46 protein-coding genes (1 of these 46 only partly in view) are annotated in these 46022 nt (G+C 63.7%); 13 read left to right on the plus strand and 33 right to left on the minus strand.

Annotated elements, in window-relative coordinates:
* The 3 genes from dnaK to pabB all read left to right on the plus strand — a co-directional run.
* Nucleotides 1–976 carry the 3' end of a molecular chaperone DnaK gene (gene dnaK / locus AB6804_RS23915; protein WP_370888599.1) on the plus strand. 986 nt of this gene lie to the left of the window's left edge, so the window shows 976 of its 1962 coding nt (coding positions 987–1962); the start codon falls outside the window, past its left edge; it ends in the stop codon at nt 974–976.
* A gap of 263 nt (nt 977–1239) precedes the next feature.
* Entirely contained in the window at nt 1240–2382 is a 1143-nt protein-coding gene (dnaJ, locus tag AB6804_RS23920; protein ID WP_035961517.1) for a molecular chaperone DnaJ, read from the plus strand.
* 38 nt (nt 2383–2420) lie between these two features.
* Nucleotides 2421–4226 carry an aminodeoxychorismate synthase component I gene (gene pabB, locus AB6804_RS23925; protein WP_370888600.1) on the plus strand — a complete coding sequence of 602 codons (1806 nt, stop codon included), beginning with the start codon at nt 2421–2423 and terminating at the stop codon, nt 4224–4226.
* Nucleotides 4227–4236: 10 nt separating this feature from the next.
* Here pabB and dgoD read toward each other — a convergent pair whose 3' ends face one another.
* Nucleotides 4237–5385 carry a galactonate dehydratase gene (gene dgoD / locus AB6804_RS23930; RefSeq protein WP_370888601.1) on the minus strand — a complete coding sequence of 383 codons (1149 nt, stop codon included), beginning with the start codon at nt 5383–5385 and terminating at the stop codon, nt 4237–4239.
* A 110-nt stretch (nt 5386–5495) separates the two neighbouring features.
* Between dgoD and AB6804_RS23935 the strand changes: the two genes are divergently transcribed.
* Nucleotides 5496–6212 (plus strand): FadR/GntR family transcriptional regulator, encoded by a 717-nt coding sequence (locus AB6804_RS23935; protein WP_370888632.1) that lies wholly within the window; start codon nt 5496–5498, stop codon nt 6210–6212.
* A gap of 89 nt (nt 6213–6301) precedes the next feature.
* Here AB6804_RS23935 and gloA read toward each other — a convergent pair whose 3' ends face one another.
* From gloA to glpK, 14 genes are all read right to left on the minus strand, one after another.
* Entirely contained in the window at nt 6302–6688 is a 387-nt protein-coding gene (gene gloA, locus AB6804_RS23940; RefSeq protein WP_370888602.1) for a lactoylglutathione lyase, read from the minus strand.
* A 121-nt stretch (nt 6689–6809) separates the two neighbouring features.
* On the minus strand, nt 6810–7700 hold the full coding sequence (locus AB6804_RS23945) for a M48 family metallopeptidase (protein ID WP_370888603.1): 891 nt from the start codon (nt 7698–7700) through the stop codon (nt 6810–6812).
* Nucleotides 7701–7792: 92 nt separating this feature from the next.
* Nucleotides 7793–8566: a 1-acyl-sn-glycerol-3-phosphate acyltransferase gene (locus AB6804_RS23950; RefSeq protein WP_035961505.1), complete on the minus strand. Its 774-nt coding sequence runs from the start codon at nt 8564–8566 to the stop codon at nt 7793–7795.
* A 32-nt stretch (nt 8567–8598) separates the two neighbouring features.
* Nucleotides 8599–9150: a D-glycero-beta-D-manno-heptose 1,7-bisphosphate 7-phosphatase gene (gene gmhB / locus AB6804_RS23955; protein WP_035961503.1), complete on the minus strand. Its 552-nt coding sequence runs from the start codon at nt 9148–9150 to the stop codon at nt 8599–8601.
* A gap of 3 nt (nt 9151–9153) precedes the next feature.
* The gene (gene glyS / locus AB6804_RS23960) at nt 9154–11253 is read right to left on the minus strand and encodes a glycine--tRNA ligase subunit beta (protein WP_370888604.1); all 2100 of its coding nucleotides are present in this window, start codon (nt 11251–11253) and stop codon (nt 9154–9156) included.
* A gap of 17 nt (nt 11254–11270) precedes the next feature.
* The gene (glyQ, locus tag AB6804_RS23965) at nt 11271–12290 is read right to left on the minus strand and encodes a glycine--tRNA ligase subunit alpha (RefSeq protein WP_244793461.1); all 1020 of its coding nucleotides are present in this window, start codon (nt 12288–12290) and stop codon (nt 11271–11273) included.
* A 201-nt stretch (nt 12291–12491) separates the two neighbouring features.
* On the minus strand, nt 12492–13274 hold the full coding sequence (locus AB6804_RS23970; RefSeq protein WP_370888605.1) for a hypothetical protein: 783 nt from the start codon (nt 13272–13274) through the stop codon (nt 12492–12494).
* Between the two features lie 155 nt (nt 13275–13429).
* Nucleotides 13430–15103, minus strand: coding sequence for an apolipoprotein N-acyltransferase (gene lnt, locus AB6804_RS23975; protein ID WP_370888606.1), 1674 nt, complete (start codon nt 15101–15103; stop codon nt 13430–13432).
* Nucleotides 15104–15179: 76 nt separating this feature from the next.
* Nucleotides 15180–16082 (minus strand): HlyC/CorC family transporter, encoded by a 903-nt coding sequence (locus tag AB6804_RS23980; protein ID WP_370888607.1) that lies wholly within the window; start codon nt 16080–16082, stop codon nt 15180–15182.
* A gap of 179 nt (nt 16083–16261) precedes the next feature.
* Nucleotides 16262–16957, minus strand: coding sequence for a gamma-glutamylcyclotransferase (locus AB6804_RS23985; protein ID WP_370888608.1), 696 nt, complete (start codon nt 16955–16957; stop codon nt 16262–16264).
* Between the two features lie 28 nt (nt 16958–16985).
* Nucleotides 16986–17450 (minus strand): rRNA maturation RNase YbeY, encoded by a 465-nt coding sequence (ybeY, locus tag AB6804_RS23990; RefSeq protein WP_370888609.1) that lies wholly within the window; start codon nt 17448–17450, stop codon nt 16986–16988.
* On the minus strand, nt 17447–18562 hold the full coding sequence (locus tag AB6804_RS23995) for a PhoH family protein (RefSeq protein ID WP_370888610.1): 1116 nt from the start codon (nt 18560–18562) through the stop codon (nt 17447–17449). Before AB6804_RS23995 ends, ybeY begins: the two co-directional genes overlap by 4 nt.
* A gap of 33 nt (nt 18563–18595) precedes the next feature.
* Nucleotides 18596–19972, minus strand: coding sequence for a tRNA (N6-isopentenyl adenosine(37)-C2)-methylthiotransferase MiaB (miaB, locus tag AB6804_RS24000; RefSeq protein WP_370888611.1), 1377 nt, complete (start codon nt 19970–19972; stop codon nt 18596–18598).
* 168 nt (nt 19973–20140) lie between these two features.
* Complete coding sequence (gene glpK / locus AB6804_RS24005; protein ID WP_370888612.1) at nt 20141–21637, minus strand: glycerol kinase GlpK; 1497 nt, start codon at nt 21635–21637, stop codon at nt 20141–20143.
* Nucleotides 21638–21865: 228 nt separating this feature from the next.
* Between glpK and AB6804_RS24010 the strand changes: the two genes are divergently transcribed.
* Nucleotides 21866–22255, plus strand: a complete 390-nt coding sequence (locus AB6804_RS24010; RefSeq protein ID WP_370888613.1) for a hypothetical protein — start codon at nt 21866–21868, stop codon at nt 22253–22255.
* Between the two features lie 55 nt (nt 22256–22310).
* On the opposite strand, the gene AB6804_RS24015 is transcribed toward AB6804_RS24010, so the two are convergent.
* The gene (locus tag AB6804_RS24015) at nt 22311–22508 is read right to left on the minus strand and encodes a hypothetical protein (RefSeq protein ID WP_035961904.1); all 198 of its coding nucleotides are present in this window, start codon (nt 22506–22508) and stop codon (nt 22311–22313) included.
* A 434-nt stretch (nt 22509–22942) separates the two neighbouring features.
* On the opposite strand from AB6804_RS24015, the gene ggt reads away from it, so the two are divergent.
* The 4 genes from ggt (at nt 22943) to AB6804_RS24035 (ending at nt 27730) form a co-directional block, all read left to right on the plus strand.
* Nucleotides 22943–24580, plus strand: coding sequence for a gamma-glutamyltransferase (ggt, locus tag AB6804_RS24020; RefSeq protein WP_370888614.1), 1638 nt, complete (start codon nt 22943–22945; stop codon nt 24578–24580).
* Between the two features lie 128 nt (nt 24581–24708).
* Nucleotides 24709–26040, plus strand: coding sequence for an MFS transporter (locus AB6804_RS24025; RefSeq protein WP_370888615.1), 1332 nt, complete (start codon nt 24709–24711; stop codon nt 26038–26040).
* 355 nt (nt 26041–26395) lie between these two features.
* Complete coding sequence (locus tag AB6804_RS24030) at nt 26396–27220, plus strand: ferritin-like domain-containing protein (RefSeq protein WP_035961449.1); 825 nt, start codon at nt 26396–26398, stop codon at nt 27218–27220.
* 9 nt (nt 27221–27229) lie between these two features.
* Nucleotides 27230–27730, plus strand: a complete 501-nt coding sequence (locus AB6804_RS24035; protein WP_370888616.1) for a hypothetical protein — start codon at nt 27230–27232, stop codon at nt 27728–27730.
* A 149-nt stretch (nt 27731–27879) separates the two neighbouring features.
* Here the strand turns inward: AB6804_RS24035 and AB6804_RS24040 are convergent, their stop codons facing one another.
* From AB6804_RS24040 to AB6804_RS24055, 4 genes are all read right to left on the minus strand, one after another.
* Nucleotides 27880–29421: a DEAD/DEAH box helicase gene (locus tag AB6804_RS24040; RefSeq protein WP_035961447.1), complete on the minus strand. Its 1542-nt coding sequence runs from the start codon at nt 29419–29421 to the stop codon at nt 27880–27882.
* A 236-nt stretch (nt 29422–29657) separates the two neighbouring features.
* Nucleotides 29658–30278, minus strand: coding sequence for a hemolysin III family protein (locus AB6804_RS24045; RefSeq protein ID WP_035961443.1), 621 nt, complete (start codon nt 30276–30278; stop codon nt 29658–29660).
* Nucleotides 30279–30360: 82 nt separating this feature from the next.
* A complete protein-coding gene (locus AB6804_RS24050) occupies nt 30361–31659 on the minus strand; it encodes a cytochrome c (RefSeq protein WP_035961436.1) in 1299 nt (432 codons plus the stop codon).
* A gap of 21 nt (nt 31660–31680) precedes the next feature.
* Nucleotides 31681–32424, minus strand: coding sequence for a cytochrome c (locus tag AB6804_RS24055; RefSeq protein ID WP_244794836.1), 744 nt, complete (start codon nt 32422–32424; stop codon nt 31681–31683).
* A 460-nt stretch (nt 32425–32884) separates the two neighbouring features.
* Between AB6804_RS24055 and AB6804_RS24060 the strand changes: the two genes are divergently transcribed.
* A complete protein-coding gene (locus tag AB6804_RS24060; protein ID WP_370888617.1) occupies nt 32885–33814 on the plus strand; it encodes a CopD family protein in 930 nt (309 codons plus the stop codon).
* A gap of 16 nt (nt 33815–33830) precedes the next feature.
* Here the strand turns inward: AB6804_RS24060 and AB6804_RS24065 are convergent, their stop codons facing one another.
* The 7 genes from AB6804_RS24065 to hda all read right to left on the minus strand — a co-directional run bounded on the left by AB6804_RS24065 (nt 33831) and on the right by hda (nt 39502).
* Complete coding sequence (locus tag AB6804_RS24065; protein WP_370888618.1) at nt 33831–34130, minus strand: hypothetical protein; 300 nt, start codon at nt 34128–34130, stop codon at nt 33831–33833.
* Between the two features lie 114 nt (nt 34131–34244).
* The gene (gene panB / locus AB6804_RS24070; RefSeq protein WP_370888619.1) at nt 34245–35060 is read right to left on the minus strand and encodes a 3-methyl-2-oxobutanoate hydroxymethyltransferase; all 816 of its coding nucleotides are present in this window, start codon (nt 35058–35060) and stop codon (nt 34245–34247) included.
* A 38-nt stretch (nt 35061–35098) separates the two neighbouring features.
* Entirely contained in the window at nt 35099–35779 is a 681-nt protein-coding gene (locus AB6804_RS24075) for a deoxynucleoside kinase (RefSeq protein WP_244793445.1), read from the minus strand.
* Nucleotides 35776–36312: a 2-amino-4-hydroxy-6-hydroxymethyldihydropteridine diphosphokinase gene (gene folK / locus AB6804_RS24080; RefSeq protein WP_370888620.1), complete on the minus strand. Its 537-nt coding sequence runs from the start codon at nt 36310–36312 to the stop codon at nt 35776–35778. Before folK ends, AB6804_RS24075 begins: the two co-directional genes overlap by 4 nt.
* 100 nt (nt 36313–36412) lie before the next feature.
* Nucleotides 36413–38023, minus strand: coding sequence for a polynucleotide adenylyltransferase PcnB (pcnB, locus tag AB6804_RS24085; protein WP_370888621.1), 1611 nt, complete (start codon nt 38021–38023; stop codon nt 36413–36415).
* Nucleotides 38016–38702 (minus strand): HAD family hydrolase, encoded by a 687-nt coding sequence (locus AB6804_RS24090; RefSeq protein WP_370888622.1) that lies wholly within the window; start codon nt 38700–38702, stop codon nt 38016–38018. Before AB6804_RS24090 ends, pcnB begins: the two co-directional genes overlap by 8 nt.
* An 11-nt stretch (nt 38703–38713) precedes the next feature.
* On the minus strand, nt 38714–39502 hold the full coding sequence (gene hda / locus AB6804_RS24095; RefSeq protein ID WP_370888623.1) for a DnaA regulatory inactivator Hda: 789 nt from the start codon (nt 39500–39502) through the stop codon (nt 38714–38716).
* Here hda and AB6804_RS24100 point away from each other — a divergent pair.
* Both AB6804_RS24100 and purM read left to right on the plus strand, forming a co-directional pair.
* Nucleotides 39491–39709: a hypothetical protein gene (locus AB6804_RS24100; RefSeq protein ID WP_370888624.1), complete on the plus strand. Its 219-nt coding sequence runs from the start codon at nt 39491–39493 to the stop codon at nt 39707–39709. The two genes, hda and AB6804_RS24100, sit on opposite strands and share 12 nt — an antisense overlap.
* Before the next feature lie 34 nt (nt 39710–39743).
* Nucleotides 39744–40811: a phosphoribosylformylglycinamidine cyclo-ligase gene (purM, locus tag AB6804_RS24105; RefSeq protein WP_370888625.1), complete on the plus strand. Its 1068-nt coding sequence runs from the start codon at nt 39744–39746 to the stop codon at nt 40809–40811.
* Nucleotides 40812–40830: 19 nt separating this feature from the next.
* Here purM and AB6804_RS24110 read toward each other — a convergent pair whose 3' ends face one another.
* The 5 genes from AB6804_RS24110 to mutL form a co-directional block, all read right to left on the minus strand.
* Nucleotides 40831–40995 (minus strand): hypothetical protein, encoded by a 165-nt coding sequence (locus AB6804_RS24110; RefSeq protein ID WP_370888626.1) that lies wholly within the window; start codon nt 40993–40995, stop codon nt 40831–40833.
* Complete coding sequence (locus AB6804_RS24115) at nt 40980–41156, minus strand: HepT-like ribonuclease domain-containing protein (RefSeq protein ID WP_370888627.1); 177 nt, start codon at nt 41154–41156, stop codon at nt 40980–40982. The genes AB6804_RS24110 and AB6804_RS24115 overlap by 16 nt, the downstream gene beginning before the upstream one ends.
* 75 nt (nt 41157–41231) lie before the next feature.
* Entirely contained in the window at nt 41232–41525 is a 294-nt protein-coding gene (locus tag AB6804_RS24120) for a nucleotidyltransferase family protein (RefSeq protein ID WP_370888628.1), read from the minus strand.
* A 51-nt stretch (nt 41526–41576) separates the two neighbouring features.
* Complete coding sequence (gene miaA / locus AB6804_RS24125; RefSeq protein ID WP_370888629.1) at nt 41577–42524, minus strand: tRNA (adenosine(37)-N6)-dimethylallyltransferase MiaA; 948 nt, start codon at nt 42522–42524, stop codon at nt 41577–41579.
* Nucleotides 42521–44476 carry a DNA mismatch repair endonuclease MutL gene (gene mutL, locus AB6804_RS24130; RefSeq protein WP_370888630.1) on the minus strand — a complete coding sequence of 652 codons (1956 nt, stop codon included), beginning with the start codon at nt 44474–44476 and terminating at the stop codon, nt 42521–42523. The genes miaA and mutL overlap by 4 nt, the downstream gene beginning before the upstream one ends.
* Nucleotides 44477–44663: 187 nt before the next feature.
* Here mutL and AB6804_RS24135 point away from each other — a divergent pair, with 187 nt between their 5' ends.
* The gene (locus tag AB6804_RS24135; protein WP_035961389.1) at nt 44664–45323 is read left to right on the plus strand and encodes a VTT domain-containing protein; all 660 of its coding nucleotides are present in this window, start codon (nt 44664–44666) and stop codon (nt 45321–45323) included.
* A 63-nt stretch (nt 45324–45386) separates the two neighbouring features.
* On the opposite strand, the gene AB6804_RS24140 is transcribed toward AB6804_RS24135, so the two are convergent.
* A complete protein-coding gene (locus tag AB6804_RS24140; RefSeq protein ID WP_370888633.1) occupies nt 45387–45638 on the minus strand; it encodes a GlsB/YeaQ/YmgE family stress response membrane protein in 252 nt (83 codons plus the stop codon).
* Between the last annotated feature and the right edge of the window lie 384 nt (nt 45639–46022).

Raw genomic sequence — 46022 nt, forward strand, 5'->3', positions numbered from 1 at the left:
CGTGAAGGTCGGCGACATCGACGACGTGATCCTCGTCGGCGGCATGACGCGTATGCCGAAGGTGCAGGAGAAGGTGAAGGAATTCTTCGGCAAGGAACCGCGCCGTGACGTGAACCCCGACGAAGCCGTGGCCGTGGGCGCCGCGATTCAAGGTCAGGTTCTGTCGGGCGACCGCAAGGACGTTCTGCTGCTCGACGTGACGCCTTTGTCGCTCGGCATCGAAACGCTCGGCGGCGTGATGACGAAGATGATCAACAAGAACACGACCATCCCGACGAAGCACGCGCAAGTGTATTCGACGGCGGACGACAACCAGGGCGCCGTGACGATCAAGGTGTTCCAGGGCGAGCGTGAAATGGCCGCGGGCAACAAGCTGCTCGGCGAATTCAACCTCGAAGGCATTCCGCCCGCACCGCGCGGCGTGCCGCAGATCGAAGTGACCTTCGACATCGACGCGAACGGCATTCTGCACGTCGGCGCGAAGGACAAGGCGACGGGCAAGGAGAACAAGATCACCATCAAGGCGAACTCGGGTCTGACGGACGCCGAAATCGACAAGATGGTGAAGGACGCCGAAGCCAACGCCGAGGAAGATCACAAGCTGCGCGAACTGGCCGATGCCCGCAACCAGGGCGACGCGCTGGTCCACAGCACGAAGAAGGCGGTTGCCGAGTATGGCGACAAGGTCGACGCTTCGGAGAAGGAAAAGATCGAAGCGGCGCTGAAGGACCTCGAAGACGCGCTGAAGAACAGCTCGAGCGACAAGGCCACGATCGAAGCGAAGGTCGAGGCGCTGGCTCAGGCTTCGCAGAAGCTCGGCGAAAAGATGTACGCCGACATGCAGGCGCAGCAAGGTGCGGCTGGTGCGGCAGCGGGTGCGGCCGGCGCGGATGCGGCTTCGTCGGCATCGGCTGGTGCGAGCCAGCAGCATGACGACGTCGTCGACGCCGACTTCAAGGAAGTGAAGAAGGACTAAGCCGCAGGGCGCGTGGATGGCAACGTTCACGCGCCCGCGGTCTTTCGCGCGATGCATCGGCGCGAACAGGACCGGGACGCGTCGAGCGTCTGACGTGGAACGCGCCTGGCGAGCTTTTCGGCTCCCCGGGCACGTTGCTTTTTTGGGGCGTCCTGCTCGGGAGTGGCATACAAGAGCGGGGCGTCAGAGGTTACGCGCGGGTCGTTTGACCCGAGGCATCTGAGAGGAACCGTCGCGGCCAAGCGCGGCGGCATGGAACCGACATGGCGAAACGGGATTACTACGACGTTCTGGGCGTCGCGAAGAACGCGAGCGACGACGAGATCAAGAAGGCGTATCGCAAGCTCGCGATGAAGTATCACCCTGACCGCAATCCGGACAACAAGAAAGCGGAGGAGAACTTCAAGGAGGCGAAAGAAGCCTACGAGATGCTCTCCGATCAGCAGAAGCGCGCCGCTTACGACCAGTACGGTCACGCGGGCGTCGATCCGAACATGGCGGGCGCGGGTGCGCAAGGCTTCGGCGGTTTTGCCGATGCCTTCGGCGATATCTTCGGCGACATCTTCGGACAGGCAGCGGGCGCGGGCGCGGGTGCGCGCGGCGGACGCGGCGGCCCGCAGGTGTATCGCGGCGCAGACCTGCGCTACAGCATGGAGATCACGCTGGAGCAGGCGGCGCACGGTTACGACACGCAGATTCGCGTGCCGAGCTGGAGCAACTGCAACGTCTGTCACGGTTCGGGCGCGAAGCCGGGTACGAAGCCGGAAACCTGCCCGACCTGTCACGGACAGGGCCAGGTGCGGATGTCGCAGGGCTTTTTCAGCATCCAGCAGACGTGTCCGAAGTGTCACGGCAGCGGCACTTACGTTCCCGACCCCTGCACGAACTGCCACGGCGCGGGCAAGGTGAAGGAAACGAAGACGCTGGAAGTGAAGATTCCGGCCGGCATCGACGACGGCATGCGTATCCGCTCGGCGGGCAACGGCGAGCCGGGCATCAACGGCGGTCCGAGCGGCGACTTGTATGTGGAGATCCACATCAAGCAGCACGCGGTGTTCGAGCGCGACGGCGACGACCTGCACTGCCAGATGCCGATTCCGTTCACGACGGCGGCGCTCGGCGGCGAGATCGAAGTGCCAACGCTCGCGGGCCGCGCGAGCTTCACGGTGCCCGAAGGCACGCAGTCGGGCAAGACGTTCCGTCTGCGCGGCAAGGGCATCAAGGGGTTGCGGTCGAGCATCGCGGGCGATCTCTACGTGCACGTGCAGGTGGAAACGCCGGTCAAGCTCACCGAGCAGCAGCGCGACTTGCTCAAGCAGTTCGAGAAGTCGCTGACGGAAGGCGGCGCGCGGCATAGCCCGCAAAGCAAAAGCTGGTTCGATCGCGTGAAGAGCTTCTTCGACTGACGCGCTGTCGCACTGACGCGCGCCTGCATCATGCGAGCATGGCCATGAAGATCGAAGCACGCAGCGCTGCATTCGCGCTGCTCGACGATTGCGACGCGACCGCCGAAAGGCGGTCGAGTCGTTTGTACACGGACTTCTCGCACGAGCATGTCTGTGAAGACGGTCGCTCGCTCGATGCGGTCTGTGCTGGCATCGAGCGCGATCTGCAAGGCGGCTTGCATGCGGTCGTGGTCGCCGACTATGAATTCGGGCGCAATCTGCAGTTTGGGCAAATCGGGCGCGGCGGCGATCATGCGCTGCGCGTGCTGATGTTTCGCGCGTGCACGGCGTTGTCGCATGACGAAGCCAGCGCGTGGCTGACCGCGCAAGACGGTCATGCGGGAGCGCCGTCGATGGCAGGCGTGGCCGGCATCGAGCCGAGCGTCACGCGCGATGAGTTCGACGCCGCCATCGCCGCCATTCAGCAAGCGCTGGTGGACGGCGAGTCGTATCAGATCAACTTCACGTACCGGCTCGCGTTCGATGTGTTCGGCACGCCGCTCGCTCTGTATCGACGGCTGCGCGAGCGTCAGCCGGTGCGCTATGGCGCGTTGATCGCGATGCCGGACGGACGCGCGGTCGTGTCGTGTTCGCCGGAGTTGTTCATCGAAAAGCAGGGCGATGTGCTGCGCGCCCGCCCGATGAAAGGCACCGCGCCCCGCGACACCGATCCCGCCGCGCTCCACGACGATCCGAAGAACCGGGCGGAAAACGTGATGATCGTCGATTTGCTGCGCAACGATATCTCGCGCGTCGCGGTCACGGGGTCGGTGCATGTACCCGCGCTGTTTTCAGTCGAACCGTATGCGTCCGTCTGGCAGATGACGTCGACGGTCGAAGCGCGCGTCGTGCCCGGCACGCCGTTCGCGGCGATCATCTGCGCGCTGTTTCCGTGCGGCTCCATCACCGGCGCGCCGAAGTACCGCACGATGCAGCTCATCGATGAAATCGAAAGCACGCCGCGCGGTCTCTATACCGGGGCAATAGGCTGGCTCGATGCGGGCGGCGACTTCTGTCTGTCGGTCGCGATTCGCACGCTGGTCATCGACGCCACGGGCGAACGCGGCGTGCTCGGCATTGGCGCGGGCATCCTGCTGGATAGCGTGTCCGCGAACGAGTACGAGGAGTGTCTGTTGAAGGCGCGTTTTCTCACCGGTGCGGGCCCCGGCTTCGAACTCTTCGAGACGACGTACGCCACGCGCAGCGAAGGCGTGCGCCACTACGCGCGTCATGTGGCGCGGCTGAAGGCAAGCGCGGCGTATTTCGGTTTTGCGTTCGACGAACATGAGCTTGATGCCGAAGTCGCGCGACACTGCGCGGGCTTCGATGAAGGCAAGCCGTATCGATTGCGCATCGCGCTCGACAAGCGCGGGCCCATCTCGATGACGAGCGCACCGCTTGCGCCGTTGCCATCGGAAACCGTGAATGTGCTGCTTGCGTCAGAGCGCGGCTTTGCGGCGCAATCATCGCGCGACACGCTGCTTCGCCACAAGACGACGCGCCGCGCCGACTACGACCGCGCGTGGAAGGCCGCCGAAACCGAAGGCGCGTTTGACATGCTGTTCACGAACGAGCGCGGCGAACTCACCGAAGGCGGCCGTTCGAGCATCTTCGTGAAGCTGGACGGGACGTGGTGCACGCCGCCCATCGACGCCGGCGTGCTGCCGGGCGTGATGCGCGCGGTGGTCATCGGAGAGCTCGGCGCGGAAGAACGCCGGCTAATGCCAGCCGATCTCGACCGCGCCGAAGCCGTGCTCATCACCAACGCGCTGCGCGGCGCGGTGAAAGCACGCCTTACGCACTAGCCCGGGCGCGTTACCACTCGGCGACGCTGCCATCCGCGTGACGCCACACCGGATTGCGCCAGCGATGCCCGATTTTCGCCATCTCGCGCACCTTCTCCTCATTCACTTCGATCCCAAGCCCGGGTCCTTGCGGAATCGATACCATGCCGTCTTCGTACTTGAAGACTTCCGGATTCCTGATGTAATCCAGCAGGTCGTTGCCCGTGTTGTAGTGGATGCCCAGGCTTTGTTCCTGAATGAACGCGTTGTAGCTGACGGCGTCGATCTGCAGGCAGGTCGCGAGCGCGATCGGTCCGAGCGGGCAGTGCAGCGCGAGCGCCACATCGTACGCTTCGGCCATCGACGCGATCTTGCGGCATTCGGTCAGCCCGCCCGCATGCGACGCGTCGGGCTGAATGATATCGACATAACCGCCCGCCAGAATGTGCTTAAAGTCCCAGCGCGAATAGAGCCGCTCGCCGAGCGCGATCGGCGTGCTCGTCTGATTGACGATATCGCGCAACGCCTCGACGTTTTCCGACAGCACCGGTTCCTCGATGAACATCAGCTTGTACGGATCGAGTTCTCTGGCAAGCACCTTCGCCATCGGCTTGTGCACGCGTCCGTGAAAGTCCACGCCGATGCCCACGTTCGGCCCGACCGCCTCGCGCACCGCACGCACGTTGTCGATCACGCCCTGCACCTTGTCGAACGTGTCGATCATCTGCAGCTCTTCGGAGCCGTTCATTTTCACGGCCTTGAAGCCGCGTTCGACCACCGCCCGTGCATTGTTCGCGACGTCGCTCGGACGGTCGCCGCCGATCCACGAATACACCTTGATCTTGTCGCGGACCTGGCCGCCGAGCAGCGCGTGAATCGGCACGCCGTGATGCTTGCCGAGAATGTCCCACAGCGCCTGATCGACGCCCGCAATCGCGCTCATACCGATAGGACCGCCGCGATAAAAGCCCGAGCGATACATCACTTGCCATAAGTCTTCTATATGGCGCGGATCCTTGCCGATCAGATAGTCGGAGAGTTCGTCGACGGCGGCGGCCACCGTATGCGCGCGTCCCTCGACGACGGGTTCTCCCCAGCCGGTAATGCCCTCATCGGTCTCGATTTTGAGGAAGCACCAACGCGGCGGAACAACGAAAGTTTCAAGTTTTGTGATTTTCATGCAAGCGTCTCCTGGCGAGACTCTTATGGTAGCTCAAACTCGGCGCAATGAACCTATTAATAGTACTGTTCTGACCGTAAGCAGCCTTCTTTCAGCCGACGAAATGGCGGATAATCGCGCGGATCGATAGCACGACGAAGGAGTTCATCATTCACCGCGATCTTCATGGCCGCGTGGCGTACGAACTGGGCACGGCCATACTACGCGGCGATTTCATGCCCGGTTCGTCTCTCCCGCGGGAAGTTGAACTGATGGAACGGTTTGGCGTAAGCCGAACGGTATTACGTGAGGCGCTGCGCACGCTGACATCGAAGGGGATGATTCAGTCTCGCCCGAAAATCGGGACGCGCGTGAGGCCGAGAGAAGCCTGGAATCTGCTCGACGCCGACATGCTGCACTGGTATTCGGGCGTCGCTCCGCCGATGCACTTCGCGCTCAAGCTTCAGGAAATGCGCGAGATGATCGAGCCGTATGCCGCCGCGCTGGCGACGCACAACCACGACGCACACGCGCTCGACAAGCTGGAGAAAGCGCATCGCGCGATGGTGGAGGCGCAGAACGTCGACGAGTGGGTGCGCGCCGATCTCGAGTTCCACTTGTGCCTGCTGGCCGCTTGCAGCAACGAGTTGCTCGTTCCGCTGGGCGTGCTCATCGAACGGACGCTCGAAGGACAGTTGCGTCTGAACGCCAGGCGCGCAGAAGTGTTCAACGCCTCGCTGGCCGAACATACAGCGGTCTTCTCGGCGATCGTCGCACGCGACGCGGAGGCTGCACGCCGCGCAATGTCCGATCTGCTTGGAGTGACGCGAGCGCGTATCGAAGGGTGATGTGGCGCGCGTGATTCAGGGAGAAAAAAAATGCGCGCGGCGATCTCATCGCCAGCGCGCAAGCATTTGCCGATCAGCAATCGATCAGATCACGAATGCTTTTCGATCAGTTCGACCTTGTAGCCGTCCGGATCTTCCACGAACGCGATCACCGTCGTGCCGCCCTTCACCGGGCCGGCTTCGCGCGTGACGCGGCCGCCCGCGTTACGGATGCGCTCGCATGCTTCGGCGGCGTTATCCACTTCCAGCGCAATGTGGCCGTAAGCGGTGCCCATCTCGTACTTTTCGACGCCCCAGTTATAGGTGAGCTCGAGCACGCTGTGTTCGCTTTCATCGCCATAACCGACGAACGCGAGCGTGTACTTGTACTCGGTGTTCTCGCTCTGGCGCAGCACCTTCATGCCGAGAATGCGGGTGTAAAAGTCGATGGAGCGCTGCAGGTCGCCGACGCGCAGCATCGTGTGGAGAAGTCGCATGATGAGGTTCCTGTTGTGTTCGCGGCGGCGCGATTCCTGAACTCGTCGCACTCGCCGGCATTGCGGGTTCGTTCAAAATTGTACCGTTCGATGCAAACCCGCGCTGACCGCGCTCATCGGCTTACAACGCAGGCAGCAGATCCGGCGGATGATGCTTGAGCGTATGGCGCGCCTCGCGAAACTCCGGAAAGATGGATTCCACCGTTTTCCAGAAACGCGGGCTGTGATTCATCTCACGCAGATGCGCGAGTTCGTGCGCGACGACGTAATCGATGATCGACAGCGGAAAGTGAATCAGCCGCCAGTTGAGGCGAATCTTGCCGTCGCTCGAACAACTGCCCCAGCGCGTCGCCGCCGATGACAGCGCGTAAGCCCGATACTCCGCGCCCAGCTTCTCGGCATACACCGCGAGCCGCTCGCCGAAGATGCGCTTCGCTTCGCTCTGTAGCCAGCCTTGCACGCGATCTTTGATCTGCTGCGCATCGGCGAAAGCGGGCAGGGCTAGTGCGAGCACGTTGGTGTCGGCATCGAACGAAGGCGTGCTCGCGGACGGATTCAGCGACACGCGAATCGTCTTGCCGAGAAACGGAAACTCAGCGCCGTCCTGCCATTCGATGCGCGGCAGCGCGCGCTGCTCGACGCGCGTTTGCCACTCGGCCAGCTTCCGAAAAATCCAGCCTTGCTTGTCGCCGATTGCAGTTTCGATATCCGCGATCGTCACCCAGCGCGGCGCGGTGATCGTGAGACCGGTTGCATCGATGCAGAAGCCGATGGTGCGCCGTGCCGAGCGCTTCAGCCGATAGTCGAGCGCCTGAGCACCGAACAGCACGCGGCGCTGACGCACGCCTTCCGGAAGCGGCTCGGGCTTCGACAGTTCGCCAGACGGGACGTTGCCGCGTGGAGAAGGCGGCGCGGGAGCGGGCGCGGTCGCGGGCGCATGCTCGAACGGAAGATCGAGTTGCAGGGTATCGAGCGCGACGGCGGGGCGCTGTCGCGAGGGAGGCTTCTGCATCGGCTCGGCTTTGCGCTCCCGGCGCAGGAATGACGAGAAGAACGAATAGGGCACGCGGCTCGACCGGCTCGAAGCTCTGGAGGCGAACCGCGTCAGCGGCCCGTGCCCGCAGCGCCCGCCCGTTGCGGCTGCGCGTTCGACGTGGCATATGCGAGCGGATCGATACGGCGCATCTCCGTTTCGATCCAGCTCTCGACGCGCACATTCACTTCTTCGGGCGAGAGACCGGCGGTATCGATGGGCTTGCCGATCGACACCGTGACTATACCCGGATACTTGATGAACGAATTGCGCGGCCACACGTGCCCGGCGTTATGCGCGATCGGCACGACAGGCGCGCCCGTCGCGACGGCGAAGCGCGCGCCGCCCGTCTTGTACTTGCCCTGGGAGCCGACCCGCGTGCGCGTGCCTTCGGGGAACATGATGACCCATGCGCCGTCGTCCATCCGTGCGCGGCCCTGGCGCGTGACGGATGCGAACGCATCGCGGCCTTGCGCGCGGTCGATGTGCACCATCTTCAGCAGCCCGAGCGCCCAGCCGAAGAACGGCACATACAGCAATTCGCGCTTGAACACATAGCAGAGCGGACGCGGCATCAGCGCGGGAAAGGCCAGCGTCTCCCACGCGGATTGATGCTTCGACAGGAGCACGGCGGGGCCATCGGGCAGATTCTCAGCGCCTTCGATCCTATAGCGGATGCCGACGAGATGACGCAGCACGACGATCGTCGACTTGCACCAGCCGGCCGCCATCCAGTAGCGCTTGTCGGCGCGCATGAACGGAAACGCGATGAAGCAGGCGATTGCATACGGCACCGTGTACATGACGAAGTACAGCATCAACAACAACGAACGGATGAAGCGCATGAAGTCTCAGCAAGTCGTGACGGGGCCGGCGATCAGTCCTGATGCCGCGCGAGGAAGTCGAGCGCGAAGGCGCGCAGATCCGTGTGAACCAGGGTGCCTGCGGGCAGCTTGCCTTCCGCGAGCGTTTTCTCGCCTTTGCCGGTCAGCACGAGATGTACCGGAAAGCCGAGCGCGGCGCCCGCCTGCAGGTCACGCAGGGAATCGCCGACGACAGGCGTATCTTCCGGATCGATCTCGAAGCGGTCGATGATCTGCTGCAGCATCCCCGGCTTCGGCTTGCGGCAATCGCATTGATCTTCGGCCGTATGCGGGCAGTAGAAGATCGCGTCGATGCGCCCGCCGACTGCCGCGGCCGCGCGATTCATCTTCTGATGCATCGCGTTGAGCGCGGCCATGTCGAACAAGCCGCGCCCGATGCCCGACTGGTTCGATGCAATCGCCACGCGATACCCCGCCTGATTGAGCCGCGCGATGGCTTCGAGACTGCCGGGAATGGCGACCCATTCGTCCGGCGACTTGATGAACGCGTCGGAATCGACGTTGATGACGCCGTCGCGATCGAGGATGACGAGTCGTCTGTTCATGGCTCAGGCCGCGAGCTTGGAGATGTCGGCCACGCAGTTCATCTGCTGATGCAGCGCCTGCAGAAGCGCAAGACGGTTATTGCGCAGCGCGGCGTCTTCCGCGTTCACCATCACGTCGTTGAAAAACGTGTCGACGCTTTCCCGCAATGCGGCGAGCGCGGTCAGCGCTTCCGTGTAGTTGCGCGCGGCGAGCTGGCTTTGCACGCGCGGCGTCACGTTCTGGATCTGCGCGTACAGATTCTTCTCAGCCGCTTCCACGAGCAGGTCCGGATTCACCGATGCGGGCGCGCCTTGCTCCGACTTCTTCAGGATGTTCGAAATGCGCTTGTTGGCCGCCGCAAGCGACGCGGCTTCCGGCAGCGACGCGAACTCGCGCACGGCGTCGAGGCGCGCGACGATGTCGTCGAGGCGCGTCGGGTTGAGACTCAGCACGGCTTCGATGTCGTTGGCTTCGAAACCGCGCTCGCGCAGCAGGCCGCGCAGACGGTCGAGGAAGAACGCATAGACGGCTTCGGTCGAATCCGCGACCTGCGGCATGCCGGCGAACTGACGCTGAGCGGCTGCGACGAGATCACGCAGATCGATCGGCAGCTTCTTTTCAAGCAGGATGCGCAGCACGCCGAGCGCATGGCGGCGCAGCGCAAACGGGTCCTTCTCGCCAGTCGGCGCGAGGCCGATGCCCCAAATGCCGACGATGGTTTCCAGCTTGTCCGCGAGCGCCACCGCGCAACCGACGCCGGTCGACGGCGTGTCGTCGCCGGAGAAGCGCGGCTGATAGTGCTCGGAGCACGCGAGCGCGACTTCTTCCGGTTCGCCGTCGTGACGGGCGTAGTACGTGCCCATCGTGCCTTGCAGTTCCGGGAATTCGCCGACCATGTCGGTGAGCAAATCTGCTTTCGCGAGACGCGCGGCGCGGCGGGTGAGCGCGGCATCGACGCCGATCATCGGCGCGATTTCGCCCGCGAGCGCTTCCAGCCGCTCGACGCGTTGCAGCGCGGAGCCGAGCTTGTTGTGATACACGACGTTGGCGAGCAGCGGCACGCGGTCTTCGAGGCGCTTCTTCTTGTCTTGCGTGAAGAAGAACTTGGCGTCGGCGAGGCGCGGGCGCACCACGCGCTCGTTGCCTTCGATGATCTCGCCCGGCGTTTTCGTGTCGATGTTCGACACGATCAAAAAGCGCGAGCGCAGCTTGCCGTGATGGTCGGTGAGCGCGAAGTACTTCTGGTTCGTCTGCATCGTGAGGATCAGGCATTCCTGCGGCACTTGCAGGAATTCCTCGTCGAAGCGGCATTGATACACGACCGGCCATTCGACCAGCGCGTTGACTTCTTCGAGCAGGGCTTCCGGCATGACGACACGATCTTCGCCCGCGAACGCCTGCAATTGCGTGCGAATGGACTCGCGGCGGTCATCGAAATTCGGGACGACGTGGGCCTTCGTTCGCAGCGTTTCGGCGTAGTCATCGGCATGGGCGATCGGCACGAAGCCTTGCGACATGAACCGATGGCCGATGGTCGTATCGCCCGCATCGACGCCGAGCGCGCTCACCGGCACGACGTCGCGGCCATGCAGGGCGACGAGGCGCTGCACCGGACGCACGAACTGCACATTCGTGCCGTCGGGACGCTGATACGTCATCACCTTCGGAATCGGCAACTTGCCGAGGGTTTCGTCGAGCGCGGCTTGCAGGCCATCGGCGAGCTTGGCGCCGGGGGCCGCGTAGCGCAGAAAGAAGGATTCGGCCTTGCCGTCCTGCGCGCGTTCGAGTTCGGCGAGCGGGAAGTCGGGGAAGCCGAGCGCCGCGAGCTTCTTCGCGAGCGGCGGCGTGGGCTTGCCTTCCTTATCGAGCGCGACGGAAACCGGCAGCACTTTTTCGCGCACCTGCTTTTCCGGCGCGACATCGCGCACGTTCTTGATGAGCACGGCGAGGCGGCGGGGCGTCGCGTATTTCTCGAACGACGGCGCGCCTTCGATCAGGTCGCGCGCAGCGAGCCGCTCGACGACGCCTTCGGCGAAAGCGGTGCCGAGACGCGCGAGCGCCTTCGGCGGCAGTTCCTCGGTCAGCAGCTCGACGAGCAGGGAAGCGTGATGGGATTGCGTCATTGTTCTGTCTTGCCTCGTCAAGCCTGTTCGTTGGCGCCGGTGGGCGAGCTTTCCACCTTCATCGGCGGCGCCCATGCGGGCCGCTGCGCTTCTTCCTGGTCGGTGATGAGATCGGGGTCGCGCTTGACCGGATTGCCGAGCATCGGGAAGCCGAGTGCTTCGCGCGAATCGTAATAAGCCTGCGCGACGAGACGCGACAGCGCACGAATGCGGCCGATGTACGCCGCGCGCTCCGTCACCGAGATCGCGCCGCGCGCATCCAGCAGGTTGAATGTGTGGCCGGCCTTTAGCACGAGTTCGTAAGCGGGCAACGCGAGCTTTGCGTCGATCATCTTCTTCGCTTCTTCTTCGTAGCTCTTGAAGAGATGGAACAGCAAGTCGACGTTCGCGTGCTCGAAGTTGTACGTGGATTGTTCGACTTCGTTCTGGTGATACACGTCGCCGTAGCTGAGCTGACGCAGCACCTTCCCGTTCGGGCCGTCTTCTTCCCACTCGGTCCAGACGAGGTCGTAGACGTTTTCGACCTTTTGCAGATACATCGCGAGGCGCTCGAGGCCATACGTGATTTCGCCGAGCACCGGCTTGCAATCGATGCCGCCCACTTGCTGGAAGTACGTGAATTGCGTCACTTCCATGCCGTTCAGCCACACTTCCCAGCCGAGGCCCCATGCGCCGAGCGTCGGGTTCTCCCAGTCGTCTTCGACGAAGCGCACGTCGTTCTGCTTCAGGTCGAAGCCGAGCGCTTCGAGCGAGCCGAGGTACAGGTCGAGGATGTTCTCCGGCGCAGGCTTCAGCACGACCTGATACTGATAGTAATGCTGGAGGCGGTTCGGATTCTCGCCGTAGCGCCCGTCCTTCGGGCGGCGCGACGGCTGGACATACGCCGCTCGCCACGGCTCCGGGCCGATCGCGCGCAGGAACGTGTGAACGTGAGAGGTGCCCGCCCCGACTTCCATGTCGATGGGTTGAAGCAGCGCGCAGCCCTTGTCGTTCCAGTAGGACTGCAGCGTCAGGATGATTTGCTGAAAGGTGAGCATGATTGCCTTTTACCAGGCGCGGCCATCGTCGTGACGACGCGACTCTAGGGCTCGGCCGAAGTGCTAAAACCTTGAATTTTAGCTGATGGCGGCGGCGGGTGATGTTTTTGTGATGGTGATGCGACTCGGCCCGGCGATCGTTCGGCGCAACGAAGCCGAACGCCTTGCGCCGGCCGGCGTTGCGATTGCGTCTGGCCGTGGTTATTTCTGGCCGAGCATGGCCGAACGAATGTTTTCGAACACGGGTTCCGGGGTGGCGATCCATCGATCGGTTTCATCGCTATGCACGAGCAGCAGGTCGCCTTCGACTTGCTTGTCGGGTGCAGCACTCGCGATCCTGGCCGCGAGTGTCTGCGAATATTCGACGACAGCCTGCTTCCCCTTTGCGGCATTCCTGGCCTTCTCGGGCCCCGGTACGCTTTTCATGACCGATCCGATGTCGACGACTTTGCAGGCGTAATGTATCGACGTCGTGGGCTGTGCGGACTCCGGCGTCGTATTCGGACTGCGGCCCGTCGCATGACATTCGGACCGGTGGGTCGCGTCCGACATCTTTCGCAATACTTCGATATAGGCGTCGGTTACTTCCCGTGGCCTGTTGCTGCGCTTGGCCGCGTCGATCATGGAATCGAGCATTTTTCGCGGTGCTTCTTGCGCAGCAGTCAGATCGGCTCTCTGTTGATCGGTCAGTTGCCGGCCTTCGGTCATGTAGTCCGTGTATCGTTTGAAACTTTCGTCATCTTGCTTGACGATCATCTGCAGATAGACGTCGGCAACCTGTTCGGGCGTCAGCGTTTCAGCGTGAGCACCGGCGCACAGCAATGCGCTCGCGCAGGCGACCAGAATGGTGTTCGTTATTTTCTTCACGGAAGCGTGTATTGGCGGGTGATGGAACCGTGGCACTCGACGCGAACTCAGTGAACGCGTTGATTTCGTCGTGCAAACCATTTCGAGATTGCACTGGCCACTTCGACGACGGCGCATTCTAGGGTTGTTTCCCCGCCTCGGAGGTAAAACATTGTCGGCGTCGCGAACGCAGCGTTTCTCGCAAAAAAAAACGACGGAAACCTTATGTTGGCTTCCGTCGTTTATGGATTTAGCAGCGCAACCGGCGTCGATTCCGGACAGAAACGCTTCGTTCAGTTGCCGTTGATTCTTCTTCTCCCCGGCGCAAACGCGAACCCCAAAGCCAGCAACAACAGCGACACCGCGATGACCGTCATATTCCCGCTCGTCACATAAGGAGTGCGCCCCGACGTGCCTTGCACGCGCGCTTCAAGTACGCCTGTTGTGAACGTTGGCAGCTTCGAGACGACCTCGCCATTGGCGGCGATCACCGCCGTCATGCCGGTATTGGTCGCGCGCAGCATCGGCCGGCCGGTTTCGATCGACCGCATGCGCGCAATCTGTAGATGCTGATCGAGCGCGATGGTATTGCCGAACCACGCAAGATTCGTCGAATTGACGAGCACGCCCGCAGGCGCTTCCTGCTCGCGAATCGTATGCGCGATTTCCTCGCCGAAAATGTCCTCGTAGCAGATGTTCACGGCGATCGGCTGGTTATGCACGAAGAACGCCTTCTGCGCGACAGGCCCGCGCGCAAGATCGCCCAGCGGAATGCCCATCAGGTTCACGAACCAGTGAAAGCCGAGCGGCACGAACTCACCAAAAGGAACGAGGTGATGTTTGTCGTAGCGATAAACATCGTTTACGCCCGGCGTCATGCCGAAGAGGCTGTTGGTGAAATCCGTCACGCGTCCGTCGGGAAGTACGGTCACGCCGATCGCGCCAAAAAGAATCGACGAGTTCGTGCGGTCGGCGAAACTGCGAATCGCGGTCGCGAAATCCTGGGGCACTTGCACGGCCAGCACGGGCAGCGCGGTTTCAGGCGTCACGATCAGATCGGCGGGCTTTTCGGTGATGAGCCGCTGATACAGCGCCAGCGACTGGTTCACGCCCGCCTGTTCGAACTTCATCTCCTGCTTCACGTTGCCTTGCAACAGGCGCACGTCGAGCGGCGCGTTCGCGGGCGTCGTCCATCTGACGAGCGACAGCAGCAGGCCCGCGACGATCAACGCCAGCGCGACCACGGCGGGCACGAACGCGCGCGCGCCACGACCCGTTCGCCTCACTTGGAAAACCGCCTGCACGATGAGCGCCGCGACCAGCGCCAGCACCCAGCCGACACCGTACACGCCGGCAATCGGACCATATCCGGCGAGCGGCCCGTCCACTTGCGCGTAGCCGCTCGCTAGCCACGGAAAGCCGGTGAAGACGAGTCCGCGCAGCCATTCGCCGAGCGCCCATGCGCTCGCGAACGCGAACGCGCCGTGCCACGTCGGGGCGTAGCGGGGGGCGGCGTCGATATCGCGGGCGGTGCGGGCGTCTTCATCGCCGAAGCGGGCTCGTCCTGCAACGAGCGACCAGACCACGCTCGATGCAGCCGGATATATCGCCAGATAGAGCGAGAACAGCGCGACGGCGGCGGCCGCGAGCGGCGCGGCCATGCCGCCGTAGAAGTGCATGCTGACGTAGAGCCACCAGACGCCGGTCACGAAGTTGCCGAAGCCGAATGCCCAGCCGGTCAGCGCCGCGCTTTTCCAACTGCTCGTGCGCGAAAGCCACGCGAAAAACAGCGCGAAGATGACGAGCTCGATCCATCCGCCGTGCGGCGTCGGCGCGAAGGAAAGCGTATTGGCCGCGCCAAGCACGGCCGCGACGAGGTAATGCCAGAAAGGAAGCGCGCGGGAGGCGGTCGACGCGCCTTCTGCGTTGCGTCGCCACGGGAACAAGCGAAACGATGAATCGGCCATTGAGTGCGGGGAAAGGACTGGCGGATGGGGCGTCGCGTCCGGACCACGAGCGGGGCGGACGCGTCGTGCTGCGCGATCAGTCGCGCAGCTCGCCCTCGTCGTCAGCGGAATGGGATTGTTGCGTGAGATTCGGCACGCGCCGAACCAGGAGCACATGGATCTGCCGGGCGTCGCCGCGCAGAATTTCGAACACGAAATCGTCGATGCGCACCTTTTCGCCGCGATGCGGCACGCGCCCGAAACGATGCGTGACGAGCCCGCCGATGGTATCGACTTCCTCGTCGGAGAAATCGGTGCCGAACTCTTCGTTGAACTGCTCGATGCCCGTCAGCGCGCGCACCCGGAACTTGCCGTCCGGCGACGGCATGATGTTGCCGGCTTCCTCGTCGAAGTCGTATTCGTCCTCGATGTCGCCGACGATCTGCTCCAGCACGTCCTCGATGGTGATGAGGCCCGCGACGCCGCCGTATTCATCGACGACGATGGCGATGTGATTACGGTTCACGCGGAAATCGTGCAGCAGCACGTTAAGGCGCTTCGACTCCGGAATGAACACGGCGGGGCGCAGCATGCCACGCACGTCGAACTCTTCTTCGGCGTAATAGCGCAGCAGGTCTTTTGCGAGCAGCACGCCGATGATGTTGTCGCGATTGCCCTCGTACACCGGATAGCGCGAGTGCGCTTTTTCCAGCACGAACGGAATGAATTCGGCGGGCGTTTCCGCGATGTTGATGGCGTCCATCTGGGCGCGCGGAATCATGATGTCGCGCGCGCAGAGATCGGACACCTGGAAGACGCCTTCGATCATCGACAGCGAATCGGCGTCGAGCAGGTTGCGCTCGTGGGCGTCTTGAAGCACTTCGAGCAGCTCGTCGCGTGACTCGGGCTCGTGCGAGATGAAATCGGTCAGGCGTTCGAGCAGCGAGCGCTTTTCGTGCGGTTTGTCGGAGTGTCGTCGACTGGGATAGGGTTCGTTCATAGCGGAGCGCCCGGGACGTCCCGGGCGCGAATTAACGGAAAGTTAAGCATACACCAAGGCAAATTGTGGCCTGAGTGGTGCGGCGCGCGTAGCGCATGGTTCGAGCATCCTAGCCGAAAACTGTGCATAGCCGATGTCGGTCGGAAACGCATTGGCCATACGGACAAGAGTCTGCGCAGCTACTTGCCGGCCTTCCCGGCATGGCACCGCCTCAGCAACGCCTCCAGCGCCCGGTCCGGCATGCCGCTTTCGCGCAGCGCCTCGACCGTTCGGCTCACGTAATCGAGCGTCGTTCCATAGCGGCCGCTCGCGCAGCCGAACACCGTGCGGATGACCGGATCGCCGAGCTTGCCCGTGTACGACGCCGCCTCGCGGCGCATCACGAAGGCGAGCGCCTCGACGCGCCGTCCGTCGATCAGCGTGCAGGGCAGCCACGCGGGCCTGTAGGACGCCATGGACATTTCGCGTCGCCAGAGCGCTTCGAGATGCTCGGGCGCGTCCGCGCCGGCGAGCCGGAACGCCATGCCGGTGCAGGAGCCGCCGCGATCGAGCGCGAGCACGAGGCCCGGCTGCTCCGGCGTTCCGCGATTCACTCGCGACCACAGATAAAGCCCGCGATGATAGCCGTGCACCTTGCCGCGCACGGCCTCGAGCGTCGGCAAGCCGGGATTCCAGATCAGCGACCCGTAGCCGAACAGCCATAAATCCGACCGGCGGTCCCAATGAGCGAGCGCGGCATCGCGAGAAGCCGCGAGTTCGTCGTCGGTGAGGAGCGCCGTTTCTTCGAGCGCGGGCGGATAGTCCGGGCAGGCAGGCGCCGGGTCGTGCGGGACAAGGTCGGTATCGGGCGTGGGCTCGGGCGTTTTGTCGTTCACGGTGCGGCGGGCGAAGGCTGGCTGACGCTCAGGCGAGCGGGACGTAGGGATCGGAGAAACCCAGAGACTGCATGATATCCGTCTCGATGGATTCCATCTCCTGCGCCTCGCTCTCGACCTCGTGATCGTAGCCTTGCGCGTGCAAGGTGCCGTGGACAATCAGATGCGCGTAATGCGCGGCGAGCGGCTTGCCCTGTTCGGCGGCTTCACGCTCGACGACCGGACAGCACAGAATCAGGTCGCCCGCGACGGGATCGTCCTCCGACTCGGCATACGCGAACGTCAGCACGTTCGTCGCGTAATCCTTCTGACGATAAGTGCGATTCAGCATGCGGCCTTCTTCCTCGTCGACGAAGCGCACGGTCAGTTCGGCGTCCGCGAACAGCGACGCCTTGATCCAGCGCGCGACCGTCGCCCGCGGCAGCATCGCCTTGTGCGACGGATACGTTTTAGCGGCAGGAAACTGCAGGGTCAACGTGAGGCGAGGCATCATTCCGGCTTCGGCGACTGCTGCGCGGCCCGCGCCGCATCGGCGATGGCGGCGTCTTTCTGCGACTGCGCGTCGTAGGCCTCGACGATCCGCGCCACGAGCGGATGCCGCACCACGTCCGCCGATGAAAAACGCGTCATCGCGATGCCGCGCACTTCCGCCAGCACGTGCTGCGCTTCAATCAGCCCGCTCTTGTGCCCGCGCGGCAAGTCGACCTGTGTGGTGTCGCCCGTCACGACTGCCTTCGAGCCGAAGCCGATGCGCGTGAGGAACATCTTCATCTGCTCGGGCGTGGTGTTCTGCGCCTCGTCCAGAATGATGAACGCGTGGTTCAGCGTGCGGCCGCGCATGTACGCGAGCGGCGCGATCTCGATCATCTGACGCTCGAACATCTTCGCGGTCTTGTCGAAGCCGAGAAGATCGTAGAGCGCGTCATAGAGCGGACGCAGGTAGGGATCGACCTTTTGCGCGAGATCGCCCGGCAGGAAACCGAGCCGCTCGCCCGCTTCGACAGCCGGTCGCGTCAGCACGATACGCTTGACCTGATCGCGTTCGAGCGCATCGACGGCGCAGGCCACGGCCAGATACGTCTTGCCGGTGCCCGCCGGTCCGATGCCGAAGGTCACGTCATGCGCGATGATCTGACGAAGATACTCGCGTTGCGCCGGCGTTCTGCCGCGCAGATCGGCGCGACGCGTGTAGAGCTTCGGGCCGTGATCTTCGTCGGCGTCGAGGTCCATCGTGGCGCTCGGCTCGTCGAACGGATGATCCGGATCGCCGCGAAAGCGCGGATCGACCGGGGCGTCGTCCTCGCCGTTCTCTCCAGCCTGCTTCGCCAGACGCGTCGCGTGCCGGGCTTCGACGAGCGCGAGCTGGATATCGTCGACGGAAATCGGGTCGCGTGCGCGGTTGTAGAAATTCTCGAGCGCGGCGAGTGCGACCTTTGCACCACGGCCACGAATCGAAATCTTGTGGCCGCGGCGCGACAACGTCACGTCGAGCGCCTGCTCGATCTGCCGCAGATTTTCATCGAGCGGCCCGCAGAGGTTGGCGAGCCGGGCGTTGTCGTCGTGCGGAGCGGTGAACTCGAGATGCTGTTGAGGAGCGTTCTTCAAGGCGAGGTGGGTGTCCTTTCTGATCACGTTCGATTAATTGGCCAGCTCCGGCGCGGCCGCTTCCGGTGCGAGAACCAGCGCGCCGCGCAGCGAATGCGGATAGGCGTGGTTGATTTCGACATCGATCATCTGGCCGATAAGGCGCGCATGCGACGCGACGGGCGCCGGGAAATTCACGACGCGATTGTTCGCCGTGCGGCCTGCAAGCTCGTTCGGGTCCTTGCGCGACGGGCCTTCGACGAGAATACGCTGCACCGAGCCGACCATCGCATTGCTGATTCTCACGACGTTTTCCTCGATCGTTGCCTGCAGGTGCTGCAAACGCCTGAGCTTGACTTCGCGAGGCGTGTCGTCGTGCAGGTTCGCAGCCGGCGTGCCTGGACGCGGGCTGTAGATGAACGAGAAACTGGTGTCGTAGCTCATCTCGTCGACGAGCGCCATCATCTTCGTGAAGTCGTCCTCGGTCTCGCCAGGGAAGCCGACGATGAAATCGGTCGACAACGACAAATCCGGGCGGATGGCGCGCAGACGGCGAATCACCGACTTGTATTCGAGCACGGTGTAGCCGCGTTTCATCGCCATCAGGATGCGGTCGGAGCCGTGCTGCACCGGCAAGTGCAGGTGCGAGACGAGCTTCGGAACCTTTGCGTAGGTGTCGATGAGGCGCTGCGTGAATTCCTTCGGATGCGACGTCGTGTACCGGATGCGCTCGATGCCCGGCACGTCCGCGACGTACTCGATGAGCGTCGCAAAGTCCGCGATCTCGTTCGAACCGGCGGTCAGCGCGCCCCGGTAAGCGTTGACATTCTGGCCGAGCAGCGTCACTTCGCGCACGCCCTGGTCGGCCAGGCCGGCGATTTCCGTCAGCACGTCGTCGAGCGGGCGCGAGACTTCTTCGCCGCGCGTGTACGGCACGACACAATAGCTGCAGTACTTGCTGCAGCCTTCCATGATCGACACGAACGCGCTCGGGCCGTCGACGCGCGCCGGCGGCAGATGGTCGAACTTTTCGATTTCCGGGAACGTGATGTCGACTTGCGCACGGCCGGTGGCGCGGCGCTTGTCGATCATGTCCGGCAGGCGATGCAGCGTTTGCGGGCCGAACACCAGATCCACATACGGCGCGCGCGAGACGATCGACGCGCCTTCCTGGCTCGCGACGCAGCCGCCCACGCCAATCAGCAGGTTCGGATTCGCTTCCTTCAACTCGCGCACGCGGCCGAGGTCCGAGAAGACCTTCTCTTGCGCCTTCTCGCGCACGGAGCACGTATTGAACAGGATGACGTCAGCGTCTTCCGGGGTGTCGGTCTTGACGAGTCCTTCCGCCGCGCCGAGTACGTCGACCATTTTGTCGGAGTCGTACTCGTTCATCTGGCAGCCGAAGGTCTTTACATAAACTTTCTTGGTCATGAATGGTCGCCGGTCGCAGTGGTTAACCTGGGGGCGTAATAAAAGAATTGAAGAGGATGTGCGGGTTTTCGCAGAAACTGCACCGCTTTTGCTTGTAATTTAGCCCGATATTATAGCCCTGCTGGCGAATGAGGGCATGGGCCGCGAGCCGCCGGCGAGCAGGCGCGGTCATGCGTCCGCCCATGCTTTTGCTGCGTTCACCGCACGCCGCCAGCCTGCGAGAGACGCATCGACGTCCGATGTGGGCATCGAAGGCGAGAAGCGCCTGTCCAGTTGCCACTGCGCCTTCAGCTCGCCGACATCCTTCCAGTACCCGACCGCCAGGCCCGCGAGATAGGCAGCACCGAGCGCCGTCGTCTCGGCGACGCGCGGGCGCACGACGTCGACGCCCAGCACGTCGGCCTGGAACTGCATCAGCAGGTCGTTGGCGCAGGCGCCTCCATCGACGCGCAACTGGGCGATCGGCATGCCGGAGTCCGCTTCCATGGCCCGAAGCACGTCGAGCGATTGATAGGCGATCGACTCGAGCGCCGCCCGCGCGATATGGCCCGACGTCGTGCCGCGCGTGACGCCGAAGAGCGTCCCCCGTGCTCGCGCATTCCAGTGCGGCGCGCCGAGACCGGCGAACGCGGGCACGAGATAGACGCCGTCGCAATGCGGCACGCCGCGCGCGAGCGTTTCGACTTCGCTCGCATGGCGGATGAGTCCGAGTCCGTCGCGCAGCCATTGCACGACCGCGCCCGCAATGAAAATGCTGCCTTCGAGCGCGTAATCGACGCGATCGCCGATCTGCCACGCGATCGTCGTGACGAGATTGTTGCGCGACTCGATCGGCTTCTCGCCCGTGTTCATGACAAGGAAACAGCCCGTGCCGTAGGTGTTCTTCACCATGCCGCTTTCGGTGCACATCTGCCCGAACAGCGCCGCGTGCTGGTCCCCGGCGATGGACGCGATCGGCACTTCGGCGGCGAGCACGCTGCCATGCGTCGTGCCATAGACCTCCGACGACGCCCGCACTTCCGGCAACATGCTGCGCGGAATGTCGAACGCATCGAGCAAGTCGTCGTCCCAGCGTTTCGCGTGAATATCGAAGAGCATTGTGCGCGAGGCGTTGGTGATGTCGGTGATATGCATGCCGCGCCGCGTGAAGTTCCACACGAGCCAGCTATCGACCGTGCCGAACGCGAGCCGCCCCTGCTTCGCCTTGTCGCGTGCGCCTTCGACGTTGTCCAGAATCCAGCGAACCTTGGTCGCCGAGAAATACGCGTCGATCGGCAAGCCGGTTTTCGCACGCACCATGGGTTCGAGTCCGCGCGCCTTCAGTTCGTCGCATATGCCCGCCGTGCGCCGGTCCTGCCAGACGATCGCGTTATAGACCGGCCTGCCGGTCTCACGCTCCCACACGATGGTCGTTTCGCGCTGGTTCGTGATACCCACCGCCGCAATCGACGATGCGTTCAGCCCCGCCCGCGTGACCGCTTCCGCCGCGACGCCCGCCTGCGTCGACCAGATTTCCTGCGGATCGTGCTCGACCCAGCCCGGCTGCGGATAGATCTGCTGGAATTCCTTTTGCGCGATGGACACGATGTTGCCGTTTCTGTCGAACAGCATGGCGCGCGAACTCGTCGTACCCTGATCGAGCGCGAGGACGATTTGATCCTGCATGGTCATCATCTCCGAGGTTGAGCGGATGCCAGCCGTCTGCATTGGCCGTGCGAAGCCCGCATGCGCAATCTATCGGACACGCGGGGCGCGGACAACCTGGCCGAATGGCATAAGCCAAATCGACGGTGCAACCCGGGCACGTGAATTTGCCTATGCCATCGGGCCAGTGGCAGGAACCGGGAGATCGTTCGATACTGGGCGCTCGAATCGAAGCCAGGAGTGAATGCAATGCGAAAGCGGGTGGTGTACGGCGCACTGGCCTTATCCGGCGCGTTGGGGCTGGCCGGATGCGTATCGACCCCGAGTCTGGAAGGCTCGTCGCGCGCTCCGTCGTTCGACGCGTTGCAGGGCCTTTGTGGAGCGGCGCCGACGGATTACGGCGCCGACGCTCAGTCCGTCTATTCGGCGTTCTACGACGCATATGTCGCCCAGCGGCGGGGCGGCTTATCGAAAGAACAGTTCTGTGCTTTTCAGACGGGCATCGCGGAGCGGCATCGCGCGTATGTCGCCAGTCCGGGCCCTGAAGCGCAGAGCGCGTGGGCGACGTTCATTCTGGGCGAGCGCGCGCGGGCGCTGAGTTGGCGCGCGGCGGTGGATCCGACGTTGCGGGCGGGCTAGGGCGTTAGGAGCAGGACGCGGCGCACGAGCCGCGTCCGAAGCATGACGACGAGTGCTACGAGAACCGCTTGAATGCCTTGATGGTTGAATCGCCGGTTGCGGTGAGGCGCCATTGCTGTCGGCCCGACGCGAGGTGTTCCAATTGGACGAGCTGGCGTTCGAGCAGTGCGTCCAGTTCTTCGCGTTCCATATCGACCTGATTAGGCGCTTCCTGAACCAATAGCAGCGTGGCAAATTCGTGCGGACTCAGCATCGTGTTCTCCATGACGACCGACAGCTTGGCCACCGGCCTGAAGGCCGGATCTTTTGCTTGAATCGTGGTACGGGAAACTGCACTTGCCGGGCGGACTCGCTGTGCTCTTGCTGCGGGTGCCGGGAATTGGGATTGTAGGCAAGCGTCTGAGGAGTGCCAAACGTACCGACGAAAATTTTGGCTTTGACATTTGATGCGTGCGCGAGCGGTTCGGCGCGCACGGCGATTCGAAGAATCGACTTGAGCTTTATGCCGCAGCGCACACAAAGGCCCGCCACAAGGGATTCATGCCGCTCTTTCATTAATTTATACAATAAATGAATTTGTTTTAGGTCAAGCGGGCAATGCAATATGCTTCCCTTGCGCGATCAACTAATTGCATGCTCTCGTCGGCTTCATTCCTGGCGGGACTGCTGGTAATTCGGACTTCATTCATGACTCGCTTCAACTGGCAAAACCCCTATCCCACGCCGCGCCTGCCGGTGTTCGCCCGCAATATCGTGTCGACGTCGCATCCGCTTGCCGCGCAAGCTGGCCTGCGCATGTTGTGGAAAGGCGGAAATGCCGTCGATGCGGCCATCGCGGCAGCGGCGGCCATTACCGTCGTGGAGCCGGTGTCGTGCGGACTCGGCGGCGATGCCTTCGCGCTCGTCTGGGACGGCGCCAAGCTGCACGGGTTGAACGCATCGGGCGTGTCGCCGGCGGCGTGGAACGTCGATTACTTCCGTCGCAAGTACGGCGAGGAAGACGGCCTCGCGCGCCAGCCCAAGCGCGGTTGGGACACCGTGACGGTGCCGGGCGTCATCGCGGGGTGGGAAGCGTTGCACGCCAAGTTTGGATCGCTTCCGTTCGCCGATCTGATGGAACCGGCCATCGAGATCGCGGAGCGCGGTCATGCGGTGGCGAGCATCGTCGCTTACAAGTGGGCGGCGGCCGTGCCGGAGTTGAAGGATTTCCCCGGCTTCGCGGACGTTTTCATGCCGCACGGACGCGCGCCCGAAGTCAGCGAACTCGTGCGTATGCCGGGCCACGCGAAAACCCTGCGCGCGCTGGCCGAACACGGACCGCGCGCCTTTTACGAAGGCGAGATCGCCGAGCGCATCGCAGCCTTTGCACGCGAGGGCGGCGCGGCCATGACGCTGGACGACTTGCGCAACTATCGCGCTGACTGGGTCGAGCCGATCAGCAAGGACTATCGCGGCTACACCGTGCACGAGATTCCGCCGAACGGGCAGGGCATTGCCGCACTGATTGCCCTCGGCATTCTCGACAAGTTCGATGTCGGCGCGCTGACCGTCGATCGCATCGAATCGCAGCATCTGCAGATCGAGGCGATGAAGCTTGCGTTTGCAGACGTGTATCGCTATGTCGCCGATCCGCGTTCGATGGACGTGACGCCGGAGCAGATGCTCGACGACGCCTATCTCGCCGAGCGCGCGAAGCTGATCGACCCGGCGAAAGCGACGCAGTTCGACTTCGGCATGCCCAAGGCGGGCGGCACCATCTACATGTCGGTGGCGGACGAGCACGGCATGATGGTGAGCTTCATCCAGTCGAACTACATGGGCTTTGGGTCGGGCGTGGTCGTGCCGGATACCGGCATCTCGTTGCAGAACCGCGGCTGCGGTTTCTCGATGGACCCGAAGTCGGCCAATGTAGTGGAAGGCGGCAAGCGTCCGTTCCACACCATCATCCCGGCGTTCGTCACTCAGGAAGTCGAAGGGCGCAGGGACGCCGTCATGAGCTTCGGCGTGATGGGCGGCGACATGCAGCCTCAAGGGCATCTGCAATCCATCGTCCGCATGATGGACTACGGCCAGCAGCCGCAGGCGGCGTGCGACGCGCCGCGCTGGAAGGTAAACCGCGACTTCACCATCGACATCGAGGCCACGCTCGATCTCGAAACGGCGCGCGCGCTCGAAGGCCTCGGGCACACGATCAAGTCCGTCGACGACCCGTATATGGACTTCGGCTCGGGCCAGTACATCTGGAAACTGGATCGTAACGATCCGGAGCGCGGTTACGTCGCCGCGAGCGACAGCCGGCGCGACGGACTCGCCGCCGGCTTCTAGACGCGCTTCGCGAGCCGCGTCGACAGGCGGCTCGCATTTCATTCGAACACCGCTCGCCTTCGCCCGCTTCGATGCAGGCGAACGGCGGCGCACGCCCTTGCCTGACGCAAACGCGACCGAGACACGATATGAAGCAGCCCGGCGACACCCTGAATCAATTCGCACACCAGACCCCGAAAGCCGGCACGCCGCTTTCGAAGGCGATGGTCCGCCGCATCGTCTTTTCGTCGTCGGTCGGCAATGCGCTCGAATGGTTCGACTTCCTCGTTTATGGATACTTCGCCGCGACCATCGCGAAGGCGTTCTTTCCATCGCACGACGAGTGGCTCTCGACGATGCTCGCCATCGGCACGTTCGGGATCTCGTTCCTCATGCGGCCGCTCGGCGCGATCGTCCTCGGCATCTATGGCGACCGAAAAGGCCGCAAGGCCGCGTTGACGCTCGCTATCCTCATGATGACGATCGGCACGCTGACGATGGCCGTGATGCCTTCGTACCAGCACATCGGGCTGGCCGCGCCGCTGTTGATCCTGCTCGCGCGGCTCATTCAGGGCTTCGCGGTCGGCGGGGAGTTCGGCAGCGCCACCGCGTTCATGGTCGAACACAGCGCGACGCGGCGCGGCTATTACGCGAGCTGGCAGTTTGCAAGCCAGGGCCTCGCGGCGATCATGGCGGCGGCGTTCGGTTCGGTCCTGACGGCGTGGCTACCCCAGCCGCAACTGGAAAGCTGGGGCTGGCGCATTCCGTTCGTGTTCGGCCTGCTGATCGGACCGGTCGGGTATTACATCCGCTCGCATCTCGATGAAACGCCCGAGTTTCTCGCCACGCGTCCCGCGAACAACGCGGCGGCGCCGGGCGTCTCGTTCTCGAATCAATGGGTCAATCTGCTGCTTGCCGTCGGCATCGTGGCGCAATCGACCGTCGGCGTGTATGTGCTGCAGCTCTACATGCCGATGTACGCAGTCAAGCAACTGCATCTGCCCGCGACGGCGTCGTTCGCGGTTGTCGTGCTGAACGGCACGCTGCAGTTCATCTTCTCGCCGCTCATGGGTGCGCTGTCCGACAAGATCGGGCGCATTCGCATCATGCTCGGCACGTCGATCGTGATGGGGCTCGCCATCTATCCGATGTTCGCGTGGCTTCAGGCGTCGCCGACCGTGATGTCGCTGGTCGTGCTGCAAGCAGCGGCGGGTATCCTGAAGGCGGCTTATTCCGGACCGATGCCCGCGCTGATGTCCGAAATCTTCCCGACGCGCGTGCGGTCCACGGGGTTGTCGATCGGCTATGCGCTCGGCGTGACGCTGTTCGGAGGCTTCGCGCCGACCATCGTCGAAGGCTTCATCCACGTGACCGGCGACAAACTCGCGCCGAGCTACTACGTGCTTCTGGCGGCGGCGTTGTCCGGTGTATCGCTCGCGATTGTCGCGTGGCGGATGCGCGGCGCGAGGCAAGCGGCCTGACGTTCTTCATCGGCAATGATGTTCATCGACACAAGGCGGCTCCGGCCGCCTTTTCTTTTCGGCGACAGATCTCAACGGCACGGTTCATGCTCTGCCTGCCCCGGTCTCGCTCGTTGTCAAAAGCGCGTCAAGTCTGGTAGAAATTTGACGCACGGCAAGACGCGAGCGGAACCGCGCCGCGCGCGGCGGGTCTGTCCCCCATGTCTGCAAACTCATTGCAGGACGGCTAAGATGCAAAAGCACAGCCGCTAACTTTTGATAGAGGACGCTCGGACTGAACGTTCGCGGCGTCGCCTGAACCTTGGCCGTCGTTGATCGGCCGGTGGCGCGTTCAGTTCAGCCAGGAGCGCGATACATGCACACAGACAGCACCCACGTCATGCCGTGGCGAATCGAAGACATCGATCTCAGCCGGATCGACCGTCAGAAAGCGGCATCGAACGAACATCTTCTCCTGTTGCTCTGCGCCTGTTCGTTCATCGAGAGCGGGACGGATCTCTACACGAGCAATCTGAGCACCTACTTCAAGGACGATCCCGAAGTCTCGGCCTGGCTGAACAGGGAATGGGAGCCGGAGGAAATGCAGCACGGCCGGGCTCTCAAGACGTACATCAATCACGTCTGGCCGGAGTTCGACTGGGACACGGCTTTCAAGAACTTTTTCGCCGAATACTCGCTGACCTGCTCGTACGAACAGTTCGAGAAGAAGCGCGCGCTGGAGATGGTGGCGCGGTGCGTCATCGAAACCGGCACGGCCACGCTTTATCGGGCAATCAACGAATGTTCCGACGAGCCGGTGCTGAAGGAAATCACGGATCACATCCGCACGGACGAGGTGCGGCACTACAAGCATTTTTTCCGCTTCTTCAAGAAGTGGAACAAGATCGAAGGCAATGGCCGCGTGGCCGTGCTCGGCGCGCTCATTCGCCGGGTGATGGAACTGAAGAGCGAAGATTCGGAGATCGCGCTGCGCCACGTCTTCGCTGTCCGATACCCCGAGCGGGTAAAGGATTCGAGCTATAACCGTGAACTGTTCGCGAGCGTCAATGCACTCGTGCGGCGCAATTTGTCGGCGGATCAGTGCATCAAGATGCTGCTGAAGCCGCTTGATCTGCCGGCGCGCATTCAGCCGGGCGTGCATTATCCGCTCGCCAAGATCACGCAGTTCTTTTTTCGCTGAGCCGAAGCAATGTCGGACGAGGCGTCACGCTCTGCGCAAACTGCCTTCGATGAGTGGCCGCCCGAGTTGCGCGCGCTCTTCGACGGCACGCTCACGAGTGCGCCGCACGGCTTCACGGTATCGCTTTGCGCCGTCGATGGCGCCGGCCGCATTCGTACCGCGTTGCTGAGCGCAGGCGAGTTGCTGGCGCCGGACGCGCGGACGCTGTGCTTTGCGCTGTGGCCGTCGTCGCGATCCGCGCAGGCAATCGCTTCGAGCGCGCGCGCGACGTTGACTTTCGTTTTCGATGAAGCCTTCTATCAAGTGCAACTGGACGCACGGCGCGTCGCGCTGGACGGCGTGCCGCTTGCCTGTTTTGTCGGCTCGATTGAAAGCGGAGAGATTCAGCGCGTGAATTACGCGCGGCTGACGGGCGGCATCACGTTCGAGCTGGATGATGCCGACAGTGTGCGCGCCCGTTGGCGGGAACAGATCGAGTGGTTGACGCGGGCGGCGAGCGCCGCCGCGTGAATTGCTGTAACGGCCGGACGTCAGGCCGTTAGTCTTGCGGTTGGTGAAGCCCGTTGCTGCGCCGTGTACGTAGCCGCATCTGCAACCTTCCACGATCAGGCAAAAAAAAAACGAGCCGCCACACGGCGGCTCGCCTGAACCTCGACGGTTTAACGCCCGCGATCGCCCGAACGCATGCCATCGCGCCGGCCGCCGCCGTTGTCCTTACGCGGCTTGCCGCCGAGCAGCGCGCCGGGGTTACCGGCTTTGGCGCGAGGATTCGGCGCATGTCCCACAGTCGCGGCTTCAGCGCGACGCGGCGCGGGCTTTGCATTGCCGCCGCCGTTGCCCGGCTTGCCCGCCGTTGCCGGCTTGTTGGCGCTGCGTGCATCGCGCGGCGCGCGGTTCTCGCGCTGTCCCTGACCGCCCGCACCACCGCCGTTTGCCGGCTTCGCGTCACGGCCCTGTCCCTGCGATGCCCCGTTACCGCGGCCGCCATCACGCCGTTCGCCATCGCGCGGTGCGCCGCGTCCCTGGCTGCGGCGCTGGATCGGCTCAGGCTTAGCGTTCGGATCAGGCTCGAAGCCCGGAATCACTTCCTGCGGAATCGGACGCTTGATGAGGCGTTCAATATCCTTCAGCAGTTGCAGTTCATCGACACAAACGAGCGACACCGCTTCGCCGTCCGCGCCCGCGCGCCCCGTGCGGCCGATACGGTGCACGTAGTCTTCCGGCACGTTCGGCAGATCGAAGTTGACGACGTGCGGCAACTGATCGATATCGATGCCCCGCGCCGCGATATCCGTCGCGACGAGCACCTGCAGTGTCTCCGCCTTGAACTCGGCGAGCGCACGCGTGCGCGCCGACTGGCTCTTGTTGCCATGAATGGCGAGCGCGCTGATGCCGTCCTTCGTCAATTGCTCGGCGAGACGATTCGCGCCGTGCTTCGTGCGCGTGAAGACGAGCACCTGAAACCAGTCGTTCTGGCGGATCAGATGCGTGAGCATTTCGCGCTTGCGCTCGCGGTCGACCGGATAAATCTTCTGCTCGATGCGCTCGGCCGTCGTATTGCGGCGCGCGACTTCGATCAGCGCGGGCGAATCGAGCAGGCTGTCGGCCAGCGCCTTGATTTCGTCCGAGAAGGTGGCCGAGAACAACAGGTTCTGACGCTTCTGCGGCAGACGCGCGAGCACGCGCTTGATGTCATGGATGAAGCCCATGTCGAGCATGCGGTCGGCTTCGTCCAGCACGAGAATTTCGAGCTGCGAAACGTCGATGGTCTTCTGCTGCATGTGATCGAGCAGACGGCCCGGCGTCGCCACGACGATATCCACGCCACGGCGCAGCGCATCGATCTGCGGATTGATGCCGACGCCGCCGAACATCACGGTCGAGCGCAGCTTCAGGTACTTGCCGTATGCGCGCACGCTTTCTTCGACTTGCGCGGCGAGTTCGCGCGTCGGCGTGAGGATCAGCGCGCGCACCGGGCGCTTTGCGCCGCCCTGAGCGGGGGCGAGTTGCGAGAGGCGTTGCAGGATCGGCAGCGTGAAGCCCGCCGTCTTGCCGGTGCCGGTTTGCGCGCCCGCAAGCAGATCGCCGCCTTTGAGCACGGCTGGAATGGCCTGAAGCTGAATGGGGGTGGGAGTGGTATAGCCTAATTCGTTGACAGCGCGAAGGAGGGGCTCTGATAGTCCGAGTGAATCAAAAGACATATAGGGTGTTCAAATCGTTATGGCGAACGGCGCGCACGCGATACATTGCAGCGGCGAACGGAGGTTCGGCCGGCTGAGCGCGTGTGCGACGCTCGGGAAAATCGGGCGGCAGGCCATGATTTGCGGTCATCGACCGCCTGGCAGTGCCGCATGCTTCGACGCGCTATCAAGACACGCCGGCTGGCTGGAAGTTGCATCGCAATCGTTGCGATGCGTGATATACGCCGATTCAGGATTCACGCGACATAGCGCGCGACGCTCACGAACTGGCACAGACTGCCCGCCAGCACGAACAGATGCCAGATACCGTGGCCGTGCCGGATGCGCTCGTCGTTGATGAAAAACCAGATACCGGCGGTATAAATGACGCCGCCCGCCACCAGCCATGCGGTGCCCGCGGCCGGCAGCGTCGTCACGAGCGGATGAACGGCTACGAGCGCGAGCCAGCCCATCAACACGTAGAGCACCATCGAAACGCTGCGGGTTCTTCGCCCGAGCGTAAGTTCCTGCGTGATGCCGAGGACAGCAAGTCCCCAGCTCACACCGAATAGCGACCAGCCCCAGGGGCCACGCAAGGTCACCAGTGTATACGGTGTGTAACTGCCGGCGATCAGCAAATAAATAGCCGAGTGATCGCACTTCTGCAGGATCGCTTTCAGCCGCGGCGAGCGCGTGCAGTGATACCAGGTCGAGATCAGGTAGAGCACGCAGAGCATCGCCCCGTACACGGCGAAGCTCACGACCTTGTATGCGTCGCCTTCGAGCGCGCCCATCGTCACGAGGGTCACGAGTCCCGCTATCGACAAGACCGCGCCGATCAGATGGCTGATGCTGTTGAAACGTTCCCCTGCATGCATGACCGATCCACCAAAAAACAAAGGGCGCAGCCCCGATATAAGGCCGCGCCCTGTGCGTATTGTACGCTGTCTTACGAAGATGTCAGTCGAGCGGCGCCGAACGCAGGTTGCTGACCTGTTGCGGCGACACCGGCGTGCCGTGGTTGCCCCACGACATACGGATGTACGTCACGACCGCCGCGACTTCCGTATCCGACAGCGACTGCGCGAACGGCGGCATGCCGTGCGGCATCGGATTGCCTTCCGTGCTCGGCGGATAGCCGCCGTTGAGCGTCATGCGGATCGGGTTGACGGCCGACGGCATCTGGATCGACTGATTGTTCGCGAGCGGCGGGTAAGCCGGCGGCTTGCCGAGACCATTTTCCGCGTGGCACTTCGCGCAGTTCTCGGTGTACACCTTCTTGCCCATCGTGAGCAGTTCGCCGCCGAACTTCTCGGAGGTTTCGAGCTGCAGCGGTTCCGGCGCTTCCTTCTTCTGCGGGATCGACTTGAGATAGGTCGACATCGCGTTGATGTCCGCGTCGGTCATGTACTGCAGGCTGTTGTGAACCACTTCCGCCATCGGGCCGAACACCGCGCCGCGCTGCGACACGCCGGTCTTCAACAGATCGTTGATGTCCTTGATGTCCCAGTCGCCGAGGCCGGCTTCCTTGTTCGACGTCAGCGACGGCGCATACCAGTTCTGCAGCGGGATCAGGCCGCCGGCAAAGGCCGCCGAATTGACCGGGCCGCCCATCGCGTTGATCGACGTGTGGCACATGCCGCAGTGACCGAGACCTTCGACCAGATACGCGCCGCGGTTCCATTCGACCGACTTGGTCGGATCCGGCTTGTACTCGCCTTCCGAGAAGAACAGCGTGCGCCAGCCGATCAGCAGGTTGCGGTTGTTGAACGGGAAGCGCAGTTCATGCGGACGGCTCGGCTCGGAAACCGGCGGGACCGAGCGCAGGTAGGCGTAGATCGCGTCGGAGTCGGCGCGCGTGACCTTCGTGTAGCTCGTGAACGGGAAGCCCGGATAGAGCAGGCTGCCGTCCTTCGAACGGCCAGTGTGCATCGCGCGATAGAAGTCGTCGGCGGTCCACTTGCCGATGCCGTACTTGTCGTCCGGCGTGATGTTCGGCGTGAACATCGTGCCGAACGGGGTGGCCATCGGCAGGCCGCCCGCGAACTGCTTGCCGCCGCGAACCGTGTGGCAGGCGATACAGTCGCCGGCGCGGGCCAGATACTCGCCTTGCTTGACGAGCGCGGCCTTGTCGCCTGGCGTCGCCGCAATGGCGCCGCCCGAGTGGAGATTGTCGCCGCCCGACCAGAGGACGGCGCCGGCTGCGACGGCTGCCACCACGACAGCCGAGGAGAGTGCGAACAGGGACTTGCGTTTCATTGTGTTGTCGCTCCAGACGCCTTATTGCGGTTCGCTGCCGCACGTGAGCGGCATCTTCAACGAGCCAGCGGGCGCGGGCACCGGGTTGGCGGGTGCGGTTTGCGTGGAGAGCCAGGCGGCGACGGCGGTCACGTCGTCGTCGGACAGGCGCGTGGCAATTTGCTGCATGCAGTCAGGCGCCTTCGCGTGACGCGTGCCGGACTTCCATGCGCCGACCTGCGCGCTGATGTAGTCCGAGTGCAGGCCGACCAGACCGGGAATGGCGGGCTGCATGCCCGTCAGGCCCTTGCCGTGACACGCCGCGCACGCGGGAATGTTCTTCGATGCATCGCCGTTCAGCACGAGCTGCGAGCCGCGCGCGAGCGTGCTCGCCGACACGTTCGTCTTGGCGGGCGGCGGATACGGCGGACGCTGCTGCGAGAAGTAAGTCGCGATCTGATGAAGGTAGTCGTCCGAGAGATACGTGACGAGGTAGTTCATCGGCGGGTATTTGCGCCGGCCTTCGCGGAAATTCTGGAGCTGGTTGTAGAGATAATCGGCGGGCTTGCCGGCAAGACGCGGGAAATAGTCATTGTCCGTGCCTTCGCCGTGAACACCGTGACATGCGGTGCAGCCTTGCACGCGCGCTGCCATCGTGTCGGGCGCGATCGGCTGGCTTTGCGCCTGGGCTTGCGCTTGACCCGCGCTGAGAACGCCAGCGCTGCCGATCATTGCCAGAGCGAGCAGCGGACGAAAAATGCGTCTTGAAAACACGCGACACTCCATGAAATTCGGGGACCTGCCGAGCTTCGTGCGGCTCGGTGCGAAGGTGGCGAACCACGGCCACGCGTACGGTGGCGGAGGGTGGCGGACCACGGCCATAGCGGCTCGACGAGCCTCTGATGCGACGCGGAATTCTATCATCGTTGCCTGATGGTGACTATTTGACACAACTTTTCGGGCGTGCTGCGGCGAAATCGCGACAATATGCCGCGCGACAGACAAGAACTTTGACATTGCGTTGAATCGTTATTTATCGACAAGAGTTGGACGCGTGATATGCCGCTTGCTCACCGCTCGCTTGTCGAGGAGCTTAGGAAGCCGCGCGGCGACGTTCAAGGTGCATCGGTTTTCAGGGGCCGCTGTGTTGTGCACGCCGGTCGTTTAGACTGCGCGAGCCCTCATCCAAAAATCGCTCGATGACTCACTCGCATCCCCACTCAGCAATTCGCGTTCGCGCCGCTTCATGAGCATCGATTCGCTCTGGCTGCTTCAAGTCTTTTTCGCCGCGCTCGCCGATCTCGCGTTCGCGTCGGCGCTCGGCGCATTGCTGCTTCGCGTTTGGCTCGGCCGCGAACGTGCGTTTGCGTCGATGTCGCCCGCGCGGGGCGGATATCGGCGCGCGTCGCGAACGAGCATCGCGTCGGCGCTCGTCTTCATCGCGTGCATTTTCGCTTCGCTGTGGCTGCAATCCGCCGCGATGAGCGGCTCGCCGATCCTCGACGCCGGCGCGTCGCTATGGCTCGTCGCGACGGCGACGCATGCGGGCGTCGGCTGGGCGGTGGCGTGCGCCGGCGGCGTGTTGCTTGCGCTCGCCTCCGGAATGAGCGGAGCGTTGGGCGCGGGCCGTGTCACGGCGGCGGTGCTCGGCGCGATCGTCGCGGCGGCGGGCAAGGCCGCAGTCGGTCATGCCGCCGACGCCGGCGCGTTCTCGATCGCGGAAGGCGTGCAGACGCTGCATCTGCTTGCAACGGGCGTGTGGGGCGGCGTGGTGATCGCGGGCGCGGCGGCGGTGTTGCCGGCGCTCGACACGTCCGTGGCGCGGGCTTCGCTGATGCGCATCGTGTCTCGCATGTCGCATGTGGCGACGATCGCGGTGGCGCTCGTCATCGCGACCGGCGTGTTCAATGCGTGGCGCGGCACGGGCGGATCGGCCGACGTGCTGACGGGCAGCGGTTGGGGCAGGGCGTTGCTGTTGAAGAGCGCGCTGATCGCATGCGCGCTGATGTTGGGCGCGCTTAGTCGATGGTCCGCGTTACCGCGCTTGCAACGCACGGCATCGACGACGGACGCGCATACGGTCATCAACGTGATGCGCGTTGAAGCCGTGCTGATGGTGATGGTGTTCGTGACGGCGTCGGTGCTTTCACATAGCGTGCCGGGCTTCGCGTCGTGACATCAGGCGCGGCGTGTCATTCATACCCGAGCCGATGACTCACGATCGGCGCGCAGAACAGCGCCAGCGCGCAGCCAGCCACTTTGCCTTGCAGCTCGACGAAGGCCCGCCCGGAACTCGCGGCCAACAGCACATCGAGCAATTGCGGCAGGCAGAATACGACCGACAGCGCGATGAACGCGCGCGTCACCGCCGATATCCGCCATCCATGCTGCGCCCCGAGCACCGCTGCGACGACCCGCGCCACGCCGAACATGACGAGCGCGCCGACAGCAATCTGCGCGCGCACGTATTCGTCGGGAAGGGAGTGCCACATGATCGTTCTCGCTTTCGGAAAGACGTTTTCGAACGCTAGTGTGCAAGAACCTCGCCCGTGCAGTATGTACGAGAAAGCGCAGACCCGCTACGGCCCGCGCCGGCCTCGTGCCGATCAGAACGTATGCTCGGGACCGGGAAAACTGCCGTCCCTGACCGCGTGCACGTAGGCTTCGACGGCGGCGAAAATGCTCGGCTGGCCTTGCATGAAATCTTTCACGAAGCGCGGACGCTTGCCGTGAAATACGCCCAGCATGTCGTGCAGCACCAGCACCTGACCCGAACAGTCGATGCCCGCGCCAATGCCGATCGTCGGGATCGCGAGCTTCGCGGTGACGTCGCGTGCGAGCAGCGTCGGCACCGCTTCGATCACGAGCAGCTGCGCCCCCGCATCCTGCAGCGCGAGGGCGTCGCGCCGCATCTGTTCGGCGGCTGCATCCGTCTTGCCTTGTACCTTGAAGCCGCCGAACGCATGCACGGATTGCGGTGTGAGTCCCACGTGGCCGCATACCGGAATCGAGCGCTCGACGAGAAAGCGCACGGTTTCCGCGAGCCATTCGCCGCCTTCGATCTTCACCATCTGCGCACCGGCGCGCATCAGCCTGACGGCGTTGGCATACGTCTCTTCGCGCGATCCGATGGTGCCGAACGGCATGTCCGCGACGATCAGCGCGCTCTTGTTGCCGCGCGCCACCGATGCCGTGTGATACGCGATGTCGTCGAGCGTGACGGGCAGCGTCGTGCTGTGCCCTTGCAGCACATTGCCGAGCGAATCGCCGATCAGCATCACGTCGACGCCCGCGCGATCCAGCAGCGCGGCGAAGCTCGCGTCGTAACACGTGAGCATGACGATGCGTTCGCCCGCCTCGCGCATGGCTTGCAGCTTCGGGACGGTGATCGTCGAGCGGCTCGTTTCCTGCAGATACGTCATGATTTTTTCGCTGAAGATGGCGCGCATCGAGCCGAAGCTCAGACCGACACGCCTTTGACAAAGAATTCCTTGCGCCCGCGCATGGTCTCGATGCGCTCGACGAGCAGCGCGAGATCCTCGTCCGACGCGACCGGGTTCAGATGCTCGGCGTTGACCGTGAGTAGCGGCGTCGCGTCATAGTGATAGAAGAAGTCGTTATAAGCATCGGTGAGCGCGCGCAGATACGAATCGGAGATTTGCAGCTCCATCGGCAGGGCGCGCTTCTGGATGCGCGAGAACAGCACTTCGGGACTCGCCTGCAAATACACGACGAGATCCGGCGCGGGCGCGCTCGCGCCGATGCGCGAAGCGATGTCGCCGTACAACTGAAACTCGTCGTCGGGCAGCGTGAGGCGCGCAAAGAGATCGCTTTTCTGCGTGATGAAGTCCGCGATCATCGGCGTATTGTGCGTGAGCATCTCCGCGACTTCGCGCGTTTGGGCCACGCGTTGCAGCGCGAAGCTGAGTTGCGTCGAGAGCGCATGCCGCGTGGTGTCGCGATAGAAACGCTCGAGGAAAGGATTGTCCTGCGGACGCTCGAACAGCGTGCGCATCGACCAGCGTTCGGCGAGCAGCGTCGCGAGCGTGGTCTTACCGACGCCAATCGGCCCTTCGATCGCAATGTAACGGTGCGGCGGCCGCAATTGCGGCGCGGTCACGGTGAGTGGCGGAACGCTCATCGGCAAATGGTCTTGTTGTTGGGGGCGGGAGAAGCGCCGAACGCGAGGCACTGACACGTCGCGACTCTTTCGATGCGTTGATCGGCAACCGTCGCGACGAACGCATCGGCGCGGCCGCGCTGTGGAATGATGAGATCGGGTTCGAGCTCGACGAGCGGCACCAGCACGAAAGCGCGCTCCGTCATGCGCGGATGCGGCACGACGAGATCCATCTCGTCGATGCTGGACGCGCCGTACAGCAGGATATCGAGATCGAGCGTTCGCGGCGCGTTGCGATACGGCCGCTCGCGCCCGAACTGTTCCTCGATGACGTGACACAGACGCAGGAGCGCGCGGGCGGGAAGCGTCGTTTCGAGCTTGACGACGCAATTGAAGTAATCGTCGCCGGAAGAATCGATCGGCGCGGTGCGGTACAGGCTCGATTTCGCGAGCACGGTGATCGTGTGCTGCTGCGCGAGACACACGACTGCGTCTTTCAAGGTCTGGCGCGCATCGCCGAGATTCGCTCCGAGGCCCAGATATGCAATCGTCATGGCGGTCGTCCTACGGGTAGGTCTTGGGCGATAAGCCGGTGAGACCCAGGCACGCTGCCCGGGTGCAAACCTTCAGCCGCTACTGTAGCGAAAACCGGCTTTATTCGTTGTCTGAGCCTTCGCCCCTTTCGCCGTTTCTTCTTTCTGCGCTGGTTTGTTCGGCGCCGCTCACAGGCGACGCTTGCGCCTCGGTCGCGACACCCAATTCAGCGGCTTCGCCCGTCTTGCGTTTGGCATTGCTGCGACGGCGGCGCTTCTTGGGCGCGTTGGGGTCCTTGCCGCCTTGCGCCAGCAGCGTTTCGCGCTGTGCGTGGTCGCTTTCGATGAAGTCAGTCCACCATTGTCCGACTTCCGCGTCGAGTTCGCCCGACTCGCAACGCAGCAGCAAGAAATCATAACCCGCTCTGAATCGCTGGTGTTCCAGCAGCTTCAGCGCGCTGCGGCCGCGCTTCTCCAGCCGATGCTGCAAGCCCCAGATTTCGCGCATGTCGGCGGAATAGCGCTTGTGGATGGCGAGCTTCTCGGTCTGCATCTCGAGGACGTCGTCCATCGCGCGATGCAGCGCCGGCACCGGAAATTCGCCCGCGCCGGTGTACTTCTGCCAGCGCGTCTGCACGTCGTGCCACAGCAGTGTCGCGAAGAGGAAACTCGGCGACACGGGCTTGCCGGCACGCACGCGCTCGTCGGTGCTGGTGAGTGCGAGCGTCACGAACTTCTCGCCATGCGGCTGTTCGAGCACGACATCGAGCAGGGGCAATACGCCGTGATGCAAGCCTTCCTGACGCAAGCGCGTGAGGCACGCGAGGGCGTGGCCCGACAGCAGCAGCTTCAGCATTTCGTCGAAGAGACGCGCGGCCGGCACGTTGTCCATCAGATCCGCGAGTTCCTTGATCGGCGCGCGCGTGGCTTCGTCGATCTCGAAGCCGAGCTTCGCCGCGAAGCGCACGACGCGCAGCATGCGCACCGGATCTTCGCGATAGCGCGTGGCCGGATCGCCGATCATGCGCAAGAGGCGCGCGCGGATATCGGCCATGCCGTCGTGATAATCCAGCACGGTTTGCGTGGCCGGATCGTAGTACATCGCGTTGATCGTGAAGTCGCGGCGCGTGGCGTCTTCGTGCTGCTCGCCCCAGACGTTGTCGCGCAGTACGCGGCCGGACGCATCGACGGCGTGCGTGCGCATGTCGAGCTCGCCGCGCCGGTAGCGCCGCGGCGGTTCGGCGGCAGGCGCGGGCGGCGGGGTATCGACGAGCGCGCGGAACGTCGATGTTTCGATGATTTCCTGCCCGAACTGCACGTGCACGATCTGAAAGCGCCGCCCGATGATGCGCGCACGCCGGAAGAGCCGCTGCACTTCGTCGGGCGTGGCGTCGGTCGCGACGTCGAAATCCTTCGGCGCGACGCCGAGCAGCAGATCGCGCACCGCGCCGCCGACGATGAACGCGCGATGCCCCGCTTGCTGCAGGCCATCGGTGACGCGCATCGCGTTCTTCGAGATCAGCGACTGGTCGATGCCGTGAATCTCCGACGACAGGATCACCGGGACGCTCGGATCGCGCTTCACGGGCGCGGCGGCTTTCTTGCGCGGGACGCGCACGGTCTTGCGGGCGGACTTCGTTTCGGCCTGTGCGGTTGCCGTGTCGTTCGAAGCGCTTTCCTGGGATTCGGCGCTCTCTTGTCCGAACAGCTTGCGGATGAGTTTTTTAATCACGTGTATCGAAGAGGTTCAGGATGCGCCAGCCTTTGGCTTGCGCGTGCGCGCGCAAGGTGTCGTCGGGATTGGTCGCGACCGGGTCGGTGACGCGCTCGAGAAGCGGGATGTCGTTGTGCGAGTCGCTATAGAAATAGCTGCGCTTGAAGTCGCCGATCGTCTTGCCGAGCGACGCGAGCCATTCCTCGACGCGCACGATCTTGCCTTCGCGATAGCTCGGCGTTCCGCGCGGCCGTCCGGTGAACGCGCCGTGCGGATGATCGTCGACGGTTTCGACTTCGCACGCGATCAGTGTCTCGATGCCGAACGCTTCCGCGATGGGCGCCGTGATGAACGCATTCGTCGCGGTGACGAGACAGCAGAGATCGCCGTTGTCCTGGTGCTCGCGCACGAGCGTGACCGCGACGGGCACGATGCGCGGATTGATGATCTCGTGCATGAACTGCGCGTGCCAGTCGGCGAGCTGCTCGCGGGAGTACTTCGACAGCGGCGCGAGCATCGCATGCAGATACGCGTTGATGTCGAGCACGCCGGCCTTGTAATCGGCGTAGAAGGCGTCGTTCTGACGCGCGAATTCGGTCGGATCGACGATGCCGAGCTTCACCATGAAGCGGCCCCATTCGTGGTCGCTGTCGGTGGGCAGGAGCGTGTGATCGAGATCAAAAAGGGCGAGGTTCATGGGGACGCATTCTACTTGAAGCGGCTGCCCGCGTTGTCGGGCGCGGCGCAGGCGGAGCCGGGATCGTCCGGTTCGTGCGATTCCAGCGGCGCGACGGCGGCGAGCGGCGGCACCGGCCCGGTTTGCGCGAGCATCGTGCGCAGGAGCGATCGCGTGACCGCGCGTTTCTGTTCGAGCGAGAAGCGGTCGAGGTCGTCGAAGAGCGCCATCAGGCTCGGCATGTCGCGCCGGAAATGCGTGAGCAGATAGGCGGGAACGTCTTCCGCCAGCACGATGCCGCGCTCGTGGGCTGCGTGCTTCAGCACGGCCGCCTTCGCCTCGTCGGTCAGCGGCATCAGATGGAAAACGAGTCCCCAGCCGAGGCGCGTGCGCAAGTCTTCGCGCACGCCGAGCGTTATTGGCGCGGCGTTTCCCGCGGCGACGAGCGCGCTTGTCGGATGCGCGCGGCATTCGTTGAAGAGATTGAACAGCGCGATTTGCTGCGGGGCGGAGAGGCGGTCGCAATCGTCGACGGCGTACAGCGCCACTTCGGGATCGAAGCCGAATGCGTTGAGCGCGCTTTGCGGGCTCAGGTAGCGCGCGCGGCCGCTCGCTTCATGGACGAGCGCATGGAGAAGATGACTGCGCCCGCTGCCCGGCTCGCCCCACAGATAGAACGAGCGGTCCGCGACCGGGCCGGCCGCGAGTGCGCCTTCGAGTCCGCGCAGCCGCGTGACCAGTTCGTGGTTGCCGGCGGCGAAGAAATTGTCGAAGGTGGCGGGCGGCGGGGTGCCGAGGTCGAGCGTCAGTTGGCGTTGCACGGGGAATGGATGTCGTCGGGCTGCATCGAAGAGCTGCGTTTTCTCGAAAAAGCGCGGGCGCGTGAGCCGATTCGCGCGACGCCTGTTGCTGCCGTCGATTGCGCGCTCAGGTGCGGCGCTTACGGCTGCGGCCGCAATCTCGAAAAGGGCGCAGTCGCGCTGCGGGAAAACCAGCCGGCCGACCGTCGCCGGTTCATCATCGGGTAAAATCGCATTTTACCGACCTTCTTGCGCTCCCCCCATGAATCAACCGAAATCCGCCTCGAATCCTGCCGATTCGACTCAAGGTTTGTCGTACCGCGACGCGGGCGTCGACATCGACGCGGGCGACGCGCTCGTCGACCGCATCAAGCCGTTTGCCAAGAAGACCTTGCGCGAGGGCGTGCTGGGCGGCATCGGCGGATTCGGCGCGCTGTTCGAATTGCCGAAGAAGTTCAAGGAGCCGGTGCTGGTGTCGGGCACGGACGGCGTGGGCACGAAGCTGCGTCTCGCGTTCGAGTTGAACCGTCATGACACGGTCGGCCAGGATCTGGTCGCGATGAGCGTGAACGACATTCTCGTGCAGGGCGCGGAGCCGCTCTTCTTTCTCGACTATTTCGCGTGCGGCAAGCTCGATGTCGATACCGCCGCCGACGTGGTGAAGGGCATCGCGCAGGGCTGCGAGTATGCGGGTTGCGCGCTGATCGGCGGCGAGACGGCGGAAATGCCGGGCATGTATCCGGACGGCGAGTACGACCTCGCGGGTTTTGCGGTGGGCGCGGTCGAGAAGAGCAAGATCATCGACGGCAGCACGATCGTTCCCGGCGATGTCGTGCTCGGGCTTGCGTCGAGCGGCATCCATTCGAACGGTTACTCGCTCGTGCGCAAGATCATCGAGCGCGCGAATCCCGATCTGAACGCCGATTTCGATGGCCGTTCGCTCGCCGATGCGCTGATGGCGCCGACGCGCATTTATGTGAAGCCGCTGCTTTCGGCGATGCAAAGCGTCACCGTGAAGGGGATGGCGCATATCACGGGTGGCGGGCTTGTCGAGAACATTCCGCGTGTGCTGCGCGAAGGGCTGACGGCGGAGCTGGATCATCGCGCGTGGCCGCTGCCGCCGCTGTTCGCGTGGCTGCAAAAGCACGGCGGTGTGGCGGACGCGGAGATGCATCGCGTGTTCAATTGCGGTATCGGGATGGCGGTGATCGTCGCGGCCGAAGATGCCGATGCGGCCACCGGGTTGCTTTCCGCTGCGGGAGAGCAGGTTTGGAAGATTGGGGTCGTGCGGGAAAGCGGGGCAGGGGAGGCGCAGACGGTCGTTGTTTGATGGGCCGTTGCTTCAACCGTCACGAAGACCCTCGCTCAGTGCGAGGGTTTTTTTTGGCCTTCGTTTGGCTGCTACTTCTCGTTGCCTGCCAGTACGCGCTCGAGTTCGGGAAGCGCCGTCTGTACGGTTCCCAGACGATGTCCAGGTTCGTTTCGAAGTAGCCGTGGGTCATGCGAATACGCATGCCGCGCAGTTTCTTCCAGGAATCGCGGGATTGTCTCGCGCATAGTCCGGGAATTCCGTTTCGATCTGAACCGCCGCTTCGCCGATGACGATCAGATTCAAAATGACCGCCTGCTGAATCATTCTCGCGTCGAGGAATTCCGTCTTCGTGATTCCAGCCACGTAGCTGCGCGGTTTTCGACGCATCGAGCATATGCTCGACGTAATCGGCCAGACGCAATTGCCGTTGCTTTGCATTCATACCGCGCGCGCCTCCGCGAGCACTTCATGCCTGAACTTCGGCGGCAAGTCCTCGGGCGTCAAAACGTCTACCGGCACACCCAGCAGTTCTTCGAGTTCGACCTGAATTGCGCCAAGGTCGAACAGCGTGGCGCCGGGCAGCGCGTCGACCAGGATGTCCAGGTCGCTCGTTTCAGTATCCTCACCCTTGAGCGCAGACCCGAAAACGCGAACATTGCTTGCACGATTCGCGGCGACGATTCGGCGAATATCGTCACGGTGAGCTTCCAGCGCCGACGAAGGTTTGGGCATAAGCGTCCCCGGATAAAGCATTGGCCAATGATAGCGCTTCAGGGCTGAGAGCTACGCCCCGACGATTCCTCGCACCGCCGCGACGGCCCGCCCCGTCGCATCCCCCGCACAACAATCCACAACGATCCGCTCCGGCATCCCCCTGAGCCACGTCAGTTGCCGCTTGCACAACTGACGCGTCGCAAAGATGCCCTTGTCCCGCATTTCGTCATAGCCCGTCGCACCGTCGAGATACTCCCAGGCCTGCCGATAGCCGACGCATCGCATCGACGGCATCGACAGATCCAGATTGCCGCGCGCCCGCAGGCGCTTTACTTCGTCGATGAAACCGCCCGCCAGCATCGCATCGAAGCGCGCGGCAATACGCGCGTGCAGCACCGCGCGGTCCGACGGCTCCAGCGCAATCGGCACGAAGCGATACGGCGCCTCATCGTCCACGACGCGCGGCGCGGCGAGCAGGGCGGACATCGGCTGGCCGGACAGCATGAACACTTCCAGCGCGCGCTGGATGCGCTGCGAATCGTTGGGCGCGAGCCGCGCCGCCGTTTGCGGATCGACCGATGCCAGCCGCGCGTGCAAAGCGGGCCAGCCCTCGCGCGCGGCGTCGGCGTCGAGGGCGGCGCGGGCGCCGGCATCGGCGGATGGGAGATCGTTCAGACCTTGCGTGAGCGCCTTGTAATACAACATCGTTCCGCCGACCAGCAGCGGCACATGACCTCGCGCCACGATCTCGCCCGTGAGCCGCAGCGCATCCGCGCGAAATTGCGCGGCGGAGTACGAGCCTGCCGGATCGATGATGTCGATCAGATGATGCCGCGCCGCCGCGCGCTCGTCCGCAGTGGGCTTGGCCGTGCCGATATCCATCTCGCGATAGACGAGCGCCGAATCGACACTGATGATCTCCACCGGCCGTGCCGATGCCGCCGCGAACGCCAGCGCCGCCGCGGTTTTCCCGGACGCTGTCGGGCCGAGCAGACAGGCTATCGATACGGCGCTCATTGTCCGCGCATGAAGAGGCGGTCGAGGTCCGCGAGCGTGAGTTGATACCACGTCGGGCGGCCGTGATTGCATTGGTCGGCGCGCTCGGTGGCTTCCATCTGGCGCAAGAGCGCGTTCATTTCGTCGAGCGTGAGCCGGCGATTTGCCCGCACCGCATGATGGCAGGCAAGCGTGCCGAGCAGTTCGTGCTGGCGCTCGGTCAGCACGCGCGATCCGCCGAACGCGTGCAGATCGGCCAGCACCGCGCGAGCCAGCGAAGGCAGATCCGCGTCCTTCAGCAACGCAGGCACCGCGCGAATCGCGATCGATGTCGGCGACAGCACCGCGAGATCGAAGCCGAGCGCGTCGAGCGTCTCGCGCTCTTCATCGACGACGCCGATTTCCACCGGATCAGCCGTCATCGATACGGGAATCAGCAACGGCTGCACCGCAATCGCGCGGTCGGCCAGCGCGTGCTTGAACTGTTCGTAGAGGATGCGCTCGTGCGCCGCGTGCATGTCGACGATGATGAGTCCGCGCGCGTTCTGCGCAAGCACGTAAATGCCGTGAATCTGCCCGATGGCGAAGCCGAGCGGTTGCTCGTCCGATTGCGGCAAAGCGGCGTAAGCGGGCGCGGCGTCGCTGGCCCATGCTTCGGGCGCAGCCGTCGTCGCGGCGTTCGATTCCTTGCGCCCGAATAGCGCGTCGTAAAGCGCGAGCGGTTGCGCCACCGGCAGCGTGCCTTGCGTCATGCGCGACTGGCGCATCCACGTCGTGCCGTTCTCGCTTTGCGGCTGCACCGGTTGAGCATGGAATTGCGACTGCGGCGCGCTCGTCGCCGACAGCGGACGCGCGCTGAAGGATGCGACGCCGGTCGGCTGCAACTGCGCTTCATGCCCGCCCGATGTGGTCTCAGGCGACGCGCCCGCATGCCGCGCAAGCGCCCGTTGCACCGTATGGAAGACGTACTGGTGAATCGAGCGCGAGTCGCGGAAGCGCACTTCGATCTTCGACGGATGCACGTTCACGTCCACCGATTCCGGCGGCAGATCGAGGAACAGCACATACGCGGGATAGCGATTGCCGTGCAGCACGTCCTCGTACGCGGCGCGCACGGCGTGCGTAAGCAGCTTGTCGCGCACGAAGCGGCCATTGACGAAGAAATACTGCTGGTCGGCGCGGCCGCGGCTCGCGGTCGGCAGGCCCGCGCATCCGTAGACGGCGAGCGGCCCGGCGCGTTCATCGAGCGGCAGATGCGACGTCTCGAACACTTCGCCCAGTATCTTCGCGACGCGCGTGCGCGGATCGCTCGCGTTCCAGTGCTCGACCGCCTTGCCGTTATGCATGACCGAAATGGCCACATCGGGACGGGCGAGCGCCATGCGGCGAATCACCTCCAGACAATGGCCCAGCTCGGTCTGCTCGCTTTTCAGGAACTTGCGGCGGGCGGGCGTGCTGAAGTACAGCTCGCGGACTTCCATCGTGGTCCCGACCGTGCCCGCAGCGGGCGAAATAGCGCCCGTTTGCGCGTCGATGCGCGTGGCGTGCGGGCAGTCTTCCGTGCGGCTCGTGATGAACAACTCGGCCACCGACGCGATCGACGCGATGGCCTCGCCACGAAATCCCAGCGTGGCGACGGCTTCGAGCTCGGCGAGCGAGCGGATTTTGCTCGTCGCGTGGCGCATCAGCGCGAGGGGAAGCTCGTTCGGGGGAATGCCGCAGCCGTCATCGGTGATCACGATGCGCTTCACGCCGCCCTCGTCGAGCGTGATGCGCAGCGTGCGCGCGCCGGCATCGAGCGCATTCTCCAGCAGTTCCTTGACGACCGAAGCCGGCCGCTCGACCACTTCGCCTGCCGCGATCTGGCTGACGAGCTGGTCGGGCAGCGGAGCGATGGCGCGCGAACGGGGTGCGCGATCGAAGGTCAAAGCGGCTGCGAAAGCGCCGGCGGAGGGTTCGTTGGAGTCGGCCATGGCCAAATTATAACGATTTGCACCTGCCGGCCGCGCGCGCCGCTCGCCCAAACGCGCCATCGGATGGCGGCTGGATGCTCGCTTTTTAACGGACGCCGCCGGTCACTTCGGTATCATGGCGCGACCCTTTGCTCCCCGCCGGCAGACGTCCTCGTCTGTTGGCAGCCAATTACTTCGAGGAACGCTTTTGGACACGCTGCTGCATTTCCTGGGACTCATTCTTCACATCGACAAGTCCCTCGGTGATTTCATCAACGTCTACGGTGCGTGGGTTTATGCGGTGCTGTTCCTGATCGTGTTTTGCGAGACCGGACTCGTCGTCTTCCCGTTCCTGCCGGGCGACTCGCTGCTTTTCATCGGCGGCGCGTTCGCGGCCACGCACGAGATGGATCTGGGCGCGCTGATCGTGCTGCTGCTCGTCGCGGCTATCGCGGGCAATACGGTGAATTACTGGATAGGGCGGGCCATCGGCCCGAGAGTATTCGATACCAACATCCCCGTGCTCGAGCGTTTTCTGGATCGCGCGGCGTTGCAGAAGACCCATAACTTCTATGAGCGTCATGGCGGCAAGACGATCGTGATCGCGCGTTTCGTGCCGGTGGTGCGGACCTTCGCGCCGTTCGTCGCGGGTGCATCGGCGATGAACGCGACGCGCTTTCAGCTTTTCAACGTGCTCGGCGCGGCAATCTGGGTGCTGTTGCTCGTGTTGCTCGGCTACTTCTTCGGCAACATTCCGTTCATTCGTCAGTATCTGAACGTGATCGTGCTCGTGGGCATCGGCGCGGCGATCGTGCCGATCGCTTTGGGCGCGTTGTGGAAAGTGAGCCGCCGCCGCTCGAAGGTGTGACGGCACGGCTGTGACGGGCGGGCCGGATGCAAGAGCGCCGGCCCGTCGAACCCTGATGGGTTGTTACCCGCGCTTGAAGAGGCGGATGATGAAGAGCAGCACGACCGCGCCGATGACGGCCGTCAGCAGCGAACCGAGCAGGCCGCCGCCCAGCGAGATGCCGATCTTCGTGAACAACCAGTTGCCGACTACGCCGCCGACAATGCCGACGAGAATGTCCATCAACACGCCGAAGCCGGTGCCGTTCATGATGAGCCCGGCCAGCCAGCCGGCGACACCGCCGATGACGATGCCAATAAACAATCCGTGATGCAAGAGTTCCATGCGCGAGCACTCCAGGAAATAAGGGAAATTGCAGGACGGCAGGAAGGTCCTGCGTTCGAGCGAGGCGAATGTAGCCCAAAGTGCAGCGCGATAGTTTTGCAGAGTGTCAAGGATTGTCGATACGGTGCTTTGCAGGCCAATATGCCTATCCCTGGCTTTCGCGAGGCTTTTGCATGCGGCCTAAATGGAAGCGCGGCGCAAGCCAAATCGCCGCAGGCGTCTCGGGATGGACGAAATCGTTAAAATACTTAGAATCCCGAATGACGGCGCACGCATTGCCCTCAAGTGTCCCGTTTAGTTAAGGAAACTCTGCGTAACTCGCGCGTGTAATGGCCCTTAGGAATGCTACTATATTGGTCACGACCTGGAGGCAGC

Origin of the sequence: Caballeronia sp. RCC_10, from assembly GCF_041360715.1 — a bacterium.
GTDB classification, from domain to species: Bacteria; Pseudomonadota; Gammaproteobacteria; order Burkholderiales; family Burkholderiaceae; genus Caballeronia; species Caballeronia grimmiae.

What these genes read in the sequence shown, in the direction of transcription:
- dnaJ (WP_035961517.1), top strand. Translation starts at nt 1,240, where the DNA reads ATGGCGAAACGGGATTACTACGACGTTCTGGGCGTCGCGAAGAACGCG.
- pabB (WP_370888600.1), top strand. Translation starts at nt 2,421, where the DNA reads ATGGCCATGAAGATCGAAGCACGCAGCGCTGCATTCGCGCTGCTCGAC.
- dgoD (WP_370888601.1), bottom strand. Translation starts at nt 5,385, where the DNA reads ATGAAAATCACAAAACTTGAAACTTTCGTTGTTCCGCCGCGTTGGTGC.
- gloA (WP_370888602.1), bottom strand. Translation starts at nt 6,688, where the DNA reads ATGCGACTTCTCCACACGATGCTGCGCGTCGGCGACCTGCAGCGCTCC.
- AB6804_RS23945 (WP_370888603.1), bottom strand. Translation starts at nt 7,700, where the DNA reads ATGCAGAAGCCTCCCTCGCGACAGCGCCCCGCCGTCGCGCTCGATACC.
- AB6804_RS23950 (WP_035961505.1), bottom strand. Translation starts at nt 8,566, where the DNA reads ATGCGCTTCATCCGTTCGTTGTTGTTGATGCTGTACTTCGTCATGTAC.
- gmhB (WP_035961503.1), bottom strand. Translation starts at nt 9,150, where the DNA reads ATGAACAGACGACTCGTCATCCTCGATCGCGACGGCGTCATCAACGTC.
- glyS (WP_370888604.1), bottom strand. Translation starts at nt 11,253, where the DNA reads ATGACGCAATCCCATCACGCTTCCCTGCTCGTCGAGCTGCTGACCGAG.
- glyQ (WP_244793461.1), bottom strand. Translation starts at nt 12,290, where the DNA reads ATGCTCACCTTTCAGCAAATCATCCTGACGCTGCAGTCCTACTGGAAC.
- AB6804_RS23970 (WP_370888605.1), bottom strand. Translation starts at nt 13,274, where the DNA reads ATGCGCCGTCGTCGAAGTGGCCAGTGCAATCTCGAAATGGTTTGCACG.
- lnt (WP_370888606.1), bottom strand. Translation starts at nt 15,103, where the DNA reads ATGGCCGATTCATCGTTTCGCTTGTTCCCGTGGCGACGCAACGCAGAA.
- AB6804_RS23980 (WP_370888607.1), bottom strand. Translation starts at nt 16,082, where the DNA reads ATGAACGAACCCTATCCCAGTCGACGACACTCCGACAAACCGCACGAA.
- ybeY (WP_370888609.1), bottom strand. Translation starts at nt 17,450, where the DNA reads ATGATGCCTCGCCTCACGTTGACCCTGCAGTTTCCTGCCGCTAAAACG.
- miaB (WP_370888611.1), bottom strand. Translation starts at nt 19,972, where the DNA reads ATGACCAAGAAAGTTTATGTAAAGACCTTCGGCTGCCAGATGAACGAG.
- glpK (WP_370888612.1), bottom strand. Translation starts at nt 21,637, where the DNA reads ATGCAGGATCAAATCGTCCTCGCGCTCGATCAGGGTACGACGAGTTCG.
- AB6804_RS24010 (WP_370888613.1), top strand. Translation starts at nt 21,866, where the DNA reads ATGCGAAAGCGGGTGGTGTACGGCGCACTGGCCTTATCCGGCGCGTTG.
- AB6804_RS24015 (WP_035961904.1), bottom strand. Translation starts at nt 22,508, where the DNA reads ATGCTGAGTCCGCACGAATTTGCCACGCTGCTATTGGTTCAGGAAGCG.
- ggt (WP_370888614.1), top strand. Translation starts at nt 22,943, where the DNA reads ATGACTCGCTTCAACTGGCAAAACCCCTATCCCACGCCGCGCCTGCCG.
- AB6804_RS24025 (WP_370888615.1), top strand. Translation starts at nt 24,709, where the DNA reads ATGAAGCAGCCCGGCGACACCCTGAATCAATTCGCACACCAGACCCCG.
- AB6804_RS24030 (WP_035961449.1), top strand. Translation starts at nt 26,396, where the DNA reads ATGCACACAGACAGCACCCACGTCATGCCGTGGCGAATCGAAGACATC.
- AB6804_RS24035 (WP_370888616.1), top strand. Translation starts at nt 27,230, where the DNA reads ATGTCGGACGAGGCGTCACGCTCTGCGCAAACTGCCTTCGATGAGTGG.
- AB6804_RS24040 (WP_035961447.1), bottom strand. Translation starts at nt 29,421, where the DNA reads ATGTCTTTTGATTCACTCGGACTATCAGAGCCCCTCCTTCGCGCTGTC.
- AB6804_RS24045 (WP_035961443.1), bottom strand. Translation starts at nt 30,278, where the DNA reads ATGCATGCAGGGGAACGTTTCAACAGCATCAGCCATCTGATCGGCGCG.
- AB6804_RS24050 (WP_035961436.1), bottom strand. Translation starts at nt 31,659, where the DNA reads ATGAAACGCAAGTCCCTGTTCGCACTCTCCTCGGCTGTCGTGGTGGCA.
- AB6804_RS24055 (WP_244794836.1), bottom strand. Translation starts at nt 32,424, where the DNA reads ATGGAGTGTCGCGTGTTTTCAAGACGCATTTTTCGTCCGCTGCTCGCT.
- AB6804_RS24060 (WP_370888617.1), top strand. Translation starts at nt 32,885, where the DNA reads ATGAGCATCGATTCGCTCTGGCTGCTTCAAGTCTTTTTCGCCGCGCTC.
- AB6804_RS24065 (WP_370888618.1), bottom strand. Translation starts at nt 34,130, where the DNA reads ATGTGGCACTCCCTTCCCGACGAATACGTGCGCGCGCAGATTGCTGTC.
- panB (WP_370888619.1), bottom strand. Translation starts at nt 35,060, where the DNA reads ATGACGTATCTGCAGGAAACGAGCCGCTCGACGATCACCGTCCCGAAG.
- AB6804_RS24075 (WP_244793445.1), bottom strand. Translation starts at nt 35,779, where the DNA reads ATGAGCGTTCCGCCACTCACCGTGACCGCGCCGCAATTGCGGCCGCCG.
- folK (WP_370888620.1), bottom strand. Translation starts at nt 36,312, where the DNA reads ATGACGATTGCATATCTGGGCCTCGGAGCGAATCTCGGCGATGCGCGC.
- AB6804_RS24090 (WP_370888622.1), bottom strand. Translation starts at nt 38,702, where the DNA reads ATGAACCTCGCCCTTTTTGATCTCGATCACACGCTCCTGCCCACCGAC.
- purM (WP_370888625.1), top strand. Translation starts at nt 39,744, where the DNA reads ATGAATCAACCGAAATCCGCCTCGAATCCTGCCGATTCGACTCAAGGT.
- AB6804_RS24110 (WP_370888626.1), bottom strand. Translation starts at nt 40,995, where the DNA reads ATGCGTATTCGCATGACCCACGGCTACTTCGAAACGAACCTGGACATC.
- AB6804_RS24120 (WP_370888628.1), bottom strand. Translation starts at nt 41,525, where the DNA reads ATGCCCAAACCTTCGTCGGCGCTGGAAGCTCACCGTGACGATATTCGC.
- miaA (WP_370888629.1), bottom strand. Translation starts at nt 42,524, where the DNA reads ATGAGCGCCGTATCGATAGCCTGTCTGCTCGGCCCGACAGCGTCCGGG.
- mutL (WP_370888630.1), bottom strand. Translation starts at nt 44,476, where the DNA reads ATGGCCGACTCCAACGAACCCTCCGCCGGCGCTTTCGCAGCCGCTTTG.